The following is a 52,932-nucleotide window of genomic DNA, read 5'->3' as shown; positions in this document are numbered from 1 at the left end:
CGACATTCCGAAGGCCACCACGAAGAGGTTGGCGGCGACGAGGGCGATAGGACCCTGCAGTCCGGTCAGCTGCGGCGTCGTGACGCCGTCCACCACGGTGGTGGACGCGGTGCCGAAGATGAACGCCATGGTCGCGAGCGTCACGGCCATACCGGCGGAGCCGATGATCAGCAGCGGCCGCCGGCCCACCCGGTCGATGTAGGCGACGGCGATGAGGGTGGTGGCGATGTTGACCACCGACGTGATGACCGTGATCTGCAGTGAGCTGCCCTCGTCGAAGCCGACTGCCTGCCACAGGACGCTGGAGTAGTAGAAGATCACGTTGATACCGACGAACTGCTGAAAGACGGAGAGTCCGATACCGATCCAGACGATCGGCATCAGGCCGAACGCGGAGCCCTTCAGATCACGGATCGACGGTTGCGTCTCGCGGGCCAGCGTCGAGCGGATGCTCTCGATCTTGAGGTCCAGGCCCTTCTCGCCGAGCAGGACCGCGAGGATGCCGCGGGCCTCACCGAGGCGGCCCTGGGCGATCAGGTAGCGGGGAGATTCGGGAATCGTCAGCGACAGCAGTCCGTAGGCCAGTGCGGGCACGCACATCGCGAGGAACATCCAGCGCCAAGCCTCGAGCCCGAACCAGAGTTCTTCCTGCGACCCGCCGGCGAGGGCCGCGAGGGCGTAGTCGACCAGGAGCGAGACGAAGATGCCCGTGACGATCGCGAGTTGCTGCAGCGACCCGAGACGTCCGCGCACCCGGGCGGGCGAGATCTCGGCGATGTAGGCGGGTGCGATGACCGAGGCCAGACCCACACCGATGCCGCCGACGATCCGGAACGTCACCAGCATCTCGACGTTGGCCGCGAATCCGGTGCCGATGGCGCTCAGCAGGAACATCACCGCAGCGGCCCGCATGGTGACGAGGCGTCCGTACCGGTCGGCGATCCGCCCGGCCAGCATCGCTCCCGCCGCGGCGCCCAGCAGTGCCGAGGCGATCGCGAATCCGAGGAGAGCGGAATCGACCTGGAACTTGCCCTCGATCGCCGACACCGCGCCGTTGATGACTGCGCTGTCGTAGCCGAAGAGCAACCCGCCGAGTGCGGCGACGACCGCGATACGGACGGGAACCGAAGTGCCCTCTGCTGTGTCGCCGGGCGATTCCGCACCGGGCAACAGGACGTTTTCAGTCATGGGACTCCTCGTGAGCAAGGGGGTGATCGAGTCTCGGATCGAGCCGAGGCCTGCGCGAGAGCGCATTCGTTGTGGTGCGGAACACAGTAAGCAACGAAACAGGGAACCGTCAAGATATGAACACAAATAGGCGACCTTCACCGGAGATATGTTCATAAATGAACGAGGCTACCGTGACGTGCGCAGAGTTCACCCCACAAGCTGGCGGGAGACTTCAGCGGCGAACAGTCAGGCCGGAAGCGCGGATCGCAGACCCAGCGCGACGGCGCCGAGCACCTGCGCCCGGGGGCCGAGTTCGGCGACGCGGATGTCCAGGGAACGGACCGCGCTGGGCACCGCGTAGCGGCCGACGACCTCGCGCATCGGCCCGAGCAACAGTTCGCCGGCCAGCGCGAGTTCGCCGCCGATGACGAGTCGTTCGGGATTGACGAGGTTGCACAGGCTCGCCACCGCGACCCCGACGTGCCGCCCCGTGTCGGCGAGCACCCGGATGCAGGCGGCGTCGCCGCCCTCGGCCATCGCGACGATGTCGGCGATGGTGAGATCGGGGCCGCGACTCGGTGCGAGCAGTCCGATCACGACGTGCGAGGCGACGAGGGTCTCGAGGCAGCCGCGGTTGCCGCAGCGGCATACCTGACCGAACTCGTCGAGTGTCAGGTGGCCGATTTCGCCTGCGGTGCCGCCTCTTCCGCGGTACAGCCGGCCGTCGAGGACGAGCCCGGCTCCCACACCGTCGGACAGTTTGATGTAGGCGAGATCGGTGGTTCCCCGGCCCGCTCCCCACATGTGTTCGGCGAGCACGCCGAGGTTCGCGTCGTTGTCGACGTGCACCGCGGTGCCGAGATACTCCGACGCGATGGCGGCCGCGTCGACACCGACCCACCCGGGCAGGATCGACGGGCCGCCGACCTCGCCGGTGTCGGTCTCGAGCGGCGCGGGCAGACCCATTCCGACCGCGAGGACGGACGTACGGTCGCAGCCGAGTCGATCGAGGGCCGCGTCGAGAAGAGCGCCCGCCTGCACCACGCCATCCTCGGCGCGGTGCCCGGCACCGAGTTCGACGCGCTCCTCGGCGAGCACCTCGTGTGCCATGTCGGCGACGGCCACGGTGAGATGCCGGTGCCCGAAGTCGATCCCGACCGCGAGCCCCAGCTTGCGGGTCAGTCGCACCGCGCGGCCCCGCTGGCCGGGGTGGTCGCCGCCCGGCACGGCGACCATCCCGGCCGCGGTCAATTCCTTGACCATGTTGGACACGGTGGCGGGAGCCAACCCGGTGCGACGCGCGATCTCCGCCTGGGTGAGCTCACCCGACGTCTGGAGCGCGCGGACCACGCGGTGCTGGTTGGCGGACTTCAGCGAGGACTGAGAACCCGGCCTCTGGGAGTCACCGTTGTCACTGTCGCGCACGAATTCACCGTACCGCGCCGCTTCTCCTGCTACCGGGCGAGTGCCGCCGCCTCACGCGCGAGGCCGCTGATCCGGTCCCAGTCCTTCTTCTTCACGGCGTCGGCGGGCGTGAGCCAGGATCCGCCGACGCAGCCGACGTTGGGCAGCGACAGGTAGTCGCCGACGTTCGACGTCGAGATGCCGCCGGTGGGGCAGAACCGTGCCGCCGGAACGGGTGAGTGGATCGAGCCGAGGAACTTCGCGCCACCCGACGCCTCGGCGGGGAAGAACTTGAGTTCGCGATAGCCGTGCTCGAGCAGGAAGAGCACCTCGGAGACCGTCGCCGCGCCCGGGAGGTGCGGCAGTCCGGTCTCCGTCATGGCCTTCAGCAGAGTTTCGGTGCTACCCGGCGACACCAGGAACTGTGCTCCCGCGTCGGCCGCCTGCGCAGCCTGCACCGGTTCCACGATGGTGCCCGCGCCGACGCAGATCTCCGGCACCTCGCTCGCGATCGCCTTGATGGCGTCGAGAGCACACGGCGTGCGCAGGGTCAGTTCGATCATCGGGATGCCGCCGGCCACCAGCGCGCGAGCCACCGGCACTGCGTCGCCGAGGTCGTCCACGACGACGACGGGGATGACCGGGACGCGGTCGAGGAGGGAGGGGCTGTTCGTCACTGAAATACTCCTTAGACGGGTTGGGGGTGGAAAACGCTGGCGCCCTGGGTCGCCGGTCCGACAGCGGCGCGCAGGCCGGCGAAGAGTTCGCGCCCCGTACCGACCCATTCGTCGGCGCCCAGTGCACGACCGGTCGCCGGGCGGGCGGCCAGTTCCTCGTCGTCGAGGTGCACGTTCACGGAGCCGGTGACGGCGTCGACGGTCAGGACGTCACCGTCACGCACACGCGCGAGCGGTCCGTCCACGGCCGCCTCGGGGGTCAGGTGGATGGCCGCCGGAACCTTCCCGGAGGCACCGGACATCCGGCCGTCCGTGACCAGCGCGACCTTCCGGCCCTGGTCCTGCAGAACGCCGAGAACCGGGGTGAGCTTGTGCAATTCGGGCATCCCGTTGGCGCGTGGGCCCTGGTACCGGAGTACGGCCACGAAATCGCCGGTCAACGTGCCCGCCTCGAACGCGGCGAGGAAGTCGAGCTGATCGTCGAAGACCCTGGCCGGAGCGGTCACCACGCGGTGGTCCGGGTGGACGGCCGACGTCTTCATCACGCAGGAACCGAGGTTTCCGGTCAGCATCTTGAGCCCGCCGTTGACGTCGAACGGATCTTCCGGTCCGCGCAACACGCTGGTGTCGAGGCTGATTCGCGTACCCGGCTGCCATTCGACGCCCTCGCCCGACAGCTTCGGTTCCTCGGTGTAGCGGCGGAGCCCGGGGCCGACGACGGTCTTCACGTCCTCGTGCAGCAGTCCCGCGTCCAGCATCGAGGACACGACGTAGCCGAGTCCACCGGCCGCGTGGAAGTGGTTCACATCGGCCGAGCCGTTGGGGTAGATCCGGGCGAGCAGCGGCACCACCGCGGACAACTCGGACAGGTCGTCCCACGTGAGCGTGATTCCGGCGGCGCGGGCGATCGCCACGAGGTGCATCGTGTGATTGGTCGAACCGCCGGTGGCGAGCAGCGCCACGCAACCGTTGACCACGGCCTTCTCGTCGACGACCTCGCCGACCGGCGTGTAGTCGTCGCCGAGTGCGGTGAGACCGGTGACGCGCCTTCCCGCCTCCGACGTCAGTGCGTCACGCAGCGGGGTACCGGGGTTCACGAAGCTCGACCCGGGCAAGTGCAGGCCCATCACCTCCATGAGGAGCTGGTTGGAATTGGCCGTGCCGAAGAACGTGCACGTGCCCGCGCCGTGGTAACTCGCCGCCTCCGCGTCGAGCAGCTCCTCGCGTTCGGCCTTACCCTCCGCGTACAACTGCCGCACGCGCGACTTCTCGTTGTTGGGCAGACCGGACGTCATCGGACCGGCCGGGACGAAGATCGTCGGCAGGTGACCGAAACCCAGAGCGCCGATGAGCATCCCCGGCACGATCTTGTCGCACACTCCGAGCATGAGGGCGCCGTCGAACATGTCGTGGGACAGTCCGATCGCCGTCGCCATCGCGATGACGTCGCGGCTGAACAGCGACAGCTGCATGCCGTCGCGGCCCTGAGTGATGCCGTCGCACATCGCGGGGACACCGCCGGCGAACTGGGCGATGCCACCGGCCTCCATGACCGCGGCCTTCAGCTGCCGCGGAAAGTGCTCGAACGGCTGGTGCGCCGACAGCATGTCGTTGTACGACGAGACGATCGCGATATTGGGCTTGACGAAGCTGCGCAGCGCCTTCTTGTCGGCCGGGCCGGACGCGGCGAAGCCGTGTGCGAGGTTCGCGCAGGCCAGCTTGCCGCGCGCCGGGCCGCGGTCCCCCGCCGCCCGGATACGGTCGAGGTAGACCGTGCGCTCGGGTTTGCTGCGCTCGATGATGCGTTCGGTGACGGCGGCGAGGACGGGGTGCACGTCGGCCGTCGGTGTGGGTGCGTCGGTCATGCGGTGACTCCTTCGTGCCAGGCGCGGCCGTCGCGCTCGATCAGGGTGGTCGCGTCGGTGGGTCCGTTGGTGCCGGCCGGGTAGCGGCGCGGGGCGCGCTCGGACTTCTCCCAGCCGACGAGGATCTGCTCGACCCAMTCCCAGGCGGCCTCGACCTCGTCGCGGCGCATGAACAGGGTCGGGTTACCCCGGACCACGTCCATCAGCAGCCGCTCGTAGGCGTCGGGTGACGGACGCTTGAACGTTTCGATGTAGTTGAGGTCCAACGACACCGGCTTGAGTCGGATACCGCCGGGGCCAGGTTCCTTCGCCGTCATGTGCAGCCGCATGCCCTCGTGGGGCTGCAACTGGATCACCAGGCGGTTGGGTTCGCTGTGGCCCTCGCTGCCGGGGAACATGGGGTGCGGGACGGGCTTGAACTGCACCAMGATCTCCGAGCAGCGCCGGTCCATGCGCTTGCCGGTGCGCAGGTAGAACGGAACGCCGGCCCAACGCCAGTTCTGGATCTCGGCCTTGACGGCGATAAACGTCTCGGTGGTGCTCTCCGGGTTCTCGACGTCCTCCTGGTATCCGGGGACGGCGATCCCGTCGGCCAGGCCGGGGCCGTACTGGCCTGCGACGGTGCAGCTTTCGACGTCCTTCGGGCTCATCGGCTTGAGGGCCTGGAGGACCTTGAGCTTCTCGTCTCGCACGGTCTCGCGGTCGACGTAGGTGGGCGGTTCCATCGCGACGAGGCAGAGCATCTGCAGGAGGTGGTTCTGCAGCATGTCGCGCAGGGCACCCGCCGACTCGTAGTAGCCGCCGCGACTGCCGACTCCGAGCGACTCGGCGACGTTGATCTGCACGTGGTCGATCGACGAGGAGTTCCACAGCGGTTCGAGGAACGTGTTGGCGAATCGCGTGACCAGAAGGTTCTGGACGCTCTCTTTGCCGAGGTAGTGGTCGATGCGGAAGATCTGCGATTCCTCGAACACGGCGCCGACCGCGTCGTTGACGGCGCGGGCCGAGGCGAGGTCGTGTCCGATCGGCTTCTCCAGCACGACGCGGGACTGTGCGTCGGCGAGACCGTTCAGGGCGAGGTTGTCACAGATCGGCCCGAACAGACTGGGAGCGCAGGCCAGGTAGAAGACCCGGATCGAACCTTCCCGCGCGGCGAGGCACTCGCTGAGGCCCGCCCAGTTCGCGGGGTCCGCGGCGTCGACGGAGACGTATTCGAGGCGATTGAGAAATCGCTCACAGGTGTCCGAATCCAGCTGATCGCCGGAGACGAACCGCGCGAGTTCTCCTCGCACCTTGTCGCGGTAGCCGTCGGTGTCGAGACCGGCTCGCGAGGCACCGATCACGCGGGTTTCTGCGGGCAGCTGGCCGTCCCTGTCGCGCAGGTAGAGCGCAGGAAGCAGCTTACGAACCGCCAGGTCGCCGGTCCCGCCGAACACGACGAAATCGCACGGTTCCACGGTGGTCGCTGGTGACATGTCATCTCCCTCTGAAAGCCGGATGTGTGGGCCGTCACAGACGACAGTAGGCGACCTTTGGCTTTCGATCAATACAGACTTAAGTATTTCTGCGAACAAAGATCAGGGGCTTACGTTGTCAGACGCGTGTCCGGTTGGTTGAATGGCCTGCATGCGGACGCCTCGCTCGACGACCTCCCCGGCGACGGGTGGCGACGTCTTCGCCCTCATTCGCGCAGGGCAAGCAACGACGCGCACCGAGATCGGCACCCTCACCGGCCTCTCCCGCACCGCGGTCGCGGCGCGGGTCTCCTCGCTGCAGGCGTCGGGGCTCGTCGTCGAGCGCGAGGAGGGCGTCTCGACCGGGGGTCGCCCGCCGGTGAAGCTCTCGTTTCACGTACAGGCCGGTGTCGTGCTGTCGGCGGCCATCGGCCGGAGCCGCACCCAGCTGGCCATCTGCGACCTCGCCGGCGACGTCATCGTCGCCGAGGACGTGGAGCAGGAGATCGGCACCAGCCCGGCCGAGCTGATGCCCGTCATCGCGCAACGTCTCATCGCGCTGCGCGAGAGTCTGGGCGAGACCGCGGGACGGACGGTCGGGATCGGGATCAGCCTCCCCGGGACCGTCGACACCGAACGCGGGTGCAGCCTGAACTCCCCCATGATGTCGGGCTGGGACGGCGTCCCCCTCCAGCCGTTCCTCGCCGACGTCACCGACGCGCCCGTCTTCGTCGACAACGACGCCAACGTCATGGTGCTGGCGGAGCGGCGCGGAGAACGCCGCGACTTCGCCGACATGCTGCTCATCAAGGCGTCGACCGGGCTGGGCGCCGGACTCGTGTCCGGTGGTGTGCTCCAGCGGGGCGCCCTCGGCGCGGCGGGCGAAATCGGGCACACGAAAACCGCAGCGGCACAAGGTGTGGTGTGCCGCTGCGGTGATGTGGGTTGTATCGAGGCCGTGGCCGGCGGGTGGGCGCTGGTCCGCAATCTGCAGGAGCAGGGACGCGAAGTCACCCACATTCGCGACGTCATCACCCTCGCCCTGGCCGGGGACGCCGAGGCCCGGCGGATGATCCGTGAGAGCGGACGGCAGATCGGCGAAGTGCTGTCGGGCGCGATCAACCTCCTCAACCCGGAGGTCGTGATCGTCGGCGGCGACATGGCGCAGGCCTACGACACGTTCGTCGCCGGGCTACGCGAAACCCTCTACGGCAACGCGATCGCCGTTGCCACCCAACAGCTTCAGATCCTCCCCTGGACGCACGGGGAACTGTCGGGAGTCGTCGGCAGCGCCACCATGGCGCTCGACCACGTCCTCAGCGTGCGCGCGGTGGACCAGCTGCTCGCAGGCGCTCCGCGCCCGTGAGCGGTTGACGAGTCCAGAGACTCGCTCACCGCGCACGGGCGGCGAAGCCGCCTACTTGACGTCGGAACCGTGCTTGGTGAGCGGCATGATCTCGATCGTCATGTACGGGAACAGTGGAAGGTTCCACAGGATCTCGTGCAGTTCGTCGGCCGACTCGACGTCGAAGATGCTGATGTTGCTGTACTGGCCGACGATCCGCCAGATCTCGGGCCACTTGCCGGAGCGTTGGAGCTCCTGCGAATACGCCTTCTCCTTGGCGATGGTCTCGTCCCGGACCGTCGGGTCGAGGTCACGGGGAATGGCGACGTCCATGCGGACGTGAAAGAGTGCCATCGGGTGGTGTGCTCCTTTAGTTCCTGGTCCAGGTCTTGACTGCGTCCATGTTGAGCTCGATTCCGAGTCCGGGACCTTCGGGCAGGAACACCTGGCCGTCGGCGTAGCGGATCGGTTCCTGCAGCAACTCCTCGCTGAACAGCAGCGGTCCGAACAGTTCGGTGCCGAAGTCGATGCCGGGTTCCGCGCACGCGAAGTGGATGGACGCCGCGGTTCCGATCGGGCCTTCGATGGACGTGGCTCCGTGGCAGGCGATTCCGGCTGCCTTGGCGATCGCGACCACCTCGCGGCTCTTCTTCAGGCCGCCGCACTTGGTGGTCTTGAGGGCGATGACGTCCGCGGCGCCGCGGCGTGCGACCTCGAGGGCGTCGTGCGGAGTCTGCACGCTCTCGTCCGCCATCACCGGGACGGGGACGAGGCGGTTGAGCTCGGCGAGGACCTCGAGTTGCTCACCGGGTGTGGGCTGCTCGATCAGTTCGACGCCGCCTTCGACGAGGCGGGGCACGTACTTCAGCGCGGTGAGCCTGTCCCAGCGGGCGTTGACGTCGATGCGGACGCCGGCCTTGCCCCGCAGAGCCTGCGCGATCTGGACCACCCGGGCAGTGTCGACGGCGGGATCGAGCGCACCCATCTTCAGCTTGAAACTGAAGTGCCGCTTCGACTCGACGAGACCGAGGGCCTCCTCGATGATCTCCTCGGCGGGTGCGGCGCCGAGGGCCCACGTGACGTCGACGCTCTTCCGGAAGGCGCCGCCGAGCAGCGTGTGCACGGGCACGCCCAGGCTGCGGGCCCAGGCGTCGTGCAACGCGACGTCGACGGCGGCCTTCGCGAAACGTGCATTGGCGACGACTCGTTCGATGTCCGACATGATGCCGGTGATCTCGTCGACACCCCGGCCCAGCAGCACCGGGACGATGTACTTCTCGACGATCGCCTGCATCGTCTCCACCGATTCGCCGCCCCACCACGGGCCGCCGGGGACGACGCCCTCGCCGTAGCCGGTCACGCCGCCCGCGGTCGTGACGGCGACGAGCAGTAGCGGCTGCGCCGTCATCGACGTGGTGGCGAACTTGTGGGGACGCACCAACGGCACATCGAGGATCGTCGTTTCGACGGAGACGATCGACAGGTCGGTCATCGGATCACTTTCTCTACGGGTGGAACGGGTCACGCGGGGTCGAGCACGAAGTTGTAGGTGACGTAGTTCTTGCCGTCGTCACCGGTCTTCGGGTCGAGGATGAGTTCCGGCTTGGTCGCCGACGCGACGTCGCTGTCGATCCAGTCGCCGCCCTTGAAGTACAGCTGCGTGGTCACCGACTCCTTGCCCGGCGCCGACACGATGAGGTGCAGGTGCGCGGGACGCCACGGGTGACCGTTCTGCGCCTCGATGAACTGACCGGTCGGGCCGTCGGTCGGGATCTGGTAGGGCGCCGGCTGGATCGTGGTGATCTCGTAGCGGCCGTTCTCGTCGGCGATGATGGTGCCGCGCAGGTTCCACTCGGGCAGGTGCGGGGCGAACTGCGAGTAGTAGCCGTCGTTGTCGGCGTGCCACAGTTCGACCTTCGCGCCGGCGAGACCGTTGCCGTCGAGATCGGTGACCTGGCCGGAGAAGACGAGCGGGGTGATCTTCTCGTCCTCTTCCCGCATCGGCAGGGTGCACTTCGACGGCAGCTCGGGGGCGTTCTCGATGTAGTACGGGCCCTCGATGCTGCCCTTGGTGCCCTTGCGGCTGCGAGCGAGGACTTCTTCGACGGAGTGCTCGATGAACACGTCGAGGAACAGCGGCCATTCGCCGCCCTCGCCCACGTCGATGAGCCACTGCTTGAACACGCGGTACTCGGGGTAGGTGACGCCGTGCTTCAGGATCACGTCATTGAGTGCGCCGAGCGCGTCCTTGGCGATGGCCGCGAGCCGCTCCGGCGAGGTGTCGGCGGTAACGCGCTCGGCCTTGAACTTGTCGGTGGCGGCGGAGCCGGATCCGGCGGCGGTGGGGCTCTCGGTGGTGGTCATCTGTTTCTCCTTGGGCTGGGAGGGGAGCGGATTGGGCTGATATCGAGTTTTGGGCGACGCGGTGGGTGTTCACGCGCCGAGGGGTCTTGCATCCTGTACGCTATGCGTACTAATATCACGCTGTGCGTACACCACTACTGTGCGCGCAGTCACATTGAAATGTCAACCCCAAGTCCGAATACGCACACGAATCGCTGGTGGAGGCCGCAATGACCGAGAGCGATCGCGATTACATCCAGAGCATCGAGCGCGGGTTCGCAGTGCTCCTCGCATTCGACGCGCAGCGTCCGAACCCGACGCTCGCCGAACTCGCCACAGAAGCGGGACTGTCGCGTCCCGCGGTCCGCCGGATCCTGCTCACCCTGCAGAAGCTGGGGTACGTCGCCGGCTCGGGAGGCCGGTGGTCGCTCACCCCCCGCGTGCTCAGCATCGGACAGCACTACTCGGAGTCGCACGCACTGATCGAGGCCGCGATGCCCCGGCTGCTCGAGGTGGCCGAGAAGACCCAGGAGTCCGCGTCGCTCGGCGTGCTCGACGGCGCCGACGTGGTCTACGCGGCGCGCGTTCCCGTCCGCCGGATCATGAGCATCAACGTCTCCGTCGGCACCCGCGTCCCCGCGTACGCCACGTCCATGGGTCGCGCGCTCCTGGCCTGGGCTCCCGCCGACGTGGTCGAGCGGGTGGTCGCCGAGTCCACATTCGAGAAACTCGGGCCCGAAACCATCGGCACTGCAGCCGAACTCGAACGGGAACTCGCCAAGGTCCGCGAGCAGGGGTTCGCCCTGACGTCCGAGGAGCTGGAGAAGGGTCTGATCTCGCTGGCCGCCCCCGTCCGCGACGCCGGCGGCACAGTGGTCGGCGTGGTCGCGTGCTCCACGTCGTCCGCGCGGAACACTCCGGCACAGTTCCGCGAACAGGCCGTTCCGTGCGTCCTCGCCGCCGCGGCCGCCCTGAGCACGGACATGGGCTTCGCCGGCTGACGGCATCACGTCGGTCAGATCGGGTCGAGCACGAAGTCGCAGGAGACCTCTCCGCCGAGCCCGACGTCGACGAGCGACTCGACGGCGGACGCGTCCACTTCTCGCGATGCGCCCGGTGTCGGCACCAGGCGCGTCTCGAGCGGCCGGAAGCCACGCGCATGCACGACGACGTTGACATGCCCGACATCGGCTTCGCCTCGGGCGCTCGAGAATTCGCACGGCGCCGGCTGCACGGTCGAGATGTCGAAGCGGCCCCCGGCGCATGTGACGACGATGCCGCGCAGGTTGTTGCGCAGAATCTCGACGGAGTACCCGGAGTAGCAGCCGCCGGCGTCCGCGTGCCAGATCTCGAGTTCCGCCCCCGACAGCGGTTCGCCGGCGCGTGAGCGCACGACCCCCGCGATGCGGAGCGGAGTTCCCGGCTCGCCGGGAAGTGCCGCGAGGTTCGCCTTCCACGGCAGCACTCGCTGCGCGGGGAGGTAGAACTCCCGGTCGACGTGGTCGAGGCCTGCCTGGTCCACGTGAGGTGCGGTCGTCGTCGACGTTGAGGTCATCACCTGATCCGATCACTCTCGTACGCTGTGCGTACTTTGAGAACGCTGTGCGGTCGATGTCGAGTGTGCGCGTGGTCACACGCTTTCGTCAACCTCGGCCCGTTCACATCGCGGACGGGTCGGCCCGGTGCATCTGTGGGATAATTTCCCCGCCACCGGCGGACAACGACGTTTCGCCGTCCCCGGTTCGCGCCCTCGTGCCGGCCACGTCGAATCCCCGAGGATCACATCGATGACCACGCCTCCCCGCAGCATCACCCTCCGCTTCCTGGCCGCACCCACCGAGGTGGCGACGCTCGGAGGGGCCGTCCAGGGTGGCCGGATCCTCGAATGGATCGACAAGGCCGCCTACGCCTGCGCGGTCGGCTGGAGCGGGAGCTACTGCGTCACCGCCTACGTGGGAAACATCAAGTTCACCCGGTCCATCGAGTCGGGACACCTCGTCGAGGTCGAAGCCCGGCTCGTCCACACCGGGCGCTCCAGCATGCACATCCAGTGCACCGTGTCATCGGCCGACCCGCGCACCGGACAGTTCACCGAGGCCAGCAACTGCCTGATCATCTTCGTCGCCGTCGACGACTCCGGTAAGCCGACGAGTGTGCCGCCGTGGCAGCCCGTCACCGCCACCGACCGCGCCGAGTCCGAGGAGGCGGTCATGCGCATCGGCCTGCGGGCCGACATCGAAGAGGCGATGAGCAAGCAGAACTACACCGACGCGGGCACCGCACCGGAATCGCTCACCCGCTTCCTCGCAGCGCCCACCGACGTCAACTGGGGCGGCAAGACCCACGGCGGAACCGTGATGCGCTGGATCGACGAGGCCGCCTACCTGTGCGGCACGTCGTGGAACGGCACGCCGTGCGTGTCCGTGTACGCCGGCGGGGTGCGTTTCTACCGCCCGATCCAGATCGGGCACGTCGTCGAGGTCGATGCCCGCCTGCTGCACACCGGCGCGCAGACCATGCACATCTCGGTGCACGTGCGATCCGGCGACCCGCGCACCCGGGAAATGAACCTCACCACCCACTGCCTCACCGTCGTCGCCGCCGTCGACGAGGACGGCGCCGCAACGGCAGTACAGCAGTGGGTGCCGCAGTCCGACGAGGACCGCAAGCTGGAGGCGCACGCCCGCGAACTCATCGCCCTCCGCGACCGGGCGCGAATCGGCGCCCTGGCGTAATCCGCCCGAGTAGCGTCACGGGAAACGGTCTACCCGCGGAAGGAGCGGGGGATGCCTGGGAACCGTCCACTCGACGTGCAGTTGTCCCGGCGGCGGGTGCTGCAGTGGGGAGCCGGAGCGGCACTCCTCGGGCTCACCGGAGCCTGCGCCCGCAGCGACGACACCGAGGGCGCGATCGGACCCGACTCTCCGGAGGTGCGCGCGTTCGCCGAGGCCGAGTCCCGGCGATTTCCCGGCGGCAGGCCGGTCGCCTACGAGCTCTCCGCGACACAGTCCGATGTCGACCTCGCAGGTAAACGCACTGCTGCGTGGCTGTACAACACGCAACTGCCGGGCCCGATCCTGCGGGCGAACGTCGGGGACAGGGTCCAGGTGCGGTTTCGCAACCAGCTGCCGGATTCCACCACCGTGCACTGGCACGGGCTGGCCATCCGCAACGACATGGACGGGGTCCCGGATGTCACGCAGGCTCCGATACCGGCGGACACAGAGTTCGTCTACGACTTCATCCCGCCCGACCCGGGCACGTACTGGTACCACACGCACGGCGATCTCCAGCGCGGCCGAGGGCTGTACGGGGCTCTGATCATCGACGATCCCGGGGGTCCCGCGAACTACGACGCCGAGTTCGTCGTCGTGCTCTCCGACTGGTTGACCGACCGCACGCCGTCGCAGGTCTTCGACGAACTCCGCGGCGGGCGGATGACGTCCATGCCCGAGATGACGTCGCGCGTGCTCGGCGGTGACTCCGGCGACGTCCGGTACCCGGTGTACCTCCTGAACGGGAAACCCCCCGGCGATCCGGCCGTCTTCACGGCACGGCCGGGGCAACCCGCCCGTATCCGGCTGATCAACGCGGGCGACGACACCGCGTTCCGGGTCGCGCTGGGTGGCCACCGGCTGACCGTCACTGACACGGACGGTTTCCCCGTCGAACCGGTCGACACCGACTCGGTGCTGATCGGCATGGGCGAGCGGTACGACGCCGTCGTCACCCTGCAGGACGGGGTGTTCCCGCTGGTCGCGGTCGCCGAGGGGAAGGGCGCGCAGGCATTCGCGGTGGTGCGCACCGGCGGCGGCGCAGCCCCCGATCCCGCCGTGGCGCCCCGTGAGCTGGGCGCTCCCCCACTCACCGTGGCCGACCTGCGTGCCACCGACGCCGTCCGGCTACCCGTCGTCGACCCGGGTGTCACCCTGGAGGCGTCGCTCGGCGGCGACATGAAGCAGTACGTGTGGACGGTGAACGGCAAGGCCTATCCCGACCACACCCCGCTGACCGTCCACCGGGACCAGCGAGTGCGGCTGGTCTATACGAATCCCACGATGATGTTCCACCCCATGCACCTGCACGGGCACACGTTCGCCGTGGCCCGGCCGGACGGCTCCGGACCGCGGAAGGACACCGTGATCGTGCTCCCCGGGCAGACCGTCGCCGCCGACATCGACACGACCAACCCTGGTCAATGGATCACGCACTGCCACAACGACTATCACCTTGCCGCCGGGATGGCGACGATCTTCTCCTACGTGAGCTGACGCCGCACCGTCAGCCCCGGAGCGCTTCCGAGGGCGCCACGCCGTACTTCCGGCGGTACGCCGCCGCGAACCGGCCGGTGTGGGTGAAACCCCAGCGCATCGCGACCTCGGCGACCGTCGACGAACCGTCCGCGCGCAACAGGTCGTCGTGGACACGTTCGAGCCGGACGTCCAGCAGGTAGTCGCGGGGGCTCACCCCGACGTACTCCTGGAATCCCTCCTGCAGGCGGCGGACCCCGACGCCCGCGATCCCGGCCATCTCGGCCGCCGTCCACGCCCGTGCGGGATCGGCGTGGATCTCGTCGATGACGCGCTTGACGATGCGCGGCCGGGTACCGGCACCGGCCGTCTCGTCGTCCGGGATCGCTGCCAGGACCAGTGCCGTGGTGACCGCCCCCGACAGTTGCTCGGCGACGAGGGGGTTGGTGTAGATGCCGTCCGACCGCAGCATCTGGTCGAGCAGCGACCGCACCAGAGCCAGCCAGCTGGCACCGTTCTCGCTGGTCAGATCCAACTGCGGGGGCAGTCGCAGTCCCGGCCGCGCCAGGATCCGCGCCATCTCGCGGTGCAGGTGGTCGCGGTCGACGCGCACGCCGATGATGGAGCAGTCCTTGCTCCAGTCGGTGATGAGCGTCGTCGTGTCGGGTGGGCAGATCGTCCCCTCCCCGGGCACGGACGACACCTCGTGCTTGCCGGTCACCGATTCCAGATGCCCCGACAGCGGCACGTTGATCGCATACGCGCCGGGGTGGTCCGACTGGATCGACACGTCCGCGCCCCAGCCGATGTGGGTGATCTTCACAGGCCCGAGTTCCACCGCCTCCGCGACGGTGTTGCCCGCGTTCGACCTGTTCAGCGGGGTCAGCCGGTGTGGGAAGTACACGTCCGACACCACGTGCGACGCTTCGTCCCAATCTTCGGGGCGAATCAGCTTGGACGCGGGCTGCATGGCACCAGTGTGACTACGGACACCTTCGATTGCAATTTTCGGCGTGATCCAAGTCACCGCGCAAAGCGGATCACCTCCGCGCTCAGCGGATCGACGCGCCGTTCCCACGGTCGTACCTTCGTCCGTACCTCATCAGCGCCCCGGACAGGAAGGGAGGCTCCGACCATGGAGCAACGCGAACTCCGGAACATTTTCGGGCAGTTTGCCAGCGGAGTCACGGTCATCACGTGCGCCAACTCCGAGGGCCTGCCGCACGGAGCGACGGTCACCGCCTTCACCGCTGTCTCCATCGAGCCGAGACTGTGCCAGATCACCCTGACCCGAAAGTCCAAGGCCTGCAACTACTTGAGCAAGGCACCGTTCGCCGTCAACATTCTCGCCGCCGACCAGGTGGACACCGCGATGCATTTCGCCGGGCGACCGCAGAACCCCGAACCCGTGTGGGCCGACGGACCGACCGCCCCCATCATCTGCGGTGCCGCCGCCACGTTGTCGTGCCGGCCGTGGGCCGAGTACGACGGCGGCGATCACATCATCTTCATCGGTGAGATCGTCGCGGCCGAATCCAGCGGCAAGGACCCGCTGCTGTTCTACCGGAGCACTTTCCACGATCTCGGCTCACCGTCCGCGTCGGCCGCGTGGAACGGATCGATGGACGATCCGAACAACGGCTGGTTCGACTCCACCACCTCCTTCACCCCGTTCCATCTTCAGCCCGTCAACTGACCGCCGAATCCGAAAGGACATTCCATGACCACCACCGAAAGCGCTCCCGAGACCGCGCTCGACCCGACGAAGGTCAACCCGGCCGCAGACTGCGAAGCCAACCGCACCGCCAACTTCGCGTCGCGCCCGATGACCGGCGACGAGTACATCGAGTCGTTGCGCGACGACCGCGAGATCTGGTTGCACGGCGAGCGCGTCGAGGACGTCACCACGCATCCGGCGTTCCGCAACCCCATCCGGATGACCGCACGCCTCTACGACGCGATGCACACCGGTGAACACGTCGACAAGGTCACCACCCCCACCGACACCGGCAACGGTGGTGTCACGATGCCGTTCTTCAAGGCACCGAAGTCCTCGGACGACCTGCTGAAGGAACGCGACGCGATCGCCACCTGGGCGCGCATGACGTACGGCTGGATGGGCCGGTCCCCCGACTACAAGGCCTCGTTCCTCGGCACCCTGCATGCCAACAAGGAGCTGTACTCCCCGTTCCAGGACAACGCCGAGCGCTGGTACAAGGAATCGCAGGAAAAGGTCCTGTACTGGAACCACGCGATCATCAACCCGCCCGTCGACCGGCAGCTCCCGCCCGACGAGGTCGGTGACGTGTTCATGAAGGTCGAGAAGGAGACCGACGCCGGCCTCATCGTCTCCGGTGCCAAGGTCGTGGCCACCGGCTCGGCGATCACCAATTACAACTTCATCGCCCACTACGGCCTGCCGATCAAGAAGAAGGAATTCGYCCTGATCTGCACCGTCCCGATGGACGCACCGGGCGTGAAGCTGATCTGCCGGTCCTCGTTCACCCAGAACGCGGCCGTGATGGGCACCCCGTTCGACTACCCGCTGTCGAGCCGGATGGACGAGAACGACACCATCTTCATCTTCGACAAGGTGCTCGTGCCGTGGGAGAACGTCTTCATGTACGGCGACGTCGACAAGATCAACGGCTTCTTCCCGCAGTCCGGATTCCTGCCCCGCTTCACCTTCCAGGGCTGCACCCGTCTCGCCGTGAAGCTCGACTTCATCGCCGGCATGCTGATGAAGGCCCTCGACGCCACCGGCGCGGGCGGTTTCCGCGGCGTGCAGACCCGCGTCGGTGAGGTCATCGGCTGGCGAAACCTGTTCTGGTCGTTGACCGAATCGATGGCACGCAACCCCGAGCCGTGGATCGGCGACACCGTCATCCCGAAGCTCGAATACGGCCTCACGTACCGCATGTTCATGATCCAGGGCTACCCGCGGATCAAGGAGATCATCGAACAGGACGTCGCGTCCGGCCTGATCTACCTGCCCTCGAGCGCCCGCGACTTCAAGAGCCCCGACGTCCGGCCGTACCTGGACAAGTACGTCCGCGGCTCCGACGGCATGACCGCCGTCGAACGCGTCAAGATCATGAAGGCCCTGTGGGATTCGATCGGCAGCGAGTTCGGTGGCCGCCACGAACTCTACGAGCGCAACTACTCCGGCAACCACGAAAACGTCAAGGCGGAACTGCTGTTCGCCGCCGAGAACCGTGGCGACGTCGCCTCCATGAAGGGCTTCGCCGAGCAGTGCCTGTCCGAATACGACCTCGACGGCTGGACGGTCCCCGACCTCATCGGCAACGACGACGTCTCGTACTTCGGCAACAAGTAACCGCACACCCACGCAAATCCCCGTCAGAAGCGAATCAGCTCTGACGGGGATTTGCCGTACCGCCGGCGGTACGCGGCGGAGAACCGGCCCGCATGGGTGAACCCCCACCGGGCAGCGACCTCGGAGACCGTGACACCGGGTTCCAGTGCCCTCAGGTCGGCGTCGGCGCGACTCAGGCGGATGTCGAGGAGGCATTCCGACGGGCTGCGCCCGACGTACTCGCGAAACCCTTCCTGCAACCGGCGGACGCTGGTACCCGCCAACTCGGCCATGTCGGCTGCCGTCCAGGCGCGGGCTGGGTCGTCGTTGAGTCCGTCGAGCACTCGCTTGACGATTCGCGGTCGGGGTGCGCCCCCGCGCACCTCCTCGTCGGGCGTGACGGCCAGGACGAACGCCGAGGTGATCGCGCCGGCGAGCTGTGGGCCGACCACCGGGTTGGCCAGGAGGTCGGCCGGCTCCCGCAGTTGCGCGGTCAATGAGCGCACCAGACGAAACCAGCTGTGTCCCGGGGCCTCGGTGAGATCGATCTGCGACGGTAGGTGCAGCCCGGGCCGCAGGTCGGAGCCGAGGATCCGGTCAGCCTCCTGCTCGAGGTAGGCGCTGTCGAATTTGACGCCGAGCACCGAGCAGTCGCCGCTCCACCGGGTGATCAAGGTCGGCTCGTCCGCCCGGAAGACCGTGGCCTGACCGGGCCGCGACAGCACCGTGTCGCCCTGCGAACAGGACTCCAGCGAACCGGACAGCGGAATGTTGATCTCGTACGCATCCGGATAGTCGCACTCGATCGACACGTCGGCACCCCAGCCCAACCTCCCGAGAGTGACGGGGCCGAGGTCGACGGTCCGCATCGACAGCTTCATCGCTCCATTCGGCGACAAGTCGGTCAACGTGTGGGGAAAGTACGCACCGGCCACCGCCCTCGACGCCGCATCCCAGTCCTGGGTTTCGGTGATCGTCGATGCCATCGTCATGCACCTGCCTCACTGAAGAATCGTTCCGACCTCATTGAAACCGTGTCGTCACGCCCAGTCGAGGATAACTGAGACCGCAATCACAAGTAGTCGCGCAGATGGTCCAGAGACCGCGCAGAGTGGCTAGACCACCCTCCTGCGACGGCCTACCTTCTTCCTCACCCCGCTCACACAACGAAAGTTGTTTCCGAGCAGTTGCTTTGAATGAGGAGATTCAGATGACCGCCACCCTCTCTTGGATCGACGAGATCACGATGACGGAACTCGAGCGAAACCCGTACCCCGTCTACGAGCGGCTGCGTGCCGAGGCGCCGCTGGCCTACGTCCCGGTCCTCGGCTCGTTCGTCGCGACCACCGCCGACTTGTGCCGCACCATCGCCAACAGCCCCGACTTCGAGGGAATCATCACCAAGGCCGGCGGCCGCACGTTCGGTCACCCTGCGGTGATCGGCGTCAACGGCGAGATCCACCGCGACCTCCGCTCGATGGTCGACCCCGCACTGCAACCGTCGGAGGTGGACCGCTGGGTCGACGGACTCGTCCGCCCCATCGCGCGTCGCTACGTGGAGCAGTTCGAGAACGACGGCAAGGCCGATCTGGTCTCGCAGTACTGCGAACCCGTCAGCGTGCGCGCACTCGGTGACCTGCTGGGGTTGAACGACGTCAGCTCGGACACGTTGCGTGACTGGTTCCACCGGCTGTCGAACTCCTTCACCAATGCCGGGGTGGACGCGGACGGCGAGTTCACGAACCCGGAGGGATTCGTGCAGGGCGACGAGGCCAAGGCAGAGATCCGGGCCGTCGTCGATCCGCTCATCGACAAGTGGATCGTCGAACCCGACGACAGCGCCATCTCGCACTGGCTGCACGACGGCATGCCCGAAGGGAWGGTCCGCGACCGCGAGTACATCTACCCCACGCTCTTCGTGTACCTGCTGGGCGCGATGCAGGAACCCGGCCACGGCATGGCGTCGACGCTCGTGGGCCTGTTCACCCGCCCCGAGCAACTGGAGGCCGTCATCGACGAGCCCGCGCTGATTCCGCGGGCGATTTCCGAGGGAATGCGCTGGACCTCCCCGATCTGGTCGGCGACCGCCCGCATCAGCACCAAGGACGTCACGCTCGGGGACGTGTTCCTTCCCGAGGGATCCGTGGTCCTGTTGTCCTACGGTTCGGCCAACCACGACGCCGCCGTCTACGACGCCCCCTCCGACTACGACATGACGCGTCCCCCGCTCCCCCACCTGGCGTTCGGTTCCGGCAATCACGCGTGCGCGGGCATCTACTTCGCGAACCACGTCTGCCGCATCGGCCTGGAGGAACTGTTCGAGGCGATCCCGAACCTCGAACGTGACTCCGGCGCGGACGTGGAGTTCTGGGGCTGGGGTTTCCGCGGCCCGACCGCCCTCCGGACCACGTGGGAGGTGTAGCCGTGACCTTCACCGTCTCGGTCTCCGCGGACAGGGTGGAATGCCGCCCCGACCAGCCGCTTCTGGACGCCTTCCTCCGGGGCAGCGTGTGGATGCCGAACTCTTGCAACCAGGGCACGTGCGGAACGTGCAAGCTGCGGGTCGTATCGGGGGAGGTCGACCACGGCCTGTCGCCCGAACACACGCTGACCCGGGCCGAACGCGAGCAGGGGTTTGCGCTGGCCTGCCAGGCGACCCCGTGCAGTGACACGGTGGTGGAACGCCTGGACACGGCACCGGCGGGCACCGTCCACGCACTGCGAGACGTCGTCGGCACCGTGAGCGCGATCGAGGACGTCGCACGTGACACGCGGCGGGTTCTCGTCACGCTCGACAGCCCGCTCGAATTCTCCGCGGGGCAGTACGTCGAACTGCGAGTACCCGGCACCGACCACCGCCGCCAGTACTCGATGGCGAACACGCCGGGCGAGTCGAAACAACTCGAGTTCCACATCCGCAGGCAGCCGGGCGGAGTCGCGACGGACGGTTGGGTCTTCGGCACGCTGTCCGTCGGCGAGCGCGTCGAGATGGCGGGGCCGCTCGGGGACTTCCGGCTCGATCCGGAGGACGAGGGTCCGATGATCCTGCTGGGCGGCGGAACCGGGCTCGCCCCGCTGAAATCGATGGTCCGCCAGGCACTCACGTCGGCTCCGGACCGCGCGATCCACCTGTATCACGGCGTGCGCGAGGAGTCCGACCTCTACGATGTCGACCTGTTCCAGGAGTGGGAGCGGGCGCACCCGGGCTTCCGGTACGTGCCGTGTCTGAGCGACCAGTCGTGGTCCGGGCGGTCCGGTTACGTCACGGACGCGTTCGTGGAGGACTTCGACACCTGTCGCGGATACTCCGGGTACCTGTGCGGGCCGCCGGCGATGGTCGACGCCGGCGTCAAGGCATTCAAGCGCCGGCGTATGGCTCCGCGACGCATCTTCCGGGAGAAGTTCACGCCAGCCGTGTGAAGTCCGCCCGCGTGCGCACGCCGAGGCCCTCCGAGCCTCGGCGTGCGCATGCCGAACACGTCCTAGTCAGTACTCGGTAAATGCCTAGTGTGATGCAGCGCACAGGCTGCAAGAGTGGGATTCATTGCCGGACCCGGGCGCCCTCGCAGGGCGCAAGCCCCCCGGAGATCTTGGAGGATCCCATGACTGAAACCCTGTACACAGCGCCGTCCGACGGCGTGCGCGCCAAGCTGGCCGACGCGCTCGTCGAGGACGCGGAAACCGGTCGCTACCAGGTGCGACGTAGCGTTTTCACGGACGAGGACCTGTTCGAACTCGAAATGAAGCACATCTTCGAGGGCAACTGGATCTACCTGGCCCACGAGAGCCAGATCCCGAACGCCGGCGACTACTTCACCACGTACATGGGCCGCCAGCCGATCGTGATCTCCCGCAACAAGGAGGGTGAGCTCAACGCCCTGGTGAACGCGTGCAGCCACCGCGGCGCCATGCTCTGCCGGCGCAAGACGGACAACCGGACCACGTTCACCTGCCCGTTCCACGGCTGGACGTTCAACAACTCCGGCAAGCTTCTCAAGGTCAAGGACCCGCGTGAGGCCGGCTACCCGGAACAGTTCAACAAGGACGGCTCCCACGACCTCACCAAGGTCGCGCGGTTCGAGAACTACCGCGGATTCCTGTTCGGCAGCCTCAACGCCGACGTCCCGCCGCTCGAGGAACACCTCGGTGACACCACGAAGATCATCGACATGATCGTCGACCAGTCGCCCGACGGCCTCGAGGTCCTGCGCGGTGCGTCCACCTACACCTATGACGGCAACTGGAAGCTGCAGACCGAGAACGGTGCCGACGGGTACCACGTGTCCGCCACCCACTGGAACTACGCCGCGACCACGTCGCGTCGGGAGTCCGGCGAGTCCACCAACGCCACGAAGGCGATGGACGCCGGCAAGTGGTCGAAGCAGCAGGGCGGGTACTACTCGTTCGACAACGGTCACCTGCTGCTGTGGACCAAGTGGGCGGACCCCGCCAACCGTCCCCTCAACGAGCGTCGTGACGAACTCGTCGCCGAGTACGGCGAAGACCGCGCCGATTGGATGATCGGTGTGTCCCGCAACCTGTGCCTGTACCCGAACGTGTACCTGATGGACCAGTTCGGTTCGCAGATCCGGCATTTCCGTCCGATCTCCGTCGACAAGACCGAGGTCACCATCTACTGCATCGCCCCCAAGGGTGAGAGCCGCACGGCACGCGCCGCCCGCATCCGCCAGTACGAGGACTTCTTCAACGCCACTGGCATGGCCACCCCGGACGATCTCGAGGAGTTCCGCTCCTGTCAGAAGACGTACCAGGCCGGCGCCGCACCGTTCAACGACCTCAGCCGCGGTGTCACCCACCAACTCCAGGGCCCCGACGAGGGTGCGAAGAAGATCGGCATCAATCCCATCTCCAGTGGTGTGAAGACCGAGGACGAGGGCCTCTACCCGATCCAGCACGGCTACTGGGTGCAAGCGCTCACCAAGGCGCTCGACGCCGACGTTGCCGCGAACAACCGCTGAGGGAGACGAGAAACATGACCGCAGTAGCCGAAAGCACTGTCACCCAGCACGACATCGAGCAGTTCCTCTACCGTGAGGCCCGCTACCTCGACGACCGCGAGTTCGAGAAGTGGATCGAGTGCTATCACCCCGACTCCGAGTTCTGGATGCCGGCGTGGGCCGACGACGGTGACCTGACCACCGACCCGATGACCGAGATCTCACTGATCTACTACGCCAACCGTGGTGGCATCGAGGACCGGGTGTTCCGCATCAAGACCGACCGGTCGAGCGCGACGAGCCTTCCGGAACCCCGCACCGGTCACAACATCTCGAACGTCGAGGTCACCGACCGTCGCGGCGAAGTCGTAGATGTCCGGTTCAACTGGTTCACGCTCTACTTCCGGTACAACACGGTCGACACGTACTTCGGGAATTCGTTCTACACCATCGACTTCTCTGGTGAGCAGCCTCTGATCCTGAAGAAGAAGGTCGTGCTCAAGAACGACTACATCCACCACGTGGTCGACATCTACCACATCTGATTTCTTCCCCATTCTTCGCGAATCGAGCTGTTTTCCATGACTTTCCAAGTTGCACTGAGTTTCGAGGACGGGATCACCCGCTTCATCAAGTGTGACGGCGACGAGACGGTCGCCGACGCGTCCTACCGCGCGCGCATCAACATTCCCCTCGACTGTCGAGACGGGGCGTGCGGCACCTGCAAGTCGCTCTGCGAATCCGGCACGTACGACGGCGGCGACTACATCGAGGAAGCGCTCACCGACGAAGAGGCGGAGCAGGGCTACTGCCTTCCGTGCCAGATGATGCCGGAAAGTGATCTGGTGCTGCAGATCCCGACGACGTCCGACGTCGCGAAGACCGCCGCAGGCACGTTCACCTCGACGGTCACCGAGATCCGTAAGTTCTCCGACACGACCATCGGGTTCACGATCGAGATCGCGAACCGCGACGACCTGGTTTTCCTCCCCGGCCAGTACGTGAACATCACCGTTCCCGGGACCGAAGCGACGCGCTCGTACTCGTTCAGCACCGGACCCACGTCGACGGAACTGTCGTTCCTGGTCAAGATCACCGACGGCGGCCTGATGTCGGAGTACCTGCGTAGCCGCGCACAGGTCGGCGACACGCTCGAGTTCACCGGCCCGATGGGAAGCTTCTTCCTGCGGGAGCAGAAGCGTCGCGCCCTGCTGCTGGCCGGCGGCACCGGGCTGGCCCCGCTGCTGTCGATCCTCGACAAGATGCGCACCGACGCCGCCGACCACCCCGTGCACCTGGTCTACGGAGTCTCGTCCGACGCGGACCTGGTGGAGCTGGACAAGCTCGAGGAATACACGAAGTCCCTGCCCCAGTTCACGTTCGACTACTGCGTGTCCCACCCGGAGAGCAGTGCACCGAACAAGGGGTACGTCACCGGACTGTTCGAGCCCGCACACCTGAACGACGGCGATGTGGACGTGTACCTGTGCGGTCCGCCTCCCATGGTCGAGGCGGTGCGCGACCATCTGAAGTCGGAGGGCGTCACGCCGGCGAACTTCTACTTCGAGAAGTTCAACAACGCGGCGACACCGAGTGGGTCCGAGGCGTCGGCACCGGCGGCGGCCGACGCCGTCGAGGCGGCCCCCGAGTACGAGATCGGTGAGGAACACCAGCCGCTGTCCGAGTCGGACGCGCAGTTCGACGCCCGCATGGCGCTCGAACTCGGTGCGATGGAACTGACCATCGGCCGGATGACGAAGGAACAGCTGTCCGAGTACCGGATCCTCGCCGAGACCTCCTGCGAATCGATCGAGAACGACCACCTCACGGACGCAGGCGCCTTTACCGACACCAACGCCGCCTTCCACGAATTCCTGTTCCGGTGCACCGCCAACGACGTGCTGCTCGGGGCGTACAACCGCCTGGAGGTCACGCAGCTCATGACGAAGGTGCTCCGCACCGCGGACTGGGTGGACGAACACATCCAGCACGACCACCTCGACATCGTCACCGCGTTCGAGAACGGCGACCGGGCCGCCGCCCACGACCTGATCGTCAGCCACAGCGCGCACGCGAAGGCCACCATGTGCCGCGCCATCGAGAGGAGTGCCGTCGCATGAGTGGACTCGTCACTCCGCATCGCTTCGACGGCAAGGTCGTCGCGGTCACCGGCGCAGCGCAGGGCATCGGCCTGACGGTCGCGACCCGACTCGCGGCCGAGGGTGCGTCACTGATCCTGATCGACCGCGCCGAACTCGTCCACGACGTCGCGAAGGGGTTGCGCGAGAACGGAACCGACGCGCACAGCATCACCGCCGATCTGGAACAGTTCGCCGACGCCGAGGCGGCGATCGACGAGGCGCGGCAGCAGCACGGCCGGCTCGACGTGCTGATCAACAACGTCGGCGGCACCATCTGGGCCAAGCCGTACGAGCACTACACGGCGGAGCAGATCCAGGCGGAGGTGCAGCGGTCGCTGTTCCCGACCCTGTGGACGTGCCGCGCCGTCCTCCCCCACCTGATCGCGCAGCAGTCGGGCACCATCGTCAACGTGTCCTCGGTGGCCACGCGGGGTGTCAACCGCGTGCCCTACGCGGCGTCGAAGGGCGGCGTCAACGCCCTCACCGCCTCCCTGGCTCTCGAAGCCGCACAGTACGGAATCCGCGTGGTCGCCACCGCACCCGGCGGCACCGAGGCGCCCGCTCGCCGCGTTCCCCGCGGCCCCGGCGCGGAGACCGATCAGGAAAAGGCCTGGTACCAGCAGATCGTCGACCAGACCGTCGACTCGTCCCTGCTGAAGCGGTACGGAACGCTGGACGAGCAGGCCGCGGCCATCGTCTTCCTCGCCTCCGACGAGGCCACGTACATCACCGGGACGGTACTGCCCGTCGCCGGTGGCGACCTCGGCTAGCAGCCCACAGATCTCGAAACGGTTCCCCGTCACACCCACCGAGCGGAGATCACCATGAACCCATCCACCACCCCCGATACCTGGGCGAGTCCGAGACACCGTAGTGCCGTCACGTGGGTCGTCGCGATCGCCACGATCGCGATCATCTTCGACGGCTACGACCTGGTCGTGTACGGCACCATCCTCCCGACGTTGATGAACGATCCCGGCCAGCTCGGCGAGATCTCCGCGCAGCAGGCCGGTGCATTGGGCTCGTACGCGCTCATCGGTGTCATGGTGGGCGCACTCACCGCCGGCGCTGTGGGCGACTACCTGGGCCGGCGGCGGATGATGCTCGTCAACATCGCGTGGTTCTCCATCGGAATGGGGCTCGCCGCGTTGGCCACCAACGTCACCATGTTCGGCCTGCTGCGATTCTTCACCGGCATCGGGGTCGGTGGCCTCGTCGCCACCGCCGGTGCGATGGTGGCGGAGTTCGCACCTCCCGGAAAGCGGAACCTGTACAACGCCATCGTCTACAGCGGCGTCCCCGCCGGCGGGGTGCTCGCCTCCCTCCTCGCGATCGTTCTGCGCGACACGATCGGCTGGCGCGGCCTCTTCTGGATCGGCGCACTGCCCATCGTGATCCTGCTTCCGCTGGCTCTCGTGAAACTGCCCGAGTCGCCGAAGTGGCTCGTCGCCCGCGGCCACGAGGACAAGGCACGCCGCATCTCCGAACGCACGGGCATCCCGATGCCCGACGCCGACGAGATCGCCGCGGAACGGGCCTCCGTCGAGAAGGTCGGCTTCGCCGCACTCGCGACCCACCGTTACGCCTGGGGCACTGCGCTTCTCGGAATGATGAGCTTCTCCGGCCTCCTGCTCACCTACGGCCTCAACACGTGGCTTCCGAAGATCATGGAAGACGCCGGTTTCAACGCGAAGGGTTCGCTGTCGTTCCTGCTCGTCCTCAACGGCGGCGCGATCCTCGGCGGTCTGATCGCCTCCAAGGTCGCCGACGGCATCGGACCGCAACGCGTCGTCGCCACGACGTTCGGTCTCGCCGCGCTGGCCCTGATCCTCCTGACGCTCGGCTTCCCGCTGCCCGTGCTCCTCGCGTCCGTCGCCGTCGCCGGAGTCGGCACCATCGGCACGCAGGTCCTGATCTACGGCTTCGTCTCCAACTACTACTCGACGTCCGCGCGCGGCGCCGGGGTGGCCTGGTGCGCCGGTTTCGGCCGACTGGGCGGCATCTTCGGCCCCCTGATCGGCGGCGCACTGATCAGCGCCGGCATCAGCAGCCAGGTGGCGTTCTACGTCTTCGCGGGCATCGCCGTCCTGGGCGGGATCGTGACGTTCTTCGTTCCGCGCGCACGGGTCACCCGCGCCGCGCCTGCGGCCGCCTACTCCACCGTCCAGGTGTCGTGACCGGTCAGCAGTCGCTGCAGCGAGCCGTCGTCGACGGGGTCCTTCTCCCGCGCGATCTCGTTCTGCAGGCGCACCATGTCGTCGTACGTGTCCCGTGTGACGCTGCGGAACACACCGGTCACGGTGTGGGTGAGGTCCTGGTCTGAGAGCCTCGACAGTGCGTACGCGTAGTCGGGGTCGTCGGTGTGGGCGTCGTGCACGACGATCTCGTCCAGGTCGACGTCTGCGGTCGCGACCACCTTCAGACCGAAACCCGATCGGACGACGCAGTATTCGCCCGCTCCGCCGAAGACGATCGGCTCGCCGTGGGTCAGCGGGATGAGGCGCTGCTCGGAACCGTCCTTGCGTAGGACGTCGAACGAGCCGTCGTTGAAGATCGGGCAGTCCTGGTAGATCTCCACGAACGACGTGCCGCGGTGGGCCGCCGCCTGCCGCAGCACCTCCGTCAGCCCCTTGCGGTCCGAGTCCATGGCGCGGGCCGCGAAGGTGGCCTCGGCTCCCAGCGCGAGGGACAGCGTGTTGAACGGGTGGTCCACCGATCCCAGCGGCGTCGACTTGGTGACCTTGCCGACCTCCGACGTCGGCGAGTACTGCCCCTTGGTCAGCCCGTAGATCCTGTTGTTGAACAACAGGATCGTCATGTTGACGTTTCTCCGCAGGGCGTGGATGAGATGGTTGCCCCCGATCGACAGTGCGTCGCCGTCGCCGGTCACCACCCACACCGACAGGTCGGGGCGCGTCACCGCGAGACCCGTCGCGATGGCAGGCGCACGACCGTGGATCGAGTGCAGGCCGTACGTGTCCAGGTAGTACGGGAACCGGCTCGAGCATCCGATACCGGAGACGAACATCAGATTCTCGCGTCGGAGTCCCAACTCCGGCAGGAAACTTCGGATCGTGGCGAGGATGACGTAATCGCCGCACCCCGGACACCAACGGACCTCCTGGTCCGACGTGAAGTCCTTGGCCTTCTGCGGTTCGTCGGTCCTCGGCACGTGCGCGGTGGCGCTCAGGCCCAGATCCGCACCGACACGACTGATCATCCGTGTCACACCGATTCCTCCTGCCGGGGTCCGGTCGATCGGTAGGTCGCCGACGCGAGCGCGTCGGCGGTCTTCGCGAGCTCGTGCTCACGCAACGTTCCGGCCAGCGCGGAATCGATCACCTCGTGCAGTTCGTCGCCGAGGAAGGCGAGCCCCCGCACCTTGGTCACCGAGTGCACGTCCACGAGGAACCTCGCACGGAGGATCATCGCGAGCTGGCCCAGATTCATCTCCGGTGCGACGACGGTCCCGTAGCTGCGCAGCACCGCACCGAGATTGGCGGGCAGCGGGTTGAGGTTGCGCACGTGCACGTGGGCCACCTTCTTGCCCTCACGGCGAGCACGACGGCAGGCCTCACCGATGGGTCCGTATGAGCTGCCCCACCCGACGAGCAGCAGGTCGGCCTCACCCGAGGGGTCGTCGACGACCGCGTCGGGAACGGCGATTCCGTCGATCTTGGCCTGGCGCAACCGCACCATGAGGTCGTGGTTGGCGGGATCGTAGGAGATGTCGCCGCTGCCGTCGGCCTTCTCGAGTCCGCCGATGCGGTGTTCGAGCCCGGGCGTTCCCGGTATCGCCATGGCACGGGCGAGCGTCTCCCGGTCGCGGGCGTACGGTGCGAACTCGCCGTCCACCGGTGGTGCCGTGTCGCAGCCGGGGTCGATCCGGTCCATTTCGGACACGTCCGGGATGGCCCACGGTTCGCTGCCGTTCGCGATGGCGCCGTCCGACAGCAACAGCACCGGTGTGCGGTACGTGAACGCGATCCGGGCGGCGTCGACCGCGGCATCGAAGCAGTCCGCGGGTGAGCACGGTGCGATCACCGCGACCGGCGACTCGCCGTTGCGTCCGTACATCGCCTGCAACAGGTCCGACTGTTCGGTCTTCGTGGGGAGACCGGTGGACGGGCCACCACGCTGGACGTCGATGACGAGCAGCGGGACCTCCGTCATCACCGCCAGCCCGATGGCTTCGCTCTTCAACGCCAGTCCGGGTCCGGACGTGCTCGTCACGCCGAGCGCGCCCCCGATCGACGCGCCCAGCGCCGCGCCTATTCCGGCGATCTCGTCCTCCGCCTGGAACGTGGTGACGCCGAGATTCCGGTGCTTGCTCAGCTCGTGCAGGATGTCCGATGCCGGGGTGATCGGATAGGTGCCGAGGAAGACGTCCCGCGACGCCAGCCGTCCCGCCGTCACCACCCCGTAGGCCAGGGCCGTGTTCCCGGTGACCTGGCGGTACGTGGCCGATGGGAGCGTCGCCGCGGACACCTCGTAGGTGGTCGCGAAACTCTCCGTCGTCTCCCCGTAATTCCATCCGGCCTTGAACGCAAGGAGGTTGCCCTCCGCGATCTGCGGCTTCGCTGCGAACTTGGTCTGCAGGAACCGCTCGATGCTGTGGGTGGGACGGTTGTACATCCACGACAACAGTCCGAGTGCGAACATGTTCTTCGCCCGCTCGCCGTCCTTCCGGCTCAGTCCGGCGGGTTCGACCGCGCTGACCGTCAACGTCGACATCGCCACCGGATGCACCACGTAGTCCTCGAGGGAGTCGTCGTCGAGGGGGCTCGTGGCGTATCCGACCTTCGCGAGATTCCGCTTGGTGAACTCGTCCGTGTTCACGATGATCATGCCGCCCCGCGGCAGATCGTCCAGGTTCGCCTTCAACGCCGCCGGGTTCATGGCGACCAGAACGTCCGGGCGGTCGCCGGCGGTGAGGATGTCGTAGTCCGCGATCTGGATCTGGAACGACGACACCCCCGGGAGGGTGCCCTGAGGCGCCCGGATCTCGGCGGGGAAGTTGGGCTGGGTGGCGAGGTCGTTGCCGAACGCCGCCGCCTCCGACGTGAACCGGTCGCCGGTCAATTGCATGCCGTCGCCGGAGTCTCCGGCAAAGCGGATCGCCACCCGTTCCAGCTTCGTGGAGTTAACCTCCGTCGTCATGAATGCACCGAATCCTTCGACTCGTAGTCGTTCTGACCAGCAGCTTCTAACCTCACGGTACAAGCGTTCCCAGTTTTCGCCAGGAACACGCCGAAATCAGGCGTCGCGATACGGTGAGTGGTGTGAGTGCCCCAGGGAACATCGAGCTCGTCGGGCGTTCCCGCGAACTCGCCGAACTAGAGTCGATCCTGCGTGAGGCGCGCGAGAACGCGCCCGCCGTCGTGGTCGTCGAAGGCGTGCCGGGCATCGGCAAGACCAATCTGATGGAACACTTCCTCGCGGCACACCCCGACCTGCCGGCGTTCTCCGCGGTCTGCGCCCCGTGGGCGTCCGGCCATCCCTTCGGCGTCGCCGAACAGCTCCTCGGGGCGGCCGTGACGTCGGAGGACCCCGTCGACGTCGCCCGCGAACTCGTCGCTGCGGTGGATCCGCCTGCTGGTGACGTTCCGTTCGTCTTCGTGCTCGACGATGCGCACTGGGCAGACCTCGCCTCACTGCAGGCGCTGACCTCCGCCGTGCACCTGCTCGACCGACCGGCAATGATCGTCCTCGTCACGAACTCGGAACCTCCCGACGGTGTTCCCGCGGAAGTCCTCGACCTCCTCGACCGGCATCGCCGGCATCGGATCCAGGTCCGTCCGCTCGATGCGTCCGACACCCGAAGACTTGCGAATACCCTTGCGCATCTCGACCTTCCGGCCCCGGTGGCGCACCAGCTCGTTCAGCACACGGCGGGGAATCCACGGCACCTCACGCAACTTCTGCAGGAAGTCGACCCGAGCGCGTGGAGCCAGTGGCAGCCAGTGCTCCCGGTGCCCCGCACGTTCGCCGCGAAAGTGCAGTCACAACTGTCGGGGTGCTCGGCGCCTGCCCGGGCGCTCGTCGAATCGGCGGCGGTACTCGCCGGTAATCCTCGATTCGCCGACGCCGCCGCGCTCGCGGGCATCGAGCACCCGGTGGAAGCGCTCGACGAAATCCATCGGGCGGGCCTCCTCACCGTCGGTGAGCATCGCGGCGTGACCGTGCTGACCTTCCCGTCGCCGCTGACCCGGGCCGCCGTCTACCGCAGCCYCGGGCCCATCCGGCTGCGTGACCTGCACGATCATGCCGCACGGATCGTCGAGGACGAGGGCAGGCGACTGGACCATCGCGCCGCCGCGGCGCCGTTCGCCGATCCGGTGCTCGCGGACGAACTGGACACCTACTCTGCGCAGCGGGCAACCGTCGGGGCGTGGTCGGCTGTCGCGGACGCATTGATCAAGTCGAGCCGCCTCACCGCGGACCGCGGCGAACGCGAACAACGCCTCATCCGGGCCGTCGACGCCCTCGTCGGTGCCAGCAACCTTCCCCAGGCACTGGCGTTCGCGCCGGAGATCGAGAGCTTCCCCGAAAGTCCGTTACGCGACGCCGTACTCGGCTACCTCGCCATCCTCCGGGGACGACCCGCGGAAGCCGATCTGCTGCTCACCCAGTCGTGGACCGCATGCGACCCGGATACCGATCCGGCCACCGCCGCGCTGATCTGCCAGCGCCGCGTCCTGGACTCACTCGTCCGCTGGCACGGACCGGACCTCGTCGAATGGGCCGGGCGGGCCGTAGCTCTCGTCGATCCTGGCGATCCGTCGGCCGTCGAATCCGCGGCAATCATGGGACTCGGACTCGCCGCCACGGGTCAGATCGTGGAGGCACGGGCCGCCTACGACACGCTGTCCGCGAAGATCGCCCTCGGTGCCCAATCCCAGCGCTTCGACATGGCCAGAGGCTGGCTCGACCTGGCGCTGGACGATCCCGAATCGGCGCGTCAGGAACTCGAGAGCGCCGTCCCCACGGCCTTCCGGATGGGCTCGACCCGCATCTCGCTGTGGGCGCAGGCCTGGCTGGCGCGAACGCAATTCGCCCTCGGTGACTGGAGCGGCGCGATCGCCACGGTCGACCGTGCCGCACACCAACTCGAGGACGCCGCGCTCGACCTCGTCCGGCCCCTCGTGCACTGGACCGGCGCGCAGACACACGCGCTCCGCGGAAACTGGCCCGCCGCGCAGGAACACCTCCGCCTCGCGGCGGCGAGTTCGCACGACTACCCGATGATGTTCATTCCGTCCTCCCTGGCCCGCGCCCAATGCGCCGAAGTGCAGGCCGACTACGCCGCCGTGATCAGGGCGCTCGAGCCTCTCACCCGCCTGCAACCGCGGGAGGGCATCGACGAGCCCGGCTTCTGGCAGTGGCCCGACGTCTACGCGAACGCTCTCGTGATGGCCGGTCGCGTCGACGACGCGGACGCGTTCCTCATCCCGCACGAGGAACGCGCCGTGGAGCGCGGGCACCGGTCGGCTATGGCTCGCCTCGGTTACGCCCGCGGTCGCGTCGCCGGCGCGCGTGGCGACATCGATGCCGCCCGGGACGTGTTCGAGACGGCGTTGACGCACCTCGACACACTTCCCCTCCCCTACGATCGGGCACGCGTGAACTTCGCGTACGGCCAGACTTTGCGCCGGGCAGGCAAGCGGCGCGAAGCGGACGCCGTCATGCAGGCCGCCCGGGAGGGATATTTCGCGCTCGGTGCCACCTCCTACGTGCAGCGGTGCGACCGCGAACTCAAGGCAGGCGGCCTCAACCTCAAACGCAGCCGGTTCACACTCGAGGAACTGACTCCGCAGGAACGGGCCGTGACCGAACTCGTCGCCGGCGGAGCCAGCAACAAGGAGGCTGCGGGCGAACTGTTCCTGTCCGTCAAGACCGTGCAGTACCACCTGACCCGGGTCTACGCGAAGCTCGGCATCCGCTCGCGCAGCGAACTCGCCGCGCAGTTCCGCGACCAGGACTGACAGCCGAGGTGGCGGGAACCTACCCCGAGGGTGCCTGTTCGGGGCACCACCATCCGGCCAGGCTGGATCTCGACCGATGCAGCCGACCCACCGGAGTACCGAGATGGATGACACGATCGACGCAGTGCAAGCCGACCGCGACCTGAAGAACAAACACCGCGCCATGTGGGCTCTCGGCGACTACCCCGCCCTGGCCACCGACATCATCGCCGGCCTCGGGCCCGCCCTGGTCCGCGCCAGCCGGGTCAGGCCCGGCGACCGCGTTCTCGACGTCGCGGCAGGCTCCGGCAACGCCGCCATCCCCGCGGCACTGTCCGGGGCGAGCGTCGTCGCCGGTGACCTCACCCCCGAACTGTTCGACGCCGGACGCCGCCGTGCCGCCGAACTCGGAGCCGAGGTGGAGTGGCGCGAAGCCGACGCCGAGGCCATGCCGTTCGCCGACAACGAGTTCGACACCGTGCTGTCGTGCGTCGGCGTCATGTTCGCCCCGCACCATCAGGCAAGCGCCGACGAACTCGTCCGCGTCTGCCGACCGGGAGGAACGATCGGCCTACTCAGCTGGACCCCCGAAGGTTTCATCGGGCAGATGTTCGCAACGATGAAACCGTATGCACCCCCGCCCCCTCCGGGCGCGCAGCCCCCGCCACTGTGGGGTCGTGAAGAACACGTCCGGGCATTGTTCGGCCATCGCGTCACCGACATCGTAGCAACCCGGCACACCGTGCGCATCGATCAGTTCCGGTCGCCGGAAGACTTCCGTGACTACTTCAAATCCCGCTACGGCCCGACCATCGCCGTGTACCGGAACATCGCTGACGACCCCGCCCGCGTCGCCGCGCTGGATCACGAACTCGCCGATCTCGCACGTCGTTTCGACCACGGCACCGGCAGCACCGTGATGAACTGGGAATACCTCCTCCTCACCGCACGGAAGTGGTAGCGAGGTCGACCACGATCGTCCTCTCGTTGCCCGGGTCGGCAGCGTCGTACCAGATCTTCGTCGTCTGACCGTCGACGACCGGTGCGTCGCTGCTGATCACGGCACGACGCCCGGTGTGGTGGCGATGAACTCGAGTTCCTCCAGTGTCAACGGCGACGCGGATCCTTCGGGCGCCGACGCGCTGACCACGACCTGCGCACCGGACGGCCGGGTGACCGACACGAAGGCACCGCCGTTCGACGGGTAGGCCGCGCGAACGATGACGGAACCGTCTTGCAGCGTTTCGGACTTCCTGTCCCGGTCGAGTTCCGACAAAAGTTGCTCGTGAGGCGACGGAGTATCCCTACCGCTCAGCAGCGCGATCTCGAGCCGACCGGAGCCGCCCCCGGATGTTGTCGTGAGCACCTCGCACACGTTGTCTCTGCCGAAATCCCCCGGACGCAGCGAACCGATCGGACGGTCCAGGGAGACGCCGGTGCTCGACACACCGGACCACCGCTCATCGAGTGCCCGATTGATGTCGGCAACGGCTCCCCGGGTCAACACGGGTCCCGTCCCGTTCGATTCGGTACTGCACGCACGCATCGGCGGCAACGTGCCCGGCGGAACCCCGGCTGCGACAGCCAAATCCGGCGTCGTCGCGATGGCAGTGAGGTCGTCGAGGGTCAGCGGGGTGCGGCCGGCGTGCCGGGTTCGGGCGTTCGGCTCCGTCGAGTCGCTGTCGTCGACTCTGGCGACGACCCTGGTTCCGTCCGGTAGGTACGCCATTACGTCGCGCTTCAGGTGTCGCACACCGTTGCTTTCGGCCCACGTTTCCTGCAAGTCGAGCACGGTGCCGTTCGGTAGCATTTCGCGCCGGTCCAATCCGCCGGCTACGCAAGGCGGCACCGGCCGATCCCACGCGCGGACATCGACTGTCAGCGTGCCGACCTGTCCGTCCCGGACCAGCGAGCCCCGAGCACTGGTCGACCCATTGAACAGTGCCGCGTCGACATCATCGGGCAACTGCGATTGTGCGATGTCATCGATCGGCTGAAACTCGAGCGACTCGCCGGGACTGGCGAACACCACGTCCACATCGGCGGGCAGAGATTGGATGACGGCGTTCGTCATCGCGGTCGCCTTCGGACCGGAAAACCATTGGTACTTCGCGTTGTAGTAGTCCTGTGACGGGGAATACGCGACGCTGAAGCGCCTCGGCTCCATGGGCGGCTCGACGACGTCGCAGCCCGGGATGCGCGAGTCGGCGGACGATTCTTCGGCAGGCGCGTTCAGCATGCCCGCGACCACGATCCCCACCGCCACCACCGACACGACCGCCGTCACGTCCATCCAGATGCTCATGCGCCATTTCGACTCGACCCGCTGGGTCATCGCACTCCCCGTCCACCCCGACCATGCACACGTTACCCATTCGGCAACTTGGGTATTGCCCGGTCCGGAATGGGTTGCTAAAGTCGAACATGTATTCGAATGACCTTGGGGGAGGTTGGTTGTGGGGGCATTACTTCTCGAGGAATTRCGCGCATTCACGGCGCGGTTGCAATGTGCCGAGGCGGCGAGTGGCGATGCGGGRTTGGGCATCGATCTGCTCGACGCGATCGAGRCGTTGAAGTCGGTCGGGTGYGCGGTGCAGGCGGTGATCACCGACRACGTCGCCACSYGTAYYCGCGCGGACCGCAAGGCTGCCGGGTTGCCGCGGGCGGAYTGGGACCGCGGCATTGMCTCGCAGATTGCGTTGGCGCGCAGGGAATCCCCGAACCGTGGCGGTCGGCATCTCGGGTTCGCTCAGGCGTTGGTGCACGMGATGCCGCACACCCTGGCGATGTTGCGGTCGGGCCGGTTGAACGAATGGCGTGCCACGTTGTTGGTGCGGGAGACGGCGTGCCTGTCGGCGACGGATCGGGGCATCGTGGACCGTCGGTTGTGTTCGGACCCGGCCACTCTCGACGGGGTCGGCGACCGCGGGCTGATCGCGCGGGCGAAAGCGTTGGCGGTCGAACTCGACGCCGCGGCGGTTGTAGCCCGGCATCGCAAGGCGGTGTCCGAGCGTCGGGTCACGACACGGCCGGCGCCGGATTCGATGGCCTACCTCAGTGTGTTGATGCCGGTGGAGCAAGCAGTGTGCCTCCAGGCCACGTTGGGTCGGGATGCCGACAGTCTGATCGCGACCGGGAACAGTGGCGGCCGGACCCGCAATCAGCTGATGGTGGACCTGTTGTTCGACCGCGGCACCGGAGCGTCGGTGGCGGCGGGGGTGCCGGTGGCGGCGAATCTGGTGCTCTCGGACGAGACCTTGCTGGCCGGTGGGCACGAGGCCGCGCAGTTGCAGGGGTTCGGGCCGGTGCCGGCGGGGATTGCCCGGCAACTGGTGGCCGAGGCCGTCGATAGTGGCACCGAGACGTCGTTGCAGCGGGTGTATTCGTGCCCCCAGTCGGGGGCGTTGACGGCGATGGAGTCCCGGTCGCGCACGTTCCCGAAGAGCCTGCGAAAGCTGATCGACCTCCGGGATCGGACGTGCCGGACTCCGTGGTGCGATGCGCCGATCCGGCATCACGATCACATCCGCTCACGCAGTAAATTGGGTAAGACCACCGCGCGAAACGGGTCCGGGCTCTGCGAGGCCTGCAACTACGCGAAGGAAGCACCGGGTTGGACAGCACGTCCCGTGAGCAGGCCCGGCGGCACCCACCTCCTCGACCTCGGCACCCCGACCGGGCACCACTACCGATCGGCGGCCCCGCCGCTCCCGGCCGCGGCACGACAGTCGGAGGTCGAGGCGGTACTGATCGCACGCCTGCGTGCGTCGTGACAGCGCGATCACGCCTGGACGACGCCGACCACCGGGGCGTAATCACATGGCGGCAATGCCCGGCTGGTGTTGTCGAGGATGCTCCCGAAGACGACGAACACGATTGTGCCCCTGCCTGTCTCGAGGGTATTGGACAGCGTGACGATGTAGTCGGCCGGCCGCTCCTGATACAGCGGCGCTCGCCCCGACTGCATGGTGGTGAGGTTCAGCCAGGCGACCTCGACGAGGTCGCCCTGCAGTGGCGACGACATTGCCGTGTTCATCCCGCTGAAGAAGACATTGACCTTCCCCGGCGGAATGACTGGGACAGGAAGGTTCTCGTCGACGGCGGGGCCTGCTATCGCGCGAGCGATACCGACCGAATCGTTCTGCTCTCCGAAGCCGGCAGGGAGGCAGTCGGCTGCGGTGGTGTCGTACAGGAACGGCTGGGCGGTGCCCTCGACGAGATGAACCGATCGGGGGAAGTAGTTGTAGCGCGGTGTACCGGCGGCGATGCGCTCGATGGTGGTCGTGATCGACTGCGCGGTGCGGGTGCTGATCGGCATGGCGGCCGATTGGAGGGCGGCTCGCACTGCCGCCACGTCGCCGAGCGGCGGGGGCACGGCGCGCGCTTCACCGGCCGCCATGGAGACGAGCACACCGACACACGCCGCAAGTCCTGCAATTCGTCCACGCATGAATGGATGCTAGCGGCCACAGGGACTTGCCGAATCAGCTTCGTGAACGCCCGGCAAGTGCCAGGCTTGAGGTCATGGACAGCATCAACTCGATGGGTGACCGGTAATGGCCCGCCCGGTACGCGTCGTCGTGCTCGGCGCCGGCTCGTGGGGGACGACGGTGGCAGGTCTCGCCGCCCACAACACACCGACCCTGCTGTGGGCGCGGAACTCGGATACGGCCGACGAGATCAACAACGAGCACCGCAACTCCCGCTACCTCGGCGACCGCCCGCTCCCCGACTCCATGCGCTCCACAGCCGAGATCGTCGAAGCGGCCCATGAAGCCGACGTTCTCGTGGTTGGGGTGCCGTCGCACGCGGTCCGCAGCACCCTCGCGCAGATCGCCAACGAGGTGCGGGCGTGGGTGCCGGTGCTGTCGCTGGCGAAGGGGCTGGAGCCGGGAACACGGCTGCGACCCACCGAGGTGATCGCCGAGTGCCTGCCCGGGCATCCGGTCGGGCTTCTCGCGGGCCCGAATATTGCGCGGGAGATCGTGGACGGACTGGCGGCCGCGTCGGTCGTGGCCACCCAGGACGTTCGGGTGGCCACCGCGTTGCAGCCGTTGTTCGCGTCCGCCGTGTTCCGGGTGTACCGGAACACCGATGTGCTGGGCTGCGAACTCGGTGGCGTGCTGAAGAACATCGTAGCGATCGCCTCGGGAATGGCCGACGGGCTGGATGTCGGCGACAACACGCGCGCGATGGTCCTGGCGCGAGGGTTGGCTGAGATGACCCGGCTGGGTGAGGCGATGGGCGCGAACCCGCGGACGTTCGCGGGACTCACCGGGGTCGGAGACCTGATCGCCACCTGTATGAGCCCGAGTTCGCGTAACCGGCGGGTGGGCGAGTACATCGCCCGCGGCATGACGGTCGACGAGGCGGTCGCCAAGTTGGGGCAGGTGGCCGAGGGCGTGAAGACGGCCCCCACCGTGATGGAACTGGCCCGCGACTACAACGTGGAGATGCCCATTGCCGCCGAGGTCGAGGCGGTGGTCGCGGGTCGGCAGACGCCGGAAGGCGCCTATCGTGGCCTGCGGAAAGTCGCTGCCGGCGGAGAGCACGAGGTGGCATGACCGCACGACTGCAACCGGCAGTAGCACTATCTAGACGTTTCTAAGCAATCTCCTAGAAAACTGGGGCAGACTCCTGAATGGAGGCACCCCAGCAAGCAGCGTCGTGCGGGGACGTATGCGTGAGAGAAGTCAGCATGAGTTCACCGACCTCGGTTGGTCCCGGAGACTCGTCGGCGCGCGCGTTCCCCCTGTCACCCGCGCAAGCGGGGATGTGGCTCGCGCAGCACGTCGATCCCGCGGTTCCGGTGTCGGTCGCCCAGTACGTCGACATCCACGGCGACCTGGACCGGAGCGCCCTCACAGACGCGTGTGTCCGCGCGGCCGCCGAGTTCGAGTCGTTTTTCCTGAAGGTCTCCGAGATCGACGGGCAACCGCTGCAATGGGTGGACCCGAGCCTGGACGCCTCCGTCGGCTACCTCGACTTCCGGGACACGCCGGACCCGGAGGCGTCGGCGCACGCGTGGATGCGCACCGAGACCGCCGATCCGATCGACATCCAGCGTGACCGTCTGACCGTCTCGTTCCTTCTCCACGTCGGACACGACCATTACTTCTGGTATTCGCGCGCCCACCACATCGCGATGGACGGTTTCGGGTCCGTCACGATGCTCTACCGGATCGCCGCGCTCTACACCGCCGCGGTGCACGGACTGCCACCACCCGCGAGCAGTCCTGTCGGTCTGCGGCGCATCCACGAACTCGAGACCGACTACCGCACCTCCGCCCGCCGGGAATCCGACCGGGACTACTGGACAGAAACGATGCGTGGTGTCACCCACGCGAGCACCCTCGCGCGCGGCTCCGCGCCGCCGACCGCCGGTTCCCGGCACGTCGGCGCAACGTTGACCACCGAGGTCGTCGATCAACTCGAGAAGAGCGCGGCAGCGCACGGCGTCAATCCTGCGACGCTCACCGTCTGTGCGGTCGCGGGCTATCTGGCGCGAATGACCGGCGAGGACGACGTCACGCTCAGCCTGCCGGTGTCGGCACGCACGACGGCGGCGCTGCGCCGGTCCGGCGGCATGGTGTCCAACGTGGTGCCGCTGCGCATCACGTCCGCGGGGACCGGGACTGTCGGCGATCTGGTGTCCCGCACGCGCCTCGTGATGTCGGGCGCCCTGCGGCATCAGCGGTACCGGCACGAGGACATCCGCGCAGACCTGGGAAGCGCACTGTCCGGGCCGCGACTGTTCGGCCCCGCCGTCAACATCATGCTGTTCCCCGAGGAGTTGGAACTCGGTTCGCTACGCAGCCAATTGCATGTGTTGTCTTCGGGTCCGATCGAAGACCTCCTGGTGAATCTGTACCGGTACGGTCCCCGCGGACGTGTGCACCTCGATTTCAAGGCGAACCCGCGACTGTATTCGCAGGACGAGCTCGAGGGGCACCATACGAGATTCCTGCGGTACTTCCGGCACTTCCTCGACGCCGATGCCGCCCACCCGATCGGTGAACTCCCGGTCCTCACGGAGAACGAAACCGCGGCACTGGTCCCCTTCCCCGGACCGCCCGACAGCGTGCCCGTCACGCTCGCCCACGTGTTTCGCGCCTCCGCCGCACAGCATCCGGACGCGACCGCCGTCGTCAGCGCCGGCCGCGAGATCACCTACCGCGAACTCGACGGGCGATCGGATCGGATCGCTGCGACGCTGGCACGATTCGGCGTCGGGTCCGGCGACATCGTCGCGGTGGCTTTGCCGCGGTCCTCCGACTATGTCTGTGCGGTCTGGGCCGTCGCGAAGACGGGGGCGGCATTCCTGCCGGTGGATCCGACCTCCCCGGTCGCCCGTGTTCGGCACATGCTCGACGACTCCCACGCGGCAGTTGGGTTGACGTCCGTCGAATACACGAACACGCTGCCGGACAGCACCGAGTGGCTACTGCTCGACGAGTCGGGCGGCTCGACCGCCGACGATGTGCCCCCGCCGACAATACGATTCGACGACGCCGCCTACCTCATCTACACATCCGGATCCACCGGAGTTCCCAAGGGAGTCGTGGTCACCCACCGCGGGATCGCCAATCTGGTCTCCGCGCAGCGCACCCGACTCGGCCTCGACAGCGCGGCAAGGGTTCTGCATGTCGCATCACCGAGCTTCGACGCCTCCGTCTTCGAGATGCTGATGGCCTTCGGCTCCGGTGCTGCGCTCGTCATCGCCTCACCCGCAGTGTTCGGTGGATCCCCTCTCGCACGGCTGATGACCACCGAACGCGTCACCCACGCGGTGATCACCCCGTCGGTCCTGGCGTCGATGGACCCCGGGGAGGTCGGAGGCCTGCGCACACTCGTCGTCGCGGGTGAGAAGTGTCCGCCGGAACTGTTGTCTCGGTGGGCATCCCGATGCCGGATAATCGACGCGTACGGTCCTGCGGAGACTACCGTCATGGCGACCGTCAGCGCGCCTCTCGCCGAGTCCGGACCGGTCACCATCGGCCGGCCGATCCACGGAACGAGGGCCGTGGTCCTCGACCACCGGCTCCGCCCGGTCCCCGCCGGTGTGGTCGGCGAGCTGTACGTCGCGGGGACCGCCCTGGCCCGCGGGTACCACCGCAGGGTTCGGCAGACGTCGGAACGGTTCGTCGCCGACCCGTACGGACCAGCGGGCACCCGCATGTACCGCACCGGCGACACGGTCCGCTGGACCCGGGACCACGAACTCGAGTACCTCGGACGCAGCGACGAACAGGTGAACCTCCGGGGTCTACGCGTCGAGCCCGGCGAGATCGACGCGACACTCCGCCGGCATCCGGCGGTTCGATTCGCCGTCACCGTGATTCGCTCGCAGACGGCCGGCGATCAGCTCGTGTCGTATGTGGTGGGCGCCGACACCCTGGCCGAGCAGGAGCTGCTGTCGTTCCTCACCGCCGAACTGCCACCGCATCTGGTGCCGGCCGCCGTCGTCGTGCTCTCCCACATTCCGTTGACCCCGTCGGGCAAGCTGGACCGCACTGCCCTCCCCGAGCACAGCCGCCGGTCACGTTCCCGGACCGCCCCCAGAAGCGAGCGCGAAYGCACACTCCACGGCCTGTACGCCGACGTTCTCGGGACGTCCGATTTCGGTGTGGACGAGTCGTTCTTCGCGCTCGGCGGCGACAGCATCATGGCGATCCAATTGGCCTCCCGGGCGAGGAGTGCGGGAATTTCGTTCACTCCGCGCGACGTTTTCGAGCAGCGCACGATCTCCCGTCTCGGCCACGTCGCGGGGAGCGACCTCGACAGACCGGTCCTCGCGGAACTGCCGGGCGGCGGGGTCGGCGACATGCCGCTCACCCCGGCGGCCCGATTTCTCCTCGACCGGGCGGGCGTCATCGACCGGTACGCACAGGCGGTGACGGTGGAACTGCCACGCGCTGTATATCCCGACACGCTGGACAGTGTGATCGGCGCCGTCGTCGATCGGCACGACGCACTGCGGGCGCGCCTCGTGCGCGGCTCGGACGGGACGGCGTTCCTCACCGTGAGCCCGGCAGGCGCACCGCTGCCGGCGGGCACGATCCTGCGGGTCCCGCTGCCCGACCACGCCGACCCGGCGCAGCGTACGCGGGACGAACACGAGGCCGCAGTCCGCCGGTTGAATCCTGCTGCGGGCGTGATGGTGCAGTGCGTCTGGCTCGATCCCGGACCGGAAGACACCACGCGCCGCGGGCGGCTCCTCCTCGTCGCCCATCACCTGGTGATCGACGGGGTCTCGTGGCGAATCCTGATCGGCGATCTCGCGGCAGCGTGGGCGCAGGTGGAGGCGGGGATATCGCCTACCCTGGCACCGATCGGCACCTCCCTGCGCCGGTGGTCGCACGGCCTGATCGAGGAGGCGCAGCGGCCGGGCCGCAGGTCCGAGCTGCCGTTCTGGCGTGAGATGACCGCGTACGAGGATTCGCCGCTCGGCACCCGCCCCCTCGACACGCGGCGTGACGTGAATTCCACCGTGGATCGGGTCCACACGGACGTGTCTGCGGACGTCACACACTCGTTGCTCACCGGCCTCCCGGCCGCCTTCCGCTGTGAGGTCAACGACGCACTGCTCACCGCGCTCACCCTCGCCCTCGCGCAGTGGCAGCGCCGGCGGGGACGACCGGCCACCGCGCCGGTGATCCGGCTCGAGGGGCACGGCCGCGAGGAAGGGGTGCTCCCCGGCGCCGACCTTTCCCGCACCGTCGGGTGGTTCACCAGTATCTTCCCGATTCGCCTCGACCTCGGGGACGTCGACCTGGACGAGGCGTTCGCGGGCGGCCCTGCTGCAAGCACCGCGATCAAGTTGGTCAAGGAACAGTTGCGTGCGGTGCCCGACAAGGGCATCGGCTACGGGCAGTTGCGGTATCCGGGGGACGACCTCGGCCAGGTCGCCTTCAACTACCTCGGCCGGCTCGATACCGCGGAGACAGAACATGATTGGCGCCCCGTGCGGGACGACACCGCCGTGTTCTCGTCGGCGGAACCGTCGATGCCGGTCACCGCGCTGATCGACATCACCGCGTTCACCGCCCGCGGTGTCCTCGACGCCACCTTCGCATACCCGGCGGGTGCGATTGCGCCCGAGGACGTGCGGGCGCTGGGCGATCTGTGGGAGCAGGCGCTGACAGCGCTCGCCGCGGTGGCGCGGTCTCCGCGCGCCGGTGGGCTCACCCCGTCCGATCTGCCGCTCGTCGCCGTGGACCGCAACGACATCGACGAGTGGGAGCGGGACCATCCGGGTCTGCTCGACGTGTGGCCGCTGACGCCGTTGCAGTCGGGCCTGCTGTTCCACGCGGCACTCGCGGGTACGGATGCCGATCCGTATGCGATGCAGGTGATCCTGACCCTGTCCGGACACCTCGATCAGGATCGGCTCCGGCGCGCATGCGGCGCCGTCCTTGCGGGGCACGCGAACCTGCGCACCGCATTCGTGCGCGACAGTCGCGGCGTCCCGGTGCAACTCGTGCTCGACGACGTGCCGCTGCGGTGGCGGCACGTCGACCTCACGGACGTCACAGAGGATCCCGAGGTCCTGCGCGACGACCGCACCACCCGCTTCGACATGTCTGCCCCACCGCTGATTCGGTTCACCCTGCTGTCGCGGGGGCCGAACCGCGTCGACCTGGCGATCACCGCCCACCACATCGTGCTGGACGGCTGGTCCATGCCGTTGCTGGTGCGCGAACTCTTCACCGCCTACCAACGCGACGATGTCCGCACCGAGCCGCCGGATTCGAGCCCGTACCGCGACTACCTGGAATGGCTGGCGACGAAGGACACCGAGGCCTCGGCGCGGGCGTGGGTCGCGGCTCTCGACGGCATCACCGAGCCCGCCGCGTCGGCCGAACCCACCCCCACCACGTCGGAGACGGTGCTGGAGCTGAGCGAGGAGGACACCCGGAAGCTGACCGCGCGAGCGACCGAGCTCGGCGTCACGCTGAGCACGATCGTGCAGGCGGCCTGGGGAATCGTTCTCGGGCAGGCGACCGCCCGGGACGACGTCGTGATCGGCGCGACCGTCTCCGGCAGGCCCGCGGACGTCGCCGGGGTGGAGAGTGCGGTGGGATTGTTCGTCAACACCGTGCCCGTGCGGATCCCGCTGGTCCCCGATACCGACACCGCCATGCTGCTCACCCGCCTACAGGCCGACCATGTGCGCCTCCTGGACCATCACCATCTGGGCCTGGCGGACATCCAGCAGGCAGTCGGCGTGGCGCCGCTGTTCGACACGCTGGTCGCGTTCGAGTCGTACCCCGTGGACCGCACCGCGCTGCCGGAACCCGTCGACGGACTCACACTGGACGAGGTCCGCGCACACGATGCGTCGCACTACGCCGTGACGCTGGCGGTGACAGTCGCCCGGACCCTCCGGTTGACGGCGAAGTGCCGGTCACATCGATACGACGAGAAAGCCCTGCTCGCCCGCGTCGGGCGCGTCCTCGAGTGCATCAACGGGGATCCGCACGTCGTCCTCGGCAGGCTCGACCTCCTCGGCGATCAGGAGCGCGAGCGGGTGCTGCGCACCTGGAACGCGACGGACGCACCGGTACCCTCGCAGACCCTGGTGGACCTGTTCGACGCGCAGGCCGAGCGTTCCCCGGAGGCCGTCGCGGTGGTCTTCGGCCCGGATCGACTGACGTACGCGGAGTTCGACGCACGGGTGAATCGACTCGCCCGGTATCTCGTCGCGAAGGGAATCGGACCGGAAACCGTCGTCGGTGTCGCGGTACCCCGCTCGATCCAGCTTCTCGTGGCGCTGCACGCGGTACTGAAAGCCGGCGGCGCCTACCTGCCGATGGACCCCGAGCACCCGCTCGGACGAACGGCACTCGTCATCGACTCGGCCTCACCCGCGCTGGTCCTCACGTCCGATTCCCGCAATCGCACGGTCCCGGACGGAGTCGCCGTCGCGGATCTCGATCTGTTGGACCTCACCGGGTACGACCCCCGATCGATCACGGATTCCGAGAGACGCGCACCGCTGCATCCGGCGAACGCCGCGTACGTCATCTACACGTCCGGTTCCACGGGCCGGCCCAAGGGCGTGACGGTGACCCACGAGATGATGGTGAACCAGTTCCGCTGGGCGCAGACGCTGACACCGCTCGACGGTTCCGATGCGGTATTGCACAAGACGCCTCTCACGTTCGACATTTCCGCGTGGGAACTGCTGTGGCCCTTGCATACCGGTGCACGGGTGGTGATCGCCGCACCCGACGGACACCGCGATCCCCGCTACCTCGCACGGATCGTCGCGCAGGAGTCGATCACGACTCTCCATGTCGTGCCGTCGATGCTCGACGCCTTTCTGGAGCAGTGCGGGCCGCGGGAACTCGCCCCGCTGCGCCGCGTGTACTCGGCGGGTGAACCCCTGTCCGCGGCGACGGCATCGCGATTCGAGGGACGCAGTCCCGCCGCGCTGTACAACTGGTACGGCCCGTGCGAGGCGGCGGCGGCGACCTCGGAGTCGGTCGACGGCAACGAGTTCGGCACCGCGGTCGCCATCGGCCGTCCCATTTCCAACATACGTACGTATGTACTCGACAGCCGGCTCCGGCCGGCGCCGATCGGGACAAGGGGCGAGTTGTACCTTGCCGGTGCGTACTTGGCGCGCGGGTATGCCGGACACCCCGACCTGACCGCCGAACGCTTCGTCGCCGATCCCTTCGGCGGAACCGGTGGACGGATGTACCGCACCGGCGACGTGGTGCGGTGGAATCAGTCGGGCCGGCTCGAGTATCTCGGGCGCACCGACTTCCAGATCAAACTCCGCGGCCAGCGCATCGAACCCGGCGAGATCGAGTCCGCGCTCACGTCCGACCCGGCTGTGACCCACGCGGCGGTCACGGTGCACCGTGACGCGAAAGCGGGAGATCGGCTGATCGCCTATGTCGTAGCCGCGCACGGTGTGCCGCCGGATGAGCGTCGGATCGTCGACCGTCTCGCCGGTCTGCTCCCGGACTACATGATTCCCTCCGCCGTCGTCCCGCTCGCGGCACTACCACTCACCACCAGTGGAAAGCTGGATCGCGCCGCCCTACCGGAACCGGCCTCCGCGACCTCCTCTTTCGACCCGCCCGTCACCCCCACCGAGGACGTGGTCGCGTTCGTGTTCGCGGAGGTCACCGGCACCGGCGGGGTGGGCAGGCACGACAACTTCTTTGCGGCGGGCGGAAACTCGCTGACCGCGGCGCAAGCCGTCGCCCGCGTCGGAGCGGCGCTGGGAATCTCCGTCGACGTCCGCGCACTGTTCGACCACCCGACGGTCGCGGACCTGTCGGAGTATCTCGCGAAGCGAACGCACCAGACCGGGCGGGYGCCCCTGGTCCCCCGCGCCCCGACCGCCCACGTGCCGCTGTCCCTGGCACAGCAGCGACTGTGGTTCCTGAACCGGCTCGACGGACGCTCGGCGACCGACAGCATTCCCGTCGTGCTCCGCCTCACCGGCACGCTCGACGAATCGGCACTGTGTGCGGCGGTGGGTGACGTGATCGAACGACACGAACCCCTGCGCACCGTCTATCCCGAGCACGACGGGGTCCCCTGCCAGCATGTTCTCCCCACCTCCGCGGTGCCGCCGTGCACGGTGCGGACGACGACGGACCCGATCGGCCGGGTCCGCGGCCTGCTGTCGACCGGATTCGACCTCACCGCCGAACCCCCGGTTCGCACCGAACTTCTCGCGGTGAGCGCCGACGAATGGGTGCTGGCCCTCGTCGTCCATCACATCAGTGCGGACGGGTTCTCGCTGGGACCGCTCGCCCGGGATGTGATGGCCGCATATCGCGCCCGGGCGCAGGGCAACTCGCCGGTCTGGATGCCCCTTCCCGTCCGCTACGCCGACTACGCCCTCTGGCAGCGTGAACTGCAGGACGGGCAGCGCGGACTGGCGTATTGGACGCAGACCCTGTCCGGGTTGCCCGAACTGCTCCCCCTGCCGTTCGACCGTGCGCGCCCGCCCGTCACGACGCACCGGGGCGCGAGCGTCGAGTTCATTCTCGACGCCGAGATTCATCGGCGGATTCGTGCTCTCGCGCGTACTCACGACGCCACTCCGTTCATGGTGGTGCATGCGGCGCTGGCCGTCCTCGCGGCCAGACTCGGCGACACGTCGGACATCGTCGTCGGCACGCCGATCGCGGGTCGCGGGCCCCGCGCACTCGACGATCTCGTCGGGATGTTCGTCAATACACTGGTGCTCCGGACAGACGTCCCGCTGCACACCACGTTCGCCGACATGATCGGCCGCGTGCGGGACGTCGATCTGGCCGCGTACGCCCATGCGGACGTCTCGTTCGAGGAGGTTGTGCAGGCGGTCGCGCCCGCTCGGTCCCGCAGTCGTAATCCGCTGTTCCAGCTGGCGCTCGCCTATCACAACACGGCGCCGGTCGTGATCGACCTGCCGGAGATCTCCGCCGACATCGTCGAGATCGAGACGCACACCGCGAAATTCGACCTCCAGCTCACGGTCACCGAATCAGTGGACGACGCAGGCGCCCCGGGACCGATATCGTGCGTTTTCACCTACGCCACCGATCTGTTCGACGACGACACGGTCTCGGGAGTCGCGGACCGGTTCCAGCGCCTTCTGCGGGCCGCGCTCGCACACCCGTCCGCCGTGATCGGCGACATCGACGTGCGGGACGTCGCGGAACAGCAGGCGCAGCATCACGGACCGCCTTCGGTGCCTCAGCGCACCCTGCCCGACCTGATGTCCGCTGCCGCCCGGCAGAGTCCGGGGGAATCGGCGCTGACGGCGGACGGCCGGTCGATGACGTATCGCGAACTCGACGCCGAGTCGAATCGGCTCGCCCGCGCCCTGATGCGGCGCGGGGTGGGACCCGAGGCTCTCGTGGCCCTCGGGGTGCCGCGCTCGGTCCTGTCCGTCGTCTCCGTGTGGGCGGTCGCGAAGACGGGTGCCGCGTTCGTGCCCGTCGACCCGCACTACCCCGCCGCGCGGGTCCGGTACCTGATGGACGACTCCGGCGCCGCCCTCGGGCTGACCACCGCCGCGGACCGCGAGGCCCTGCCGGACGGTACGGACTGGCTGTTGCTCGACGACCCGGACTTCCGAACAGAATGTCGCGGCTACTCTTCGGCCCCGGTCACCGATGCCGACCGTGCTCGGCCGCTCGATGCGCGCCACCCCGCGTACGTGATCTACACATCCGGTTCGACGGGAAATCCCAAGGGAGTGGTGGTGATCCACACCGGTCTCGCCGACTTCACGGCGGAACAGCGGGAGCGGTATTCGGTGACGGCGTCGTCGCGCACCCTGCACGCGTCGTCGCCCAGCTTCGACGGCTCGGTGCTGGAGATACTGCTCGCGCTCGGTGCGGGCGCCTGCATGGTGCTCGCACCACCGACGGTCCAGGCCGACGGTGCTGGCGACGGTCGACCCGCGCGGCCTGCACGACCTCCGGGTCGTCGTGGTGGGCGGCGAACCCTGCCCACCGGAACTCGTGGCGGTGTGGGCGGCGCAGGAGCAGATGTTCAACGGATACGGCCCGACCGAGACGACGGTCATGGCGAGTATCAGTGATCCCCTGGCGGCCGGCAGGCCGGTCACCATCGGCCGTCCGGTCCGCGGCGCCACCGTACTCCTGCTGGATTCGCGTCTGCATCCGGTTCCGACGGGAGTGGCCGGCGAACTCTACATCTGCGGTCCGGGCGTCGCCCGCGGCTATCATCGCAGGCCCGCGCTGACCGCCGCGCGCTTCGTCGCCTCCCCGTTCGGCCCCTCCGGGGAGCGGATGTATCGGACGGGCGATGTGGGTCGGTGGCGCCGCGACGGGTCGATCGAGTATCTGCACCGCAACGACTCGCAGATCGAACTGCGCGGCGTCCGAATCGAACTCGGCGAGATCGACGCCACCCTTCTCACCCATTCGACCGTGCGATTCGCGGCGACGGATGTGCGTGAACTGCGGGACGGCGTCGACGCACTCGTGTCGTACGTGATCCCCGCACGGAACGAGACGGTCGATCCGGATCAGCTGATCCGCTTCGCGGCGACGCGTCTGCCGACGACGCTGGTGCCCGCGATCGTGGTCGTGGTGGACGCCGTCCCGCTCACCGTGAACGGGAAACTGGACCGCTCGGCGCTGCCCGACCCCGTCCCTCCGGCGACCGAATTCGAGGCCCCGCACACGCCCGCCGAACGGGTGGTGGCCACAGTGTTCGCCGAGGTGCTCGGACTCGACCTCGTGGGTCGGGAGGCCAACTTCTTCGCCGTGGGCGGCAGTTCCCTGTCCGCCACGCGCGCCGCGTCCCGGATCGGTGCCGCACTGCACACGACGGTGCCGGTGCGCGCGGTGTTCGACTCGCCGACCGTCTCGGCGCTCGCGGCATCTGTCACCGAGCAGACCGACGGCGCGACGCACGTCGCACTCACCGTGCGTCCGCGCCCGGCCCGCGTGCCGCTGTCGCCTGCGCAGCAACGCCTGTGGTTCCTCGCCCGCCTCGCACCCGGCTCCCCCGAATACACCATCCCGATGGCATTGCGGCTGACCGGGGCACTCGACGTCGCCGCGCTCACCGCGGCCGTCGCGGACGTGGTGGGCCGTCACGAACCGCTGCGCACCGTGTATCCCGACAGTGACGGCGTGGCCTACCAGCAGTTGATCCCGGTGTCGCGGGCCGCTCCCACACTCCGACCGATACCCGTGTCCCGCGGTGACGTCGCCGCGCGGGTTGCGACGTTCGCGTCGAAGGGTTTCGCCCTGGACGCCGAACCGCCGATCCGTGCCCGGCTGTTCGCCCCGGCCCCCGACGAATGGGTGCTCGCCGTCATGGTCCACCACATCAGCACGGACGGGTTCTCGGTGCCGGTGCTCGTCCGCGACGTGATGACCGCCTACGCGGCGCGGGTCTCGGGCGAGGCACCGCGGTGGCCCGAGTTACCGGTCCAGTACACGGATTACACCCTGTGGCAGCACGAGTTGCTGGGCGACCGCGACGACCCGCAGTCCGTTGCCGCCCAGCAACTGTCGTACTGGAAGGACACGTTGTCGGGTGCGCCGGAACAGCTGTCCCTCCCTGCAGACCGGCCGCATCCCGCCATTGCGTCGCACCGCGGCGGAACAGTCGAATTCGCGCTCGACGACGTGCTCTATCGCGCGGTCGAGCACACCGCTACGGCCCTTGCCGTCACCCCGTTCATGGTCGTGCACGCGGTATTCGCGGTGTTGCTCGCGAGGCTCAGCGGATCCACCGACATCGTGATCGGCACTCCCGTCGCGGGACGCGGGGATCAAGCCCTCGACGACCTGGTGGGCATGTTCGTCAACAACCTGGTCCTGCGCACCGACGTGATTCCCGCGGAAAGCTTCGCGGACCTGCTCGGCCGCGTGCGAGAGGTCGACCTGGACGCGTTCGCGCACTCCACCGTTCCGTTCGAAACCGTGGTCGAGGTGCTCGATCCCGCCCGGTCACGTGCACGCAATCCACTGTTTCAGGTGGCCCTGGCGTTCCAGAACCTCGACCACACCCCGCTCACCCTGCCCGGACTGCGGGTGTCGGCGATGACTCCCCCTACCCGGTCGGCCCGATTCGACCTGCAACTCACCGTGACCGTCGATCCGGACCCGTCGACGGAACGCACCCGGCGTGCGGCGGTGTTCACGTACGCCACCGACCTGTTCGACCACCGCACCGTCGCGGACATCGGCGAACGGTTCATCCGGATGTTGAGCGAGGCCGTCGCACAACCGGATACGTCCGTCGGCGACCTCGCCCTCCTCGATCCGGACCCGGACGTCCCCACCGCCGCGCCGTCCTCCGGCGAGACTCTCGTCGATCTGTTCGAGCGGCAGGTCGCCGGTTCACCTGACGCGACCGCACTCGTCTCCGGAGATCGTGCGCTCACCTACCGTGAACTCGACGAGCACGTGAATCGACTGGCCCGCCACCTGATCGGCGCCGGCGTCGGCCCGGAGTCCATGGTGGGACTGGCGATTCGCCGCTCGGTCGAACTCCTCGTCGGAATGTATGCCGTCGCCAAGGCGGGCGGGGCGTACGTGCCGATCGACCCCGATCAGCCCGCGCAGCGCAATGCCCAGGTCATCCGGTCCTCGGACACACGCGTCGTCCTCACCACCGAGCGCGACCGGTTCGACCTCTCCGACGTCCTGCCCGCGGAGACACAGCTCGTCGTCATCGACCGGGTGGACCTGTCCGGCGTCGATCCGTCGCCGATCTCCGACCTGGACCGGATCGCTCCCCTGCGGGCGCAGAACCCCGCGTACGTGATCCACACGTCGGGCTCGACGGGCACCCCCAAGGGGGTCGTCGTGACTCATGCGGCCGTCGTGAGCTTCCTGAGCTGGCGCCAGGACACCGACCCGCTCGGCGCGGACGACACGGTGATGCTCAAGTTGCAGTACACGTTCGACGCCTCGGTCCGCGAGTTCTGGTGGCCGCTGATCGCCGGTGCGCGGCTGGTGATCGCTCGACCGGACGGCCACCGCGACCCGCGGCATCTCGCCGAGCTGATCGGACGGCACCGGGTGACCGCGGGATACTTCCTTCCCCTGATGCTGGCCGAGATCCTCGCGATCCCTGACGCAGACCTCACGTCACTGCGGCAGGTGTCCTGTGGCGGGGAGGTCCTGCCTCCCGGCACGGCACACAGTTTCCACGCGCGGTGCCCGGATGCCGTGCTGTACAACGAATACGGCCCGACCGAGACGGCGGTCGCTGTGACCCGCACGGTCGTCGGCACGGAGGCCGCGACCGTCCCGATCGGTGTGCCGCAGAACGGCGTCGGCGTGCTCGTGCTGGATTCGCGGCTGCATCCGGTGCCCGTCGGCGTTCCGGGTGAGCTCTACCTCGCCGGTGCCCAGTTGGCGCGCGGCTATCTCGGGCAGCCGGGGGTGACGGCCGCCCGATTCCCCGCCAATCCGTGGGGACCGCCCGGTCAGCGGATGTACCGGACCGGCGACGTGGTGAGTCGCCGCAGAGACGGGACGATCGACTATCTCGGCCGGCGCGATCTCCAGGTGAAGATCCGCGGTCAGCGCGTCGAACTGGAGGAGATCGAGACGGCGCTGCGAAGCCATGCTGCCGTCGCGCAGTCCGCGGCGGCCGTGTACGAATCAGCCGGCACGGGGGCCCGGCTGGTCGGCTACGTGGTGCCGCGTCCGGACATGGTGGTGGACACCCGTGCCGTGTCGGCGGAACTGGCACAGCGGCTGCCTCGCTACATGGTGCCCAACCAGGTCGTGGTGCTGGAGGCGCTACCGTCCACACCCCACGGCAAGCTGGATCGACGGGCGCTTCCGGATCCGGGGGTGCCGCGGGCGCAGCGGTTCCGTCCCCCGACGACCCGCACCGAGAAACTGGTCACCGCGGTGTTCGCGGACGTTCTCGGCACGGGTCTGGTGGGGCTGGACGACAATTTCTTCGAACTGGGCGGCAACTCGCTGTCCGCGACCAGGGCTGCGTCACGGCTGCACACATCGACTCGGGTCGAGGTCCGGCTCGAATGGTTCTTCGCCGACGCGACCGCGGAGAGCATCGCCGCGCGAATCTCGTCGAGTTTCGCGGCGGCCTCCGACGCCTCCGCCGGACTCGGGGTGTTGCTGCCGCTGCACCCGGACGGTGGACGGGAGCCGCTGTTCTGCATCCATCCGGCCATCGGGTTGGCCTGGTGCTATGCGGGATTGAGTGCGCATCTCGGCCCCGACCGCCCCGTCTGGGGGGTGCAGTCGCCCGCCGTGACCATGCCCGGCGAACGGTTTTCGTCGATCACGCAGCGGGCCCATCGATATGTGGAGGAGATTCACCGTGTGCAGCCGCGGGGGCCGTATCACCTGCTCGGGTACTCGGTGGGCGGCGTGATCGCGCACGCGATGGCCGTCGAGTTGCGCTCGCTCGGCGAGGAGGTGCGTGTGCTCGCGATGATCGACAGCTACGCGGCGGCGGAGCGGGAMACCCCGGCACCGACGCTGCCGGAACTGCTCACGGAATTCGGCGGCGGGGCGTCGGAGCACCTCGGGCCGGAGCAGCTGACCCGGTTGTACGAGGAC

Annotated in this window: 34 protein-coding genes; 19 read left to right on the top strand and 15 right to left on the bottom strand. The window is 67.9% G+C overall.

Annotation, left to right across the window (positions count from 1 at the left end; genetic code table 11):
* The 5 genes from AC1D1G_RS14565 to zwf all read right to left on the bottom strand — a co-directional run.
* Positions 1 to 1,188, bottom strand: a 1,188-nt coding sequence (locus AC1D1G_RS14565) for a sugar porter family MFS transporter (protein ID WP_477952621.1), incomplete at its 3' end; no start/stop codon positions are given.
* Between the two features lie 228 nt (positions 1,189 to 1,416).
* Positions 1,417 to 2,595, bottom strand: coding sequence for an ROK family transcriptional regulator (locus AC1D1G_RS14560; protein WP_283353734.1), 1,179 nt, complete (start codon positions 2,593 to 2,595; stop codon positions 1,417 to 1,419).
* A gap of 29 nt (positions 2,596 to 2,624) precedes the next feature.
* Positions 2,625 to 3,251: a bifunctional 4-hydroxy-2-oxoglutarate aldolase/2-dehydro-3-deoxy-phosphogluconate aldolase gene (gene eda, locus AC1D1G_RS14555; RefSeq protein WP_283333858.1), complete on the bottom strand. Its 627-nt coding sequence runs from the start codon at positions 3,249 to 3,251 to the stop codon at positions 2,625 to 2,627.
* Positions 3,252 to 3,262: 11 nt separating this feature from the next.
* Complete coding sequence (edd, locus tag AC1D1G_RS14550) at positions 3,263 to 5,116, bottom strand: phosphogluconate dehydratase (RefSeq protein ID WP_280780438.1); 1,854 nt, start codon at positions 5,114 to 5,116, stop codon at positions 3,263 to 3,265.
* A complete protein-coding gene (gene zwf / locus AC1D1G_RS14545; protein WP_477952619.1) occupies positions 5,113 to 6,591 on the bottom strand; it encodes a glucose-6-phosphate dehydrogenase in 1,479 nt (492 codons plus the stop codon). The genes edd and zwf overlap by 4 nt, the downstream gene beginning before the upstream one ends.
* 151 nt (positions 6,592 to 6,742) lie before the next feature.
* Between zwf and AC1D1G_RS14540 the strand changes: the two genes are divergently transcribed.
* On the top strand, positions 6,743 to 7,936 hold the full coding sequence (locus AC1D1G_RS14540; RefSeq protein ID WP_005264060.1) for an ROK family transcriptional regulator: 1,194 nt from the start codon (positions 6,743 to 6,745) through the stop codon (positions 7,934 to 7,936).
* 51 nt (positions 7,937 to 7,987) lie between these two features.
* Here AC1D1G_RS14540 and catC read toward each other — a convergent pair whose 3' ends face one another.
* Genes catC through catA form a run of 3 tightly spaced genes read right to left on the bottom strand, consistent with a single transcriptional unit; the run spans position 7,988 to position 10,279 of the window.
* Positions 7,988 to 8,269, bottom strand: coding sequence for a muconolactone Delta-isomerase (gene catC / locus AC1D1G_RS14535; RefSeq protein WP_283333852.1), 282 nt, complete (start codon positions 8,267 to 8,269; stop codon positions 7,988 to 7,990).
* Between the two features lie 16 nt (positions 8,270 to 8,285).
* Positions 8,286 to 9,407 (bottom strand): muconate/chloromuconate family cycloisomerase, encoded by a 1,122-nt coding sequence (locus AC1D1G_RS14530; RefSeq protein ID WP_317568240.1) that lies wholly within the window; start codon positions 9,405 to 9,407, stop codon positions 8,286 to 8,288.
* Between the two features lie 29 nt (positions 9,408 to 9,436).
* On the bottom strand, positions 9,437 to 10,279 hold the full coding sequence (catA, locus tag AC1D1G_RS14525; protein ID WP_283333848.1) for a catechol 1,2-dioxygenase: 843 nt from the start codon (positions 10,277 to 10,279) through the stop codon (positions 9,437 to 9,439).
* 209 nt (positions 10,280 to 10,488) lie between these two features.
* Between catA and AC1D1G_RS14520 the strand changes: the two genes are divergently transcribed.
* Complete coding sequence (locus AC1D1G_RS14520; RefSeq protein ID WP_283333846.1) at positions 10,489 to 11,259, top strand: IclR family transcriptional regulator domain-containing protein; 771 nt, start codon at positions 10,489 to 10,491, stop codon at positions 11,257 to 11,259.
* Between the two features lie 14 nt (positions 11,260 to 11,273).
* On the opposite strand, the gene AC1D1G_RS14515 is transcribed toward AC1D1G_RS14520, so the two are convergent.
* Positions 11,274 to 11,813 carry a dioxygenase family protein gene (locus tag AC1D1G_RS14515; RefSeq protein WP_283353731.1) on the bottom strand — a complete coding sequence of 180 codons (540 nt, stop codon included), beginning with the start codon at positions 11,811 to 11,813 and terminating at the stop codon, positions 11,274 to 11,276.
* A gap of 232 nt (positions 11,814 to 12,045) precedes the next feature.
* Between AC1D1G_RS14515 and AC1D1G_RS14510 the strand changes: the two genes are divergently transcribed.
* Together AC1D1G_RS14510 and AC1D1G_RS14505 are read left to right on the top strand one after the other, a co-directional pair.
* A complete protein-coding gene (locus AC1D1G_RS14510) occupies positions 12,046 to 12,993 on the top strand; it encodes an acyl-CoA thioesterase (protein WP_005573872.1) in 948 nt (315 codons plus the stop codon).
* A 51-nt stretch (positions 12,994 to 13,044) separates the two neighbouring features.
* On the top strand, positions 13,045 to 14,529 hold the full coding sequence (locus AC1D1G_RS14505) for a multicopper oxidase family protein (RefSeq protein WP_477952617.1): 1,485 nt from the start codon (positions 13,045 to 13,047) through the stop codon (positions 14,527 to 14,529).
* A gap of 10 nt (positions 14,530 to 14,539) precedes the next feature.
* On the opposite strand, the gene AC1D1G_RS14500 is transcribed toward AC1D1G_RS14505, so the two are convergent.
* On the bottom strand, positions 14,540 to 15,478 hold the full coding sequence (locus tag AC1D1G_RS14500; protein WP_477952616.1) for an AraC family transcriptional regulator: 939 nt from the start codon (positions 15,476 to 15,478) through the stop codon (positions 14,540 to 14,542).
* Between the two features lie 165 nt (positions 15,479 to 15,643).
* On the opposite strand from AC1D1G_RS14500, the gene AC1D1G_RS14495 reads away from it, so the two are divergent.
* Positions 15,644 to 16,204, top strand: a complete 561-nt coding sequence (locus tag AC1D1G_RS14495) for a flavin reductase family protein (protein WP_037231006.1) — start codon at positions 15,644 to 15,646, stop codon at positions 16,202 to 16,204.
* Between the two features lie 24 nt (positions 16,205 to 16,228).
* Positions 16,229 to 17,845: a 4-hydroxyphenylacetate 3-hydroxylase family protein gene (locus AC1D1G_RS14490; RefSeq protein WP_477952614.1), complete on the top strand. Its 1,617-nt coding sequence runs from the start codon at positions 16,229 to 16,231 to the stop codon at positions 17,843 to 17,845.
* A 23-nt stretch (positions 17,846 to 17,868) separates the two neighbouring features.
* Here AC1D1G_RS14490 and AC1D1G_RS14485 read toward each other — a convergent pair whose 3' ends face one another.
* A complete protein-coding gene (locus AC1D1G_RS14485; protein ID WP_005562308.1) occupies positions 17,869 to 18,816 on the bottom strand; it encodes an AraC family transcriptional regulator in 948 nt (315 codons plus the stop codon).
* A gap of 218 nt (positions 18,817 to 19,034) precedes the next feature.
* Here AC1D1G_RS14485 and AC1D1G_RS14480 point away from each other — a divergent pair, with 218 nt between their 5' ends.
* From AC1D1G_RS14480 to AC1D1G_RS14450, 7 genes are all read left to right on the top strand, one after another.
* Complete coding sequence (locus AC1D1G_RS14480) at positions 19,035 to 20,246, top strand: cytochrome P450 (protein ID WP_477952613.1); 1,212 nt, start codon at positions 19,035 to 19,037, stop codon at positions 20,244 to 20,246.
* 2 nt (positions 20,247 to 20,248) lie between these two features.
* Positions 20,249 to 21,244, top strand: coding sequence for a 2Fe-2S iron-sulfur cluster-binding protein (locus tag AC1D1G_RS14475; protein ID WP_477952612.1), 996 nt, complete (start codon positions 20,249 to 20,251; stop codon positions 21,242 to 21,244).
* Between the two features lie 182 nt (positions 21,245 to 21,426).
* Entirely contained in the window at positions 21,427 to 22,803 is a 1,377-nt protein-coding gene (gene benA, locus AC1D1G_RS14470) for a benzoate 1,2-dioxygenase large subunit (protein ID WP_477952610.1), read from the top strand.
* Positions 22,804 to 22,817: 14 nt separating this feature from the next.
* On the top strand, positions 22,818 to 23,327 hold the full coding sequence (benB, locus tag AC1D1G_RS14465) for a benzoate 1,2-dioxygenase small subunit (RefSeq protein ID WP_005258735.1): 510 nt from the start codon (positions 22,818 to 22,820) through the stop codon (positions 23,325 to 23,327).
* A 36-nt stretch (positions 23,328 to 23,363) separates the two neighbouring features.
* Entirely contained in the window at positions 23,364 to 24,902 is a 1,539-nt protein-coding gene (gene benC, locus AC1D1G_RS14460; protein WP_477952609.1) for a benzoate 1,2-dioxygenase electron transfer component BenC, read from the top strand.
* On the top strand, positions 24,899 to 25,693 hold the full coding sequence (locus AC1D1G_RS14455) for a 1,6-dihydroxycyclohexa-2,4-diene-1-carboxylate dehydrogenase (protein ID WP_007297188.1): 795 nt from the start codon (positions 24,899 to 24,901) through the stop codon (positions 25,691 to 25,693). The genes benC and AC1D1G_RS14455 overlap by 4 nt, the downstream gene beginning before the upstream one ends.
* 54 nt (positions 25,694 to 25,747) lie before the next feature.
* Positions 25,748 to 27,100 carry an MFS transporter gene (locus AC1D1G_RS14450; protein WP_280780451.1) on the top strand — a complete coding sequence of 451 codons (1,353 nt, stop codon included), beginning with the start codon at positions 25,748 to 25,750 and terminating at the stop codon, positions 27,098 to 27,100.
* On the opposite strand, the gene AC1D1G_RS14445 is transcribed toward AC1D1G_RS14450, so the two are convergent.
* Positions 27,076 to 28,143: a 2-oxoacid:ferredoxin oxidoreductase subunit beta gene (locus AC1D1G_RS14445; protein ID WP_283353749.1), complete on the bottom strand. Its 1,068-nt coding sequence runs from the start codon at positions 28,141 to 28,143 to the stop codon at positions 27,076 to 27,078. The two genes, AC1D1G_RS14450 and AC1D1G_RS14445, sit on opposite strands and share 25 nt — an antisense overlap.
* 5 nt (positions 28,144 to 28,148) lie before the next feature.
* A complete protein-coding gene (locus AC1D1G_RS14440) occupies positions 28,149 to 30,083 on the bottom strand; it encodes a 2-oxoacid:acceptor oxidoreductase subunit alpha (protein ID WP_283353729.1) in 1,935 nt (644 codons plus the stop codon).
* Positions 30,084 to 30,205: 122 nt separating this feature from the next.
* On the opposite strand from AC1D1G_RS14440, the gene AC1D1G_RS14435 reads away from it, so the two are divergent.
* Both AC1D1G_RS14435 and AC1D1G_RS14430 read left to right on the top strand, forming a co-directional pair.
* Positions 30,206 to 32,908 carry a helix-turn-helix transcriptional regulator gene (locus AC1D1G_RS14435; RefSeq protein WP_477952607.1) on the top strand — a complete coding sequence of 901 codons (2,703 nt, stop codon included), beginning with the start codon at positions 30,206 to 30,208 and terminating at the stop codon, positions 32,906 to 32,908.
* Between the two features lie 103 nt (positions 32,909 to 33,011).
* Positions 33,012 to 33,848, top strand: a complete 837-nt coding sequence (locus AC1D1G_RS14430) for a class I SAM-dependent methyltransferase (protein ID WP_280780454.1) — start codon at positions 33,012 to 33,014, stop codon at positions 33,846 to 33,848.
* A gap of 96 nt (positions 33,849 to 33,944) precedes the next feature.
* On the opposite strand, the gene AC1D1G_RS14425 is transcribed toward AC1D1G_RS14430, so the two are convergent.
* Entirely contained in the window at positions 33,945 to 35,222 is a 1,278-nt protein-coding gene (locus tag AC1D1G_RS14425; RefSeq protein WP_477952605.1) for a hypothetical protein, read from the bottom strand.
* Positions 35,223 to 35,343: 121 nt separating this feature from the next.
* Here AC1D1G_RS14425 and AC1D1G_RS14420 point away from each other — a divergent pair, with 121 nt between their 5' ends.
* Entirely contained in the window at positions 35,344 to 36,660 is a 1,317-nt protein-coding gene (locus AC1D1G_RS14420; protein ID WP_477952603.1) for an HNH endonuclease, read from the top strand.
* Between the two features lie 8 nt (positions 36,661 to 36,668).
* Here the strand turns inward: AC1D1G_RS14420 and AC1D1G_RS14415 are convergent, their stop codons facing one another.
* Complete coding sequence (locus AC1D1G_RS14415) at positions 36,669 to 37,337, bottom strand: Rv1157c family protein (protein WP_280780456.1); 669 nt, start codon at positions 37,335 to 37,337, stop codon at positions 36,669 to 36,671.
* A 106-nt stretch (positions 37,338 to 37,443) separates the two neighbouring features.
* On the opposite strand from AC1D1G_RS14415, the gene AC1D1G_RS14410 reads away from it, so the two are divergent.
* From AC1D1G_RS14410 to AC1D1G_RS14400, 3 genes are all read left to right on the top strand, one after another.
* Positions 37,444 to 38,451 carry an NAD(P)H-dependent glycerol-3-phosphate dehydrogenase gene (locus AC1D1G_RS14410; RefSeq protein WP_317568226.1) on the top strand — a complete coding sequence of 336 codons (1,008 nt, stop codon included), beginning with the start codon at positions 37,444 to 37,446 and terminating at the stop codon, positions 38,449 to 38,451.
* Positions 38,452 to 38,585: 134 nt separating this feature from the next.
* Positions 38,586 to 48,446, top strand: a complete 9,861-nt coding sequence (locus tag AC1D1G_RS14405; protein WP_477952601.1) for an amino acid adenylation domain-containing protein — start codon at positions 38,586 to 38,588, stop codon at positions 48,444 to 48,446.
* Positions 48,334 to 52,932: amino acid adenylation domain-containing protein (locus AC1D1G_RS14400; RefSeq protein WP_477952622.1), on the top strand; the 4,599-nt coding region annotated here is incomplete at its 3' end. The genes AC1D1G_RS14405 and AC1D1G_RS14400, both read left to right, overlap by 113 nt.

It is taken from the genome of Rhodococcus sp. P3_B8, assembly GCF_056402775.1.
This window is presented reverse-complemented; position numbering and strand designations above follow the sequence as displayed.

Bases quoted from the DNA above. Each gene is read 5' to 3' on its own strand.
- edd (WP_280780438.1), bottom strand. From the start codon at position 5,116: ATGACCGACGCACCCACACCGACGGCCGACGTGCACCCCGTCCTCGCC.
- AC1D1G_RS14540 (WP_005264060.1), top strand. From the start codon at position 6,743: ATGCGGACGCCTCGCTCGACGACCTCCCCGGCGACGGGTGGCGACGTC.
- catC (WP_283333852.1), bottom strand. From the start codon at position 8,269: ATGGCACTCTTTCACGTCCGCATGGACGTCGCCATTCCCCGTGACCTC.
- AC1D1G_RS14530 (WP_317568240.1), bottom strand. From the start codon at position 9,407: ATGACCGACCTGTCGATCGTCTCCGTCGAAACGACGATCCTCGATGTG.
- catA (WP_283333848.1), bottom strand. From the start codon at position 10,279: ATGACCACCACCGAGAGCCCCACCGCCGCCGGATCCGGCTCCGCCGCC.
- AC1D1G_RS14520 (WP_283333846.1), top strand. From the start codon at position 10,489: ATGACCGAGAGCGATCGCGATTACATCCAGAGCATCGAGCGCGGGTTC.
- AC1D1G_RS14515 (WP_283353731.1), bottom strand. From the start codon at position 11,813: ATGACCTCAACGTCGACGACGACCGCACCTCACGTGGACCAGGCAGGC.
- AC1D1G_RS14510 (WP_005573872.1), top strand. From the start codon at position 12,046: ATGACCACGCCTCCCCGCAGCATCACCCTCCGCTTCCTGGCCGCACCC.
- AC1D1G_RS14505 (WP_477952617.1), top strand. From the start codon at position 13,045: ATGCCTGGGAACCGTCCACTCGACGTGCAGTTGTCCCGGCGGCGGGTG.
- AC1D1G_RS14500 (WP_477952616.1), bottom strand. From the start codon at position 15,478: ATGCAGCCCGCGTCCAAGCTGATTCGCCCCGAAGATTGGGACGAAGCG.
- AC1D1G_RS14495 (WP_037231006.1), top strand. From the start codon at position 15,644: ATGGAGCAACGCGAACTCCGGAACATTTTCGGGCAGTTTGCCAGCGGA.
- AC1D1G_RS14485 (WP_005562308.1), bottom strand. From the start codon at position 18,816: ATGACGATGGCATCGACGATCACCGAAACCCAGGACTGGGATGCGGCG.
- benA (WP_477952610.1), top strand. From the start codon at position 21,427: ATGACTGAAACCCTGTACACAGCGCCGTCCGACGGCGTGCGCGCCAAG.
- benB (WP_005258735.1), top strand. From the start codon at position 22,818: ATGACCGCAGTAGCCGAAAGCACTGTCACCCAGCACGACATCGAGCAG.
- benC (WP_477952609.1), top strand. From the start codon at position 23,364: ATGACTTTCCAAGTTGCACTGAGTTTCGAGGACGGGATCACCCGCTTC.
- AC1D1G_RS14455 (WP_007297188.1), top strand. From the start codon at position 24,899: ATGAGTGGACTCGTCACTCCGCATCGCTTCGACGGCAAGGTCGTCGCG.
- AC1D1G_RS14450 (WP_280780451.1), top strand. From the start codon at position 25,748: ATGAACCCATCCACCACCCCCGATACCTGGGCGAGTCCGAGACACCGT.
- AC1D1G_RS14445 (WP_283353749.1), bottom strand. From the start codon at position 28,143: ATGATCAGTCGTGTCGGTGCGGATCTGGGCCTGAGCGCCACCGCGCAC.
- AC1D1G_RS14440 (WP_283353729.1), bottom strand. From the start codon at position 30,083: ATGACGACGGAGGTTAACTCCACGAAGCTGGAACGGGTGGCGATCCGC.
- AC1D1G_RS14430 (WP_280780454.1), top strand. From the start codon at position 33,012: ATGGATGACACGATCGACGCAGTGCAAGCCGACCGCGACCTGAAGAAC.
- AC1D1G_RS14425 (WP_477952605.1), bottom strand. From the start codon at position 35,222: ATGACCCAGCGGGTCGAGTCGAAATGGCGCATGAGCATCTGGATGGAC.
- AC1D1G_RS14415 (WP_280780456.1), bottom strand. From the start codon at position 37,337: ATGCGTGGACGAATTGCAGGACTTGCGGCGTGTGTCGGTGTGCTCGTC.
- AC1D1G_RS14410 (WP_317568226.1), top strand. From the start codon at position 37,444: ATGGCCCGCCCGGTACGCGTCGTCGTGCTCGGCGCCGGCTCGTGGGGG.